General features: G+C 63.1%; 52 protein-coding genes and 1 tRNA gene (1 of these 53 only partly in view). 31 read left to right on the top strand and 22 right to left on the bottom strand.

Annotated features, from left to right (window positions below):
• Positions 1–407: 407 nt before the first annotated feature.
• A complete protein-coding gene (locus ETC27_RS13130) occupies positions 408–623 on the top strand; it encodes a hypothetical protein (protein ID WP_136255468.1) in 216 nt (71 codons plus the stop codon).
• A gap of 109 nt (positions 624–732) precedes the next feature.
• Here the strand turns inward: ETC27_RS13130 and ETC27_RS13135 are convergent, their stop codons facing one another.
• A complete protein-coding gene (locus ETC27_RS13135; protein ID WP_136255469.1) occupies positions 733–1557 on the bottom strand; it encodes a Tim44 domain-containing protein in 825 nt (274 codons plus the stop codon).
• Between the two features lie 99 nt (positions 1558–1656).
• Between ETC27_RS13135 and ETC27_RS13140 the strand changes: the two genes are divergently transcribed.
• The gene (locus ETC27_RS13140) at positions 1657–2229 is read left to right on the top strand and encodes an isochorismatase family protein (protein ID WP_136255470.1); all 573 of its coding nucleotides are present in this window, start codon (positions 1657–1659) and stop codon (positions 2227–2229) included.
• Between the two features lie 40 nt (positions 2230–2269).
• Here the strand turns inward: ETC27_RS13140 and yaaA are convergent, their stop codons facing one another.
• Both yaaA and ETC27_RS13150 read right to left on the bottom strand, forming a co-directional pair.
• Positions 2270–3049, bottom strand: a complete 780-nt coding sequence (gene yaaA, locus ETC27_RS13145) for a peroxide stress protein YaaA (RefSeq protein WP_136255471.1) — start codon at positions 3047–3049, stop codon at positions 2270–2272.
• A 226-nt stretch (positions 3050–3275) separates the two neighbouring features.
• Positions 3276–4307 (bottom strand): NADP(H)-dependent aldo-keto reductase, encoded by a 1032-nt coding sequence (locus tag ETC27_RS13150; protein ID WP_136255472.1) that lies wholly within the window; start codon positions 4305–4307, stop codon positions 3276–3278.
• Positions 4308–4532: 225 nt separating this feature from the next.
• On the opposite strand from ETC27_RS13150, the gene ETC27_RS13155 reads away from it, so the two are divergent.
• Together ETC27_RS13155 and ETC27_RS13160 are read left to right on the top strand one after the other, a co-directional pair.
• Positions 4533–5039 carry a tetratricopeptide repeat protein gene (locus tag ETC27_RS13155; RefSeq protein ID WP_136255473.1) on the top strand — a complete coding sequence of 169 codons (507 nt, stop codon included), beginning with the start codon at positions 4533–4535 and terminating at the stop codon, positions 5037–5039.
• Positions 5040–5131: 92 nt separating this feature from the next.
• Positions 5132–5641, top strand: coding sequence for a 3'-5' exonuclease family protein (locus ETC27_RS13160; protein WP_136255474.1), 510 nt, complete (start codon positions 5132–5134; stop codon positions 5639–5641).
• A gap of 154 nt (positions 5642–5795) precedes the next feature.
• On the opposite strand, the gene ETC27_RS13165 is transcribed toward ETC27_RS13160, so the two are convergent.
• The 6 genes from ETC27_RS13165 to ETC27_RS13190 all read right to left on the bottom strand — a co-directional run bounded on the left by ETC27_RS13165 (position 5796) and on the right by ETC27_RS13190 (position 8865).
• Positions 5796–6374 carry an LOG family protein gene (locus ETC27_RS13165; protein WP_136255475.1) on the bottom strand — a complete coding sequence of 193 codons (579 nt, stop codon included), beginning with the start codon at positions 6372–6374 and terminating at the stop codon, positions 5796–5798.
• Positions 6375–6523: 149 nt separating this feature from the next.
• The gene (locus ETC27_RS13170; protein ID WP_136255476.1) at positions 6524–7045 is read right to left on the bottom strand and encodes a DUF501 domain-containing protein; all 522 of its coding nucleotides are present in this window, start codon (positions 7043–7045) and stop codon (positions 6524–6526) included.
• On the bottom strand, positions 7017–7343 hold the full coding sequence (locus ETC27_RS13175; RefSeq protein WP_136255477.1) for a hypothetical protein: 327 nt from the start codon (positions 7341–7343) through the stop codon (positions 7017–7019). Before ETC27_RS13175 ends, ETC27_RS13170 begins: the two co-directional genes overlap by 29 nt.
• Before the next feature lie 120 nt (positions 7344–7463).
• Entirely contained in the window at positions 7464–7934 is a 471-nt protein-coding gene (ybaK, locus tag ETC27_RS13180) for a Cys-tRNA(Pro) deacylase (protein ID WP_136255478.1), read from the bottom strand.
• Complete coding sequence (locus tag ETC27_RS13185) at positions 7931–8341, bottom strand: acyl-CoA thioesterase (RefSeq protein WP_136255479.1); 411 nt, start codon at positions 8339–8341, stop codon at positions 7931–7933. The genes ybaK and ETC27_RS13185 overlap by 4 nt, the downstream gene beginning before the upstream one ends.
• Before the next feature lie 98 nt (positions 8342–8439).
• Complete coding sequence (locus ETC27_RS13190) at positions 8440–8865, bottom strand: hypothetical protein (protein WP_136255480.1); 426 nt, start codon at positions 8863–8865, stop codon at positions 8440–8442.
• A 43-nt stretch (positions 8866–8908) separates the two neighbouring features.
• Here ETC27_RS13190 and ETC27_RS13195 point away from each other — a divergent pair, with 43 nt between their 5' ends.
• Entirely contained in the window at positions 8909–10066 is a 1158-nt protein-coding gene (locus ETC27_RS13195; RefSeq protein WP_136255481.1) for a MalY/PatB family protein, read from the top strand.
• On the opposite strand, the gene ETC27_RS13200 is transcribed toward ETC27_RS13195, so the two are convergent.
• On the bottom strand, positions 10060–10986 hold the full coding sequence (locus ETC27_RS13200; protein ID WP_136255482.1) for a tetratricopeptide repeat protein: 927 nt from the start codon (positions 10984–10986) through the stop codon (positions 10060–10062). The genes ETC27_RS13195 and ETC27_RS13200 overlap by 7 nt on opposite strands.
• Before the next feature lie 145 nt (positions 10987–11131).
• Between ETC27_RS13200 and ETC27_RS13205 the strand changes: the two genes are divergently transcribed.
• The gene (locus ETC27_RS13205) at positions 11132–11890 is read left to right on the top strand and encodes a DUF3750 domain-containing protein (RefSeq protein ID WP_240724913.1); all 759 of its coding nucleotides are present in this window, start codon (positions 11132–11134) and stop codon (positions 11888–11890) included.
• Positions 11891–12384: 494 nt separating this feature from the next.
• Here the strand turns inward: ETC27_RS13205 and ETC27_RS13210 are convergent.
• A tRNA-Met gene (locus ETC27_RS13210) sits at positions 12385–12461 on the bottom strand.
• A 190-nt stretch (positions 12462–12651) separates the two neighbouring features.
• On the opposite strand from ETC27_RS13210, the gene phbB reads away from it, so the two are divergent.
• On the top strand, positions 12652–13398 hold the full coding sequence (gene phbB / locus ETC27_RS13215; protein ID WP_136255484.1) for an acetoacetyl-CoA reductase: 747 nt from the start codon (positions 12652–12654) through the stop codon (positions 13396–13398).
• 183 nt (positions 13399–13581) lie between these two features.
• On the opposite strand, the gene ETC27_RS13220 is transcribed toward phbB, so the two are convergent.
• A complete protein-coding gene (locus ETC27_RS13220; protein WP_136255485.1) occupies positions 13582–16362 on the bottom strand; it encodes a DUF349 domain-containing protein in 2781 nt (926 codons plus the stop codon).
• A 278-nt stretch (positions 16363–16640) separates the two neighbouring features.
• Here ETC27_RS13220 and minC point away from each other — a divergent pair, with 278 nt between their 5' ends.
• The 4 genes from minC (at position 16641) to sbcB (ending at position 20087) form a co-directional block, all read left to right on the top strand.
• Complete coding sequence (gene minC / locus ETC27_RS13225) at positions 16641–17381, top strand: septum site-determining protein MinC (RefSeq protein WP_136255486.1); 741 nt, start codon at positions 16641–16643, stop codon at positions 17379–17381.
• Between the two features lie 46 nt (positions 17382–17427).
• Positions 17428–18246, top strand: a complete 819-nt coding sequence (minD, locus tag ETC27_RS13230; protein ID WP_136255487.1) for a septum site-determining protein MinD — start codon at positions 17428–17430, stop codon at positions 18244–18246.
• Positions 18243–18494 carry a cell division topological specificity factor MinE gene (gene minE / locus ETC27_RS13235; RefSeq protein ID WP_136255488.1) on the top strand — a complete coding sequence of 84 codons (252 nt, stop codon included), beginning with the start codon at positions 18243–18245 and terminating at the stop codon, positions 18492–18494. The genes minD and minE overlap by 4 nt, the downstream gene beginning before the upstream one ends.
• Before the next feature lie 99 nt (positions 18495–18593).
• Positions 18594–20087: an exodeoxyribonuclease I gene (sbcB, locus tag ETC27_RS13240; RefSeq protein ID WP_136255489.1), complete on the top strand. Its 1494-nt coding sequence runs from the start codon at positions 18594–18596 to the stop codon at positions 20085–20087.
• A 112-nt stretch (positions 20088–20199) separates the two neighbouring features.
• Here sbcB and ETC27_RS13245 read toward each other — a convergent pair whose 3' ends face one another.
• Together ETC27_RS13245 and ETC27_RS13250 are read right to left on the bottom strand one after the other, a co-directional pair.
• Positions 20200–23100: an insulinase family protein gene (locus ETC27_RS13245; RefSeq protein WP_136255490.1), complete on the bottom strand. Its 2901-nt coding sequence runs from the start codon at positions 23098–23100 to the stop codon at positions 20200–20202.
• Positions 23100–23786 carry an SOS response-associated peptidase gene (locus ETC27_RS13250; RefSeq protein WP_136255491.1) on the bottom strand — a complete coding sequence of 229 codons (687 nt, stop codon included), beginning with the start codon at positions 23784–23786 and terminating at the stop codon, positions 23100–23102. Before ETC27_RS13250 ends, ETC27_RS13245 begins: the two co-directional genes overlap by 1 nt.
• Before the next feature lie 213 nt (positions 23787–23999).
• Here ETC27_RS13250 and ETC27_RS13255 point away from each other — a divergent pair, with 213 nt between their 5' ends.
• Both ETC27_RS13255 and ETC27_RS13260 read left to right on the top strand, forming a co-directional pair.
• Complete coding sequence (locus ETC27_RS13255) at positions 24000–24614, top strand: TetR/AcrR family transcriptional regulator (RefSeq protein WP_136255492.1); 615 nt, start codon at positions 24000–24002, stop codon at positions 24612–24614.
• Complete coding sequence (locus tag ETC27_RS13260) at positions 24611–26575, top strand: MFS transporter (RefSeq protein ID WP_240724914.1); 1965 nt, start codon at positions 24611–24613, stop codon at positions 26573–26575. The genes ETC27_RS13255 and ETC27_RS13260 overlap by 4 nt, the downstream gene beginning before the upstream one ends.
• 215 nt (positions 26576–26790) lie before the next feature.
• Here ETC27_RS13260 and ETC27_RS13265 read toward each other — a convergent pair whose 3' ends face one another.
• Together ETC27_RS13265 and ETC27_RS13270 are read right to left on the bottom strand one after the other, a co-directional pair.
• Complete coding sequence (locus ETC27_RS13265; RefSeq protein WP_136255493.1) at positions 26791–28074, bottom strand: HlyC/CorC family transporter; 1284 nt, start codon at positions 28072–28074, stop codon at positions 26791–26793.
• Positions 28075–28165: 91 nt separating this feature from the next.
• Positions 28166–28960, bottom strand: coding sequence for a cytochrome C assembly family protein (locus tag ETC27_RS13270; protein ID WP_136255611.1), 795 nt, complete (start codon positions 28958–28960; stop codon positions 28166–28168).
• 221 nt (positions 28961–29181) lie between these two features.
• On the opposite strand from ETC27_RS13270, the gene ffh reads away from it, so the two are divergent.
• From ffh to ETC27_RS13325, 11 genes are all read left to right on the top strand, one after another.
• On the top strand, positions 29182–30609 hold the full coding sequence (ffh, locus tag ETC27_RS13275; RefSeq protein WP_136255494.1) for a signal recognition particle protein: 1428 nt from the start codon (positions 29182–29184) through the stop codon (positions 30607–30609).
• A 133-nt stretch (positions 30610–30742) separates the two neighbouring features.
• A complete protein-coding gene (rpsP, locus tag ETC27_RS13280) occupies positions 30743–30991 on the top strand; it encodes a 30S ribosomal protein S16 (RefSeq protein ID WP_136255495.1) in 249 nt (82 codons plus the stop codon).
• A gap of 46 nt (positions 30992–31037) precedes the next feature.
• Entirely contained in the window at positions 31038–31574 is a 537-nt protein-coding gene (rimM, locus tag ETC27_RS13285) for a ribosome maturation factor RimM (protein ID WP_136255496.1), read from the top strand.
• Positions 31575–31632: 58 nt separating this feature from the next.
• Positions 31633–32409 (top strand): tRNA (guanosine(37)-N1)-methyltransferase TrmD, encoded by a 777-nt coding sequence (gene trmD, locus ETC27_RS13290; RefSeq protein ID WP_136255497.1) that lies wholly within the window; start codon positions 31633–31635, stop codon positions 32407–32409.
• A gap of 134 nt (positions 32410–32543) precedes the next feature.
• Positions 32544–32900: a 50S ribosomal protein L19 gene (gene rplS / locus ETC27_RS13295; protein WP_136255498.1), complete on the top strand. Its 357-nt coding sequence runs from the start codon at positions 32544–32546 to the stop codon at positions 32898–32900.
• Between the two features lie 89 nt (positions 32901–32989).
• Positions 32990–33886, top strand: coding sequence for a site-specific tyrosine recombinase XerD (xerD, locus tag ETC27_RS13300; protein ID WP_136255499.1), 897 nt, complete (start codon positions 32990–32992; stop codon positions 33884–33886).
• Positions 33887–33888: 2 nt separating this feature from the next.
• Positions 33889–34620, top strand: a complete 732-nt coding sequence (locus tag ETC27_RS13305; protein WP_136255500.1) for a DsbC family protein — start codon at positions 33889–33891, stop codon at positions 34618–34620.
• A 104-nt stretch (positions 34621–34724) separates the two neighbouring features.
• Positions 34725–36041, top strand: coding sequence for a homoserine dehydrogenase (locus tag ETC27_RS13310; RefSeq protein WP_136255501.1), 1317 nt, complete (start codon positions 34725–34727; stop codon positions 36039–36041).
• 117 nt (positions 36042–36158) lie between these two features.
• Positions 36159–37547 carry a threonine synthase gene (thrC, locus tag ETC27_RS13315; protein ID WP_136255502.1) on the top strand — a complete coding sequence of 463 codons (1389 nt, stop codon included), beginning with the start codon at positions 36159–36161 and terminating at the stop codon, positions 37545–37547.
• A gap of 99 nt (positions 37548–37646) precedes the next feature.
• The gene (gene recJ / locus ETC27_RS13320; protein ID WP_136255503.1) at positions 37647–39458 is read left to right on the top strand and encodes a single-stranded-DNA-specific exonuclease RecJ; all 1812 of its coding nucleotides are present in this window, start codon (positions 37647–37649) and stop codon (positions 39456–39458) included.
• A gap of 237 nt (positions 39459–39695) precedes the next feature.
• Complete coding sequence (locus tag ETC27_RS13325; RefSeq protein ID WP_240724920.1) at positions 39696–40256, top strand: YitT family protein; 561 nt, start codon at positions 39696–39698, stop codon at positions 40254–40256.
• Between the two features lie 60 nt (positions 40257–40316).
• On the opposite strand, the gene ETC27_RS13330 is transcribed toward ETC27_RS13325, so the two are convergent.
• Positions 40317–42953 carry a heavy metal translocating P-type ATPase gene (locus tag ETC27_RS13330; RefSeq protein WP_240724915.1) on the bottom strand — a complete coding sequence of 879 codons (2637 nt, stop codon included), beginning with the start codon at positions 42951–42953 and terminating at the stop codon, positions 40317–40319.
• Positions 42950–43399: a MerR family transcriptional regulator gene (locus tag ETC27_RS13335; protein WP_136255504.1), complete on the bottom strand. Its 450-nt coding sequence runs from the start codon at positions 43397–43399 to the stop codon at positions 42950–42952. The genes ETC27_RS13330 and ETC27_RS13335 overlap by 4 nt, the downstream gene beginning before the upstream one ends.
• Before the next feature lie 284 nt (positions 43400–43683).
• Here ETC27_RS13335 and ETC27_RS13340 point away from each other — a divergent pair, with 284 nt between their 5' ends.
• Positions 43684–45027 (top strand): OmpP1/FadL family transporter, encoded by a 1344-nt coding sequence (locus ETC27_RS13340; protein ID WP_136255505.1) that lies wholly within the window; start codon positions 43684–43686, stop codon positions 45025–45027.
• Between the two features lie 74 nt (positions 45028–45101).
• On the opposite strand, the gene ETC27_RS13345 is transcribed toward ETC27_RS13340, so the two are convergent.
• The 4 genes from ETC27_RS13345 to ETC27_RS13360 all read right to left on the bottom strand — a co-directional run bounded on the left by ETC27_RS13345 (position 45102) and on the right by ETC27_RS13360 (position 50194).
• Complete coding sequence (locus ETC27_RS13345) at positions 45102–46715, bottom strand: ABC transporter ATP-binding protein (protein ID WP_136255506.1); 1614 nt, start codon at positions 46713–46715, stop codon at positions 45102–45104.
• Positions 46716–46751: 36 nt separating this feature from the next.
• Entirely contained in the window at positions 46752–47636 is an 885-nt protein-coding gene (locus tag ETC27_RS13350) for an ABC transporter permease (RefSeq protein WP_136255507.1), read from the bottom strand.
• Positions 47626–48552: an oligopeptide ABC transporter permease OppB gene (gene oppB, locus ETC27_RS13355; protein WP_136255508.1), complete on the bottom strand. Its 927-nt coding sequence runs from the start codon at positions 48550–48552 to the stop codon at positions 47626–47628. The genes ETC27_RS13350 and oppB overlap by 11 nt, the downstream gene beginning before the upstream one ends.
• Positions 48553–48616: 64 nt before the next feature.
• Positions 48617–50194: a peptide ABC transporter substrate-binding protein gene (locus ETC27_RS13360; RefSeq protein ID WP_136255509.1), complete on the bottom strand. Its 1578-nt coding sequence runs from the start codon at positions 50192–50194 to the stop codon at positions 48617–48619.
• A 248-nt stretch (positions 50195–50442) separates the two neighbouring features.
• Between ETC27_RS13360 and prfB the strand changes: the two genes are divergently transcribed.
• From prfB to ETC27_RS13390, 6 genes are all read left to right on the top strand, one after another.
• Positions 50443–51541 (top strand): peptide chain release factor 2 gene (gene prfB / locus ETC27_RS13365; RefSeq protein WP_136255510.1). Its coding sequence is split into 2 segments (ribosomal slippage): positions 50443–50517 and positions 50519–51541, totalling 1098 coding nucleotides; the frame shifts between segments, so codons are not numbered across the junction.
• A gap of 67 nt (positions 51542–51608) precedes the next feature.
• Positions 51609–53117: a lysine--tRNA ligase gene (gene lysS / locus ETC27_RS13370; RefSeq protein WP_136255511.1), complete on the top strand. Its 1509-nt coding sequence runs from the start codon at positions 51609–51611 to the stop codon at positions 53115–53117.
• 261 nt (positions 53118–53378) lie between these two features.
• Positions 53379–53765, top strand: coding sequence for a hypothetical protein (locus tag ETC27_RS13375; protein WP_136255512.1), 387 nt, complete (start codon positions 53379–53381; stop codon positions 53763–53765).
• A gap of 224 nt (positions 53766–53989) precedes the next feature.
• Positions 53990–55375 carry an MFS transporter gene (locus tag ETC27_RS13380; RefSeq protein WP_136255513.1) on the top strand — a complete coding sequence of 462 codons (1386 nt, stop codon included), beginning with the start codon at positions 53990–53992 and terminating at the stop codon, positions 55373–55375.
• A 66-nt stretch (positions 55376–55441) separates the two neighbouring features.
• Complete coding sequence (locus ETC27_RS13385) at positions 55442–55753, top strand: BolA family protein (RefSeq protein ID WP_136255514.1); 312 nt, start codon at positions 55442–55444, stop codon at positions 55751–55753.
• Positions 55750–56208 carry the 5' portion of a hypothetical protein gene (locus ETC27_RS13390; RefSeq protein ID WP_136255515.1) on the top strand. It continues 606 nt past the right edge of the window, so the window shows 459 of its 1065 coding nt (coding positions 1–459); the start codon lies at positions 55750–55752; its stop codon lies off the right edge, out of view. Before ETC27_RS13385 ends, ETC27_RS13390 begins: the two co-directional genes overlap by 4 nt.

Genomic DNA, 56208 nt, shown 5'->3' on the forward strand with positions numbered 1-56208 from the left:
CGTCAGGCACTTACACTGAAAGAACCCCGGCCCTCACAGGCCGGGGTTTTTTTATGCCGGTACAAAATGATCGGCCACAGCCCCCCTCTAATGGCGCCTGCTACGACGGCCACCAGCGACTTTTCCTCTCCAGCACCAGCACCAGCAACGAAGCGAAAAGCGACGGCCCTCATCCCGGGGCTTCTCTGCCCCTTTCCTGCTCACCTCCGATCGCTGACGTAACCAGAGCTCTTATGCACTTATATGACGACTTATTACACGTAGCCTTACAAGTGGGCCATATGCGCCTGCTCGGCGCAAAAGCTTGGACTGAAGGCGCTATGGGTAGAGTTGCAGCGCCAAGACAGCTATGGTGGATGGACTGACACTCGTCAGGCATGACATCAATGATTTAGGAGGACAGCATCATGAACGTGAAGCTTACGGAAAAGCTGAAGGGCAAGTTTGGCATCATGCTGCTGGTAGCCATGATGGCCGTTGCCATCACTGGTTGTGAGGAAGAAGGGCCGGCGGAACAAGCTGGTGAGAAGGTCGATAACGCCATGGAGGACACGGGCGAAGCGATCGAGGATGCCGGTGAGAACGTCGAAGAAGCGGCCGATGAGGCGCAGTCTGAGTACTGAGTTAATTGAGCTGATGCCGAGTGTCGGATCGAGCATCGACCGAGCGAAGCATTAACCAAAAAAGGCCGGGCAATCGCCCGGCCTTTTTATGTGGATGATAACGGGGACGTCAGGTACCGGGGTTTTGCTCGATGCCTTGCAGGTACCACGGCGCGTCGTCGCGCATCTCGCGGATCAGGTGCCACGTCTCGTTGAATTCGTTGCGCTCGCCGTTCTCATCCATGATGCCATGGAAGATGACCGTGGCCTCGGCCTGGTGGCCTATCTCACGGACATCACCAAGCTCTGCAAACAGCCTGACGATCTCGGTACGGTTATTGGCCGGCTGATTGGCGCGCTCTTCACGTAGCGTGTTGTAAAACTCAGGCGTGACGAATTCTTGGATGCCAGCGAAGTCGTTGTTGTCCCAGGCTCGCTGCAGGGTCATGAAATGCTCTTTGGCTCCTCCCAGGAAGCGCTCCTTGTCGAACCAGCTCGGTGTGCTGCCTGCTTCTCCAAGGCCTCCGCCGAGGGGCCCCGGTGCGGTGAAGGGCTGAGAGGCAGTTTGTTCGCGGCGAGCCATCGTATCGGCGCCAGCGGTGGCCGGCTGGCGACGCTTGGCAAAGAGGCGAAACAGTAAGAAGGCCGCTCCAGCCACCAGCAGGAGGTCCATCAGGCGTAGCTCATCGAAGGCGCCGCCGAAGAACAGCGAGGCCAAAAGGCCACCGGCGAGCATGCCGGCGAAGGGGCCGGCGAACCGTGACAGGCCCCGTGAGGGCTGACGCGCGCCGGTGCCTGCAGAGGCACTTCGATTGGGAGTGGCAGCAGTCGAATCTGCTGAGCGGGAGTAGGACCCGAAACTCTTGCCGCCGCCCAGCCGCTTGGCCTCGGCATGATCGACGGCCAGGCCCAGGCTCATGAAGGTAGCCAGTATGAGTACGAAGATATTGCGCATGGGGAGAGAAGACTCCTAAGGGATGATTCGATTCCCTGACAGAATACCCGCTTCGGCGCCTATGCTGAATCGATAACGTCACAGGTAAGGAATACCGAGATGCGACTCGACCGCGCGACCAGCCTATTGTTGATCGTGGACCTACAGACCGGCCTGTTACCCGTGATTGACGGAGGCGAGCAGGCCGTCGAGGAGGCGGCCTGGCTCGCGGGGCTGTCAGGACTTCTGGAAGTCCCGGTGTGGATGACCGAGCAATACCCGACAGGGCTTGGAGAGACCGACGCCCGGCTACTTGCGGCGGTGCCGGAAGCGGTGCGCTGGGAGAAGGTGCACTTCGGGGCTGACCGGGAGCCGGCCTTCGCCGAGGCGCTTGCTGAGCTTGGTCGAAGGCAGGTGGTGATCTGTGGCAGCGAGGCGCACATCTGCGTGCTGCAGACGGCGTTGGGTCTACTGGCGTCGGGCTACGACGTGTATTGGCTCGCGGAAGCCTGTGCCAGCCGACGCCCGGAAGAAGCGCGGCTGGCAAGAGAGCGAGTCATGGCCGCCGGCGGGGTCGTGATCAGCGCTGACATGGCCGCTTATGAATGGCTTGAGCGTTGCGATGACGAGCGCTTCAAGGTGGCTCACCGTAACTTCCTCAAACCCCGCGCGGCGCGCGCCCTGCGCTTCTAAAGCGACACAGGCCCGCGGCCCAGATAAAGAGCTATGAGCCTCAGGACGCGCCTTCTTCGCGGGTGAACACCAGCGTATTGCCCTCAGACATGGCCGCATTGTAGCGATAGCCCGCCACGTCGAAGTTCTTGAGGCCTTCGGGGTCGTCAAGACGCTCGCGGATCATCCAGGCGCTCATCAGGCCACGGGCCTTCTTGGCATAGAAGCTGATGATCTTGTATTGACCGTTCTTCTCGTCCTTGAACACCGGGGTGATGACCCGCGACGACAGCTTCTTGGTATCGATGGCCTTGAAGTATTCGTTGGAGGCCAGGTTGACCAGCACGGGGCTGCCGCTTGCCTTGATGGCGCGATCCAGGTCCTGCGTCAGGGTGTCTCGCCAATAGGCATAAAGGTCCTTGCCCGCGGGATTGGCAAGCTTGGTGCCCATCTCCAGACGATAGGGCAGGATCAGGTCGAGCGGGCGCAGCATGCCATAGAGGCCGGACAGAATGCGCAGGTGATCTTGGGCGAAGGCGTTGTCGTCTTCGCTGAAGCTGGCGGCATCGAGCCCCACATAGACATCGCCCTGGAAGGCCTGCGCCGCTTGCTTGGCGTTTTCCGGCGTGAAAGGCGCCTCCCACTCGGTGAAGCGGGCGGCGTTAAGGCCGGCCAGTTTGTCACTGATGCCCATCAGCTCGCTGAGCTGCTGCGGCGAGTAATCTCGTAGCACGCCGACCAGTTCGCGGCTTTGCTCGAGATAGTCGGGCTGGCTATAGGTATCGGTGCTCGGCGGGGTCTCGAAATCCAGTGTCTTGGCGGGGGAAATCACGCTCAGCATGGGGCACTCCTGTGAACAGTCGGCATGGGCAGCGGGGCCCGTCGTTGACTTGGCAGTATACCAAGCTGACCCGGGGCGCGGAGATGGTCGCTGCACTATGGCAGCGATAGTCATGAGAGGGAGCAGAACGGGACACCGTGGTGCACCGATGGCCTCACACTAGGGGCAGTCCCCGGCATTGTCGCCGGGGAATAGAGGTGCGCTGATCACTCAAGCGTTCAGAGGCTCAGGGGCTGGGATTGGGCAACCGGGCGTGCACGGCCTCGATGGCCTCCAGTACCTCGTCACTGAGCTTGAGCGACTCGCTCGCCAGGTTGCTCTCGAGTTGCTCCATGGTGGTGGCACCGATGATATTGCTGGTCAGGAAGGGCCGTGAGTTCACGTAGGCCAGCGCCATCTGGGCCGGGTCGAGGCCGTGTTCGCGAGCGATCGCCACATAGGCGCGGGTCGCCTCTTCGGCGAGCGGCGAGGTGTAGCGCTTGAAGCGCTCGAAGAGCGTCAGGCGGCTCTTGGGCGGCTTGGCGCCATCCAAATACTTGCCGGAGAGCACCCCGAAGGCCAGCGGTGAATAGGCCAGCAGGCCGGCCCGTTCACGATGGCTGATCTCGGCAAGGCCGACTTCATAGCTGCGGTTGAGCAGGCTGTAGGGGTTCTGCACGCTGGCGACCCTTGGCAGGCCGAGTCGGTCGGACAGCGAAAGGGCATGCATCACGCCCCAGGGCGTCTCGTTTGAAAGGCCGACGGCACGCACTTTGCCGGCATCGACCAGCTCCTTGAGTGCCGAGAGGCTCTCCTCCAGGGAGGTGGCGTCCTCATCTTCCTTGGCCGCATAGCCGAGCTTGCCAAAGAAGTTGGCGTTCCGCTCGGGCCAGTGCAGCTGATAAAGGTCCACATAATCGGTGTTCAGCCGCGAGAGGCTTGCATCGATCGCCTGATGGATATGCTCGCGGGTCAGCCGCGGGCCGCCGCGAATATGGTCAAGGCCGGGGCCAGTCACTTTGGTGGCCAGTACCACGTCATCGCGGACACCACGCGCCTTTAGCCAGCTGCCCACATAAGCTTCCGTCAGGCCCTGAGTCTCGGCCTTGGGCGGCACCGGGTACATCTCGGCGGTATCGATGAAGTTGATGCCGAAGGACGTGGCGCGATCGAGCTGCTCGTGCGCTTCGGCTTCGCTGTTCTGCTCGCCGAAGGTCATGGTGCCAAGGCAAAGCCGGCTGACATCGATGCCGGTATCGCCAAGCGGTCGCGTTTGCATGTCTCGCTCCAATCAGAGAAAAGTCGGATGAATCAGCATGGTAGCGGTGGCCTTTGTCGGCGGCAAATACGGGGGTTGAGTCCCCTGCATGGGGGGCGTATGCTTGCCCCCCCGTTGCCCGGGTACTGCCCGATGGCCAATAGTTTATAGTACGGTGACACGATGACGGTTGTCGGTATCCGGCGAGCGCATTTCCTTGTTACACAGGACGCTAGGTTGTTTGCCATGCATCAGGCATCTTCTTTGGTTACCCGCCTCGAATATCGACTGGCGGAACAGCTCTTCCATAATCGTTGGTTGCCGCGCTCGCCGCGTACCCAGCGATTGACGATGCACCTCTATCAGCGCTGCGCAGAAGCGGGACACACTACCGCGCTGTCGGTCTATGGACATATGCTGTTTCACCGAGCGATCAGACCGCAGGACAAGGCCAAAGGGGCCCGTTACGTGATGGAAGCCGCGCGTCAGGGGGACGTTCGCGCCCAGTATCAAGCCGGCTACATCTTCGAATACGGCTGTGCCCAGTATCCGCGGCGTGATGACAAGGCTGTCACCTGGTACGCCCGCGCTGGCGAAGCCGGTCATCCCCTTGCGGCCGAGCGTCTGGCCGATGCTTATCGCAGCGGCATGCTGGGCCTCGCCGTGGATCCGTTGCGTGCCGCCCATTGGCAAGCTCTGGCGGATGAATCCATCGCCGAGGAAGCCGCGCCCGCGGCGACTGTCTGCCACTGAGTCGACCCTTGCGCCCTGAACCGATAGGCTAGGGCCAGTGGCGGCTTCGATGAGCCGCCGTCTTTGTCAGATCCAAAAAGGATGTTCATGCCGTGACGCTGCCTACCCTGTTGGATATCGAAGCGTCCGGGTTTGGGCGCGGCAGCTATCCGATCGAGATCGGACTGGCACGGCCCGATGGCTCATCCTGCGCCTTCCTGATCCAGCCTCTGGAAGAATGGGTGCATTGGGATCCCAAGGCTGAACTCCTGCATGGCATTTCCCGTGCGCGCCTTCAGCGCGAAGGACACCCGGTCATTGAAGTGGCACGCTGGCTCAACGATGAACTGGCTGAGCTCGGCATTGCCTATAGCGATAGCTGGGGCTACGACAACACCTGGTTGTCACTGCTTTTCCACCATGCCGGCATGCTGCCGCGCTTTCGGCTCGAAGCCCTGCGCCGATTGCTCGATGAGCGCCAGCTGGAACTGTGGAGCACGGCAAAGGAAGCCCTGATCAGCGAGTGGGGTATCCAGCGTCATCGCGCGGGCGAAGATGCACGCCTCTTGCAGCTGACCTACGAACACACCTTGGCGCTGTCTCGTGCCGAGAGCGGCCACTAGCCTTTCTTACCGTCCCCATACTGTCTTGCCGCCCACATCCTGTCTTGTCGATGCCCTGATGGTTTGGCCCAGCTTGTCTTTCCCGGTTGCGAACGACCGGCACTCGCTTTTCCCTATAACATCTGCCGTGCACTGGGCTGTCGTAGGCTACTGTTCAGACGTTTCCGCCGACTGATTGTGGCGTCTTGTCGTCCAACTGGCGTTCCAACTGATCCAGCAACGCCGGTGGGGTCGGGGCCGTGCTCAGGGCATCGCGAGTATGCGCATCGAGGAACCCCTGACTGACCAGGCTGTCGAGAAAGGTCAGCAAGGAAGCAAAGAAACCACGGGTATCAAGTAGTGCAATCGGCTTGTCATGCAGGCCCAGGTATTGCCACGTCCAGGACTCGAACAGCTCCTCGAGGGTGCCGATGCCGCCGGGCAGGGCGACGAAGGCATCGGCTCTTTCCGCCATCGCGGCCTTGCGCTCATGCATGTCGCCGACGCGGATCAGCTGCGTCAGGCCTTGGTGAGCCTGCTCGCGATCCACCAGGTGGTGCGGCATCACGCCGATCACCTCGCCACCGGCCTCGAGCACGGCGTCGGCAAGCGCTCCCATCAGCCCTACACGTGCCCCGCCGTAGACCAGGCGATGGCCGCGCCTCCCAAGCTCGCGGCCCAATGCCGTGGTGGCCTCGCGAAAGCAGGAATCGCTCCCTTCTCGGGAGCCCAGGTAAACACAGATGTTCGGCATGCGATGCTCCTTGATGAGGCGATCATCCTAGCGCGTCCCCTAGAGGCCGCGCAGCCTCGGTGTGTGGATTGATTCAGCATGATGCAGAAGGGGCGCCCGATAGGCGCCCCTTCCACTGTCAGTGAGTCGTTTACGGCCGCATGTCTGGCTCAGGGCAGACAGTCGATCACGCCGTACTCGGCGTCCAGCCATTGGCCGATGACGTTGTTACCGCAAAGATGGTGAGCATACTGGGTGTGCAGGCAGCGCACCTGATCCCAGTTGCTGATGCCGCCGATACCGCGCTCTTTGAGCACCTTGGCATAGCCCAGACGCTCGACCTCGGCACGCTGGGCTTCGTCCATGAAGCGCCAGCGGCGGTCCACGTAGTCCTGATGGCTGTGGTGATAGGCGGCCATGAGCTCGGGTTCCTGCTGAAGGCGAGCCTCGAGCTCCTTGATCACACCGGAAGCCTCGAGACGTGAGAGCTCCACCTTGAGACGCTCGCTGCTGAGCCAGTAAAGCGTCGGGAAAGGTTTGCCCTCGACGATGGGCGCCATGCGCAGCACCAGGGGGGTGTCTTCTCCGTCGGTGGCGGCTATCGCCATGGTGCCGCGCGGCGCGCGACCGAGCTGTTCGGTGATGATGGCCAATTGGCGTTCATCAGGGGTCTGATCGGTTTGGATCACCATCTTGGGGGTCTCGCAGAAATTTGTTCGAGCGGCCCACGGCACGAAAGAAGGCGGTATTGAGCTGCACCGGCGTCGGCACATAATGCCAGTGGCGTTCGCAGTAGTCGTTGGCCCGCGCCAGGAGTGCGTCGTAGAGCCGATTGAACGGCGCATCATAATCGTAAGGGTCATGCCCGAACAAGCGGATATGGGGGTAGTCGGCAAAGCGCTCGACGAAGTAATGCTCGAGATCGGCCTCTACGGCGCGATGGCGGTCCACGTCGTCCGGGTCGAGCCAGAGCGTGTAGCGAATGGCCATGAGGTCTCCTGATCAGGCAATGGGTGCTGGTGAGACCGCGCACATCGCTATTCGGCTCACAGCCCTGGGCAAGACTGGGTTAGGTGCCCTCAGGATAGCGCAGGACGCGGCGGAGTCGGCTCACCTGCGTGAAAGCCCCACGAGTCGAGCGCCGGTCAGCGCGACCAAGTCCTCTGGGGCGAGGCTGATCTCGAGGCCGCGACGGCCACCGCTGACATGCAGTGTCGCAAGCGCACTGGCGCTCTCGTCGATAAAGGTCGGTAGGCGCTTTTTTTGGCCGAGCGGGCTGATACCGCCGACTACATAGCCGGTGGTGCGTTCGGCCAGTGCCGGTTCGGCAAGCGTCGCCTTGCGCGCGCCGGCAGCCCGGGCCAGTGCCTTGAGGTCGAGGCGCGCGCTCACCGGCACCATCGCCACCACCAAGCGGCCGTCGTCGAGACGGGCCAGGAGCGTCTTGAAGACCGTCTCCGCTGGCAAGGCGAGAGCCTTGGCGGCTTCTTCGCCGAAGGCTTCGGCCCGTGGGTCATGGGCGTACTCGATGAGGTGGAAGTCGGTTCCTGCTGCTTCCAGGGCGCGCACCGCAGGCGTCATGCCTGAGCCTCCTTGGGTGTATACAGATGCGCTTCTAGGGCTGTACGCAGCTCACCTTCGAGAGGCTGGGCGCGTTTCTTGTCGTGATCATAGTGCACCATCACGGTATTGCCGCGGGCACAAAGCTCGCCGTGTTGGCGAGCTTCCTGCGTCACCGTGAAGGAGCTATTGCCGATCCGAGTCAGGTAAGTGCAGATCTCTACACTTGTGCCGTAATGCAGCTCGGCCATGAACTCCACATCAAAGCGGGCCAGAATCAATCGCCATTTACGCGGGTCAAGGTCCGGTGTGAAGAACCGGAACAGCTCGGTGCGTCCCTGCTCGAACCAGGCAGGCAAGCGGGTATTGTTGATGTGACCAAGGGCATCGGTGTCGTGAAAGGCGGGCTCAAGGGTGGTGACAAACATCAAAGGCTCCAGGGGCAGCAGGCAAGGATTGGGGGCAGTGTTGTCCCGCGGTGTAGACGGGACACTGTGCGGTTGATCACCGGTTCGCTCAACGCAGGCTAGATCAGCCGCTGGCTGGTCCGGTCTGCCCAGGCGTCGGGCAGTGCCTGGGCCAGCGCCTCGCGCAGGTGCTCGGGCAGTGCGGCCTGTGCGTCTTCAAAGCGCTCGAAGTCACGGTTGCGTAACCAGCAGTAGGCCCAGGCACAGGCTTCTGTTTCATCTCGGGGTGCCGGTTTGGTTGGCATCTGCATGAGCAGAAAGCTCGCTGCGCGGGCGGCCCATAAGGGTGGCTGGACGTCACCGCTCCAGGCCTCGAGAGTGGCGCCACTCGGCGTGTCTTTCGGTTCACCGAGCTTGGCGACGCGGGCGGTGTCGGCGAGGATCATGGCCAGGCGCTCCGTGCTGGACTGACCGATCAGCAGCCAGTGTTCCACTAGGCGTGATGTGCCACGCATGGCCTTGGCATAGAAGAGGGTTTCGGGCATGTTCAATGAATTCCCAAGGATGATGAACGAGACAGGAGGCCGCATGCAGTTCGATTTTGCCACGCCGGTGGCCCGGCGACATCCCGACTGGCCGTCACAGAAGTGGCAGCGCTATGACGCAGACGTGGCGCCGCTGTGGGTCGCCGACATGGATTTTCGCTCGCCGCCGGCAGTGATCGATGCGCTCGAGGCGCGAGTGGCCCACGGCGTCTTCGGCTACGGCGTCGTGCCGGACAGTCTGCGCGAGGCGCTGTGCGACTGGAGTCGTGAGCATTACGCCTGGCCCATCAAGCCCGAGTGGCAGCACTGGTTGCCGGGTGTGGTACCTGCATTGCACCTGGCGAGCCTTGCCTTCACCGCACCGGGCGACGGTATTCTGACGGTGACGCCGATCTACCCGCCGTTTCTCAAGGTGGCCGAGCGCACCGGACGGGTAGCGCAGTTTGCCGCACTTGCCGAACCCGAGGCCTCAGGTGAGCCATGGCAGCTCGACCTGGCAGCATTGGAGGCCGCTATTACTCCCGAGACGCGCCTGCTCCTGTGGTGCCAGCCGCATAACCCTACTGGGCGGGTCTGGCGCCACACGGAGCTCGAGGGCCTCGCCGAGCTGGTCGAACGCCATGATCTGCTGGTGGTATCCGATGAGCTGCACTGCGATCTTTTGCTGGATGAAGGCGCCAGCCACCGGCCGTTGGCGGCAAGCTTTCCGATGTTGGCCAGCCGTATCATCACGCTATGGGCGCCTTCCAAGACCTTCAACCTGGCGGGGCTGACCGCGGCCTGTGCGGTAATCCCGGATGCCAATCTGCGCCGGCAGTTTATTGCTGCAGGGCGCGGGCTGCTGCCGGATGTCAACGTGATGGGCCTGGTCGCGGCCGAAGCCGCCTACCGTCACGGCGAACCCTGGCGCCAGGCACTGCTCGAGACATTGCGCGGGCATCGGATTCGCTTGGCCGAAGCCGTGGCCGGCTGGCCGGGAGTGGCGATGAGTGCACCACAATCCACCTATCTCGCCTGGCTCGACCTGCGTCATGCAGGACTTGGTGAATCACCCCAGCGGGTACTGCTGGATGAGGCGCGGGTGGCGCTGTCCGACGGTGCCGATTTTGGCTGGCCGGGCTTTGTGCGACTCAATTTCGGGACCACCCGCTCTCAACTGGCCGAGGCGCTGCAGCGTCTCGACCAGGTGCTGGCTCAGTAGAGTAGAGTGAATAGCTTGCGACGGTAGGTGACCGTTAGCGGGTGGTCGGCGCCGAGGGCGTCGAAGACCCGCAGCAAGGTGTGCTTGGCGGCATCGTCGCCGTAGGCGCGGTCGCGCTTCACCACCGTCAGCAGGCCCTCGAGCCCGGCTTCGTAGTCGCCATCAGCGACCCGGCGCAGGGAGCGCAGGAACTGTGCCTCGCTGTCATCGCGATCACCCAGTGCTGCGAGTGTCTCGGCGGCCGGGGCCTTTTGGGCAAACTCGAGCCGTGCCCGTACGCCGCGGGCACGAGGTGCGTCGCGGTGCTCAGGGGGCAGGTTGTCGAGGATTGTCCTGGCATCTTCGGGGTGGCCCTCGGCCAGCACGGCACTTGCCAGGTCGACCTGGTAGTCGTAATGGCCTGGATTGTCCTGCACCAGTTGTTGGTAGATCGATCGTGCGGTCGACGGGTCACCGGCTGCAAGCGCCGCTTGAGCCTGTTCCTCGGGTGAGGCTTCCGAGGCGGCCGTGGCCGTGATGTGCTTGCCGAGCCATTCGCGGATCTGGCTTTCCGGCAGTTCGCCCTGGAACTCATCGTAGAGCTGGCCCTGCATGATCAGCTTGACGTCGGGCACTGATTGGATGCCCAGCTGTGCGGCGATCTGTCGATGCTCGTTAACGTCGAGTTTGGCCAGCACGAAGGCACCGTTGTACTCACGTGCCAGCTTCTCGAGCACCGGCATCAGGTTCTGGCAGGCCTCGTTCCCGGGCACCCAGCAGTCAAGCACCACCGGCGTATTCACAGAGCCTTCCAGCACCACCTGCTGGAAGTTGCTCATGTCGAGGTCGACGATGTAGGCGGCGGAATCGGCATCGGCCGCGTTACCGGCGCCTGTGTCTGGGGTCAGTGGCTCGCCACTACGCGGGTCGACGATCGGCATGCGGGCTACCTTGTGTGTTGGGGAATTTACCCGTTAGATGCGGGTGGTGGTGGCTGGATTCAAGGTGTCCGCGGCTGAAGGCGTGCGGCATGGCACATTAGCGGGATAGCAGGTGAGCGTCTGGAGGGCGAGGATGGGCTCGATAATGAAAGGGTTGCTGGGCGCGTCGGCTGCGGTGGCTCTGCTGCTGGCTGGTCCGGTCTGGATGCTGGCCGGCGATGGAGTCGATCTCGATACCCATTGGTCGGATGCTGATCGACGGCCCACTGGCCTGGCACCGCCGCCCAGCGTAACGCCTGAAGCGGTTGTTCAGGTCTACGCGGCGAGGGCCTATGACTGGCGAGGCGCCTTTGCCGAACATACGTGGATCGCCACCAAGGCCGCCGGCGCCGAGCGTTATCGGCGTCATCAAGTGCTGAGCTGGCGTCGGCCCGCCGTGGTCAGTCAGTGGGGGCCGCCGGATCGCGCCTGGTACGGCAATCCTCCTCACCTGCTGGCCGACTATCGCGGCGCCGTCGCCGCAGAGCTGATTCCTCGTATTGAAGCCGCCGTTGCGCGCTACCCACACCCCGATCGCTATCGCGCCTGGCCGGGCCCCAATAGCAATACCTTTATCGCCTGGATCATTCGCCAAGTGCCCGGACTCGACGTGGCATTACCGGCCAATGCGCTAGGCAAGGATTATCTGCTCGAGGGGATGCTGGCCGATGCGCCCAGCGGTAGCGGCTATCAATTGGCGCTAGGGGGGCTGGTAGGGGTGCTGTTGGCTCGGGAGGAAGGACTGGAAATCAATGTTCTGGGACTCACGCTCGGTATTGATCTTTCTCCGCTCGCGCTCAAGCTTCCCGGTATCGGACGCCTGGGCCCCGCGGAGCCGGTACAAGGCAACCGCAACCCCGGCTAGGACCGCCGACGTTGAAGCCTGAGTGAACCGGTGACCGTTGGGTATCGTCCGGGGCCTGTCGTGGTAGCAGACACAAAAAAACCGACACTCGAGTGAGTATCGGCTTTCTCTGTATTGGGTAGCGGGGACCGCCGACGTTGAAACAAAGGCGAACCGATGACCGCTGGGTATCGTCCGGGGCCTGTCGTGGTAGCAGACACAAAAAAGCCGACACTCGAGTGAGTATCGGCTTTCTCTATATTGGGTAGCGGGGACCGCCGACGTTGAAGCCAGAGTGAACCGATGGCCGCTGGGTATCGTCTGGGGTCTGTTGGGGTACTAGACACAAAAAAGCCGACACTCGAGTGAGTATCGGCTTTCTCTGTATTGGGTAGCGGGGACCGCCGACGTTGAAATCAGAGTGAACCGATGGCCGCTGGGTATCGACTGGGGTCTGTTGAGGTACTAGACACAAAAAAGCCGACACTCGAATGAGTATCGGCTTTCTCTATATTTGGTAGCGGGGACCGGATTTGAACCGATGACCTTCGGGTTATGAGCCCGACGAGCTACCAGACTGCTCCACCCCGCATCAACGTGAGACGTATAATACAGGTTATTTGCGCATGGTCAAGAGTTGAATCGAAGACAACAGAATGTGGGTCGTATGAATTGAAAGTGACATAAGGGATTGCGATGCTCGAGGGTATCGGCGCGGGAATGGTCCATACTGACCGGGGAACGTCGTAGCACCCACTGTCATTCATAGGGAGATATATTATATGGCTAATGAAGCACCCGTCGCATGGGTTACCGGGGGAACTGGCGGCATCGGTTCAGCGATCTGCCGCGCCCTGGCCAAGGAGGGCTATCAGGTCGTCGCCGGCTATCATAATCCGGAAAAGGCCAAGGACTGGCTTGCCTCTCAACAGGCTGAGGGCTTCGATAACATCGCGTTATCCGGCATCGACCTGACCGATTATGACGACTGCGTTGCGGGCGTGAAGGAAATCCGCAATCAGTTCGGTCCGATCAGTGTGCTGGTTAACTGTGCCGGTATCACCCGGGACGGCACCATGAAGAAGATGACGCCCGATCAATGGCATGAGGTCATCGATACCAACCTCAACAGTGTCTTCAACACCTGTCGTGGCGTCATCGAGGATATGCTCGAACAAGGCTATGGCCGCATCGTGAATATCTCCTCGATCAATGGGCGCAAGGGCCAGTTCGGCCAGGCTAACTACGCAGCTGCCAAGGCCGGCATGCATGGCCTGACCATGTCTCTGGCACAGGAAACGGCGACCAAGGGCATCACCGTCAATACGCTGTCACCGGGCTATATCGCCACCGACATGATCATGAAAATTCCGGAAAAAGTGCGCGAGACAATTCGTGAAGGCATTCCGGTCAAGCGTTACGGGACCCCGGAAGAAATCGCACGGGCAGTCGTCTTCCTGGCCGACAAGGAGTCCGGCTTCATTACCGGCGCCAACCTCGATATCAACGGTGGCCAGTTCATGGGCTGAGGCTCCTCCATGTTGGAAGGAAGGACGCAGGTTGTTAGTGAACGATTAAACGTGAGCTAAGATGCACGCCTAAAAAAGCCCCAAGGCTTAGCCTCGGGGCTTTTTGTTTGGCTTTTGCCATCAGGTGGCTCACTGGCGGCGTCACTGGGCCATGATGTTGTCGGCGTTGCTTTTCGGCCTCCGTCAGGGCGGTGGCAGAGGCAGCATTTTGTGCAGCAGCGCATCAAGCTCTGGTGCTTCACGTTCCCAGTGGTCCACCGGCATGGGGCCGGTGGCCAGCAACGACCATAAAACGCTGTGAAGCTCTTCGGCACGAGTCGGCTCATGACCCAGGCTTTCGTTGAGGCGCTCAACCTGAATGGCCAGGCGCAGCGGCTCGTCCTGATGGGCGAGGCTGCTGCCGGCCAATAGTGCCAGGTGAACCCGCAGGCGCGTCAGGGTGTCCCTGACCGTTTCAGGGGGAGGCGGATCACGACGAGCCGCATTGCGAGCCTGGTGGGCCTTGAGCATGTCGCCACTGAGCTCCTCCGTGGCAGGCACCTCCTCGGCGGGCAGGCCATCCAGCGCCCGGTGATCCGCATCGAGATGGGCGGTGAGTAACGCCTGCAAGGACTGCCAGGCAACCACCTCTTCGTTGACTGCCAGTCGGGCCAGCCGCTCGCGACGAGCGCGCACGATGCCGGTCCAGCGTTTGGTCATGCCTTCGGTGCGCCGTCCGGGGGGCAATGGCTTGAGCGCGTCGACTTCGGCGATGGCATCATCGAGGATCGGCTCTTCATCGCTTGAAGAGGGTTGCCAGGTATCGATGCGGTCGATGGCGGCCTGCATGGTCTCCAGACGTTTCTTTGCGCGGGCTGCTTGGTCATCGTACTCGGCCTCGCGACTGGCGAAGATCTCGTCGCAAAGGTTACGAAATTCTCGCCAAAGTGCCTGCTCTTCTCCTTTGGGTGCTCGTCCCAGCTCCCGCCAGCGACGCTGCAGGTGCTTGGCGTCTCGTGCACGCTGGGTGGCGGGTTGAGAGGAGTCGCTGAGTGTTCGGGCCTCGGCGATCAGTTCGCGCTTGGCATCGGCGATCTGTTGAGCACGGCGATCAATCAGCGCCTGGAGATCATGGCAGAGCTTGGCGAAGCGCCGGCCAATGGTTTGCGACTGTTGGCGAGGCACTGGGGCGCAGCGACGCCATTGCTCGCGGGCTTTGTCACGGATATCGCGCAAGGCATCCGGGTCGGCGTCGGGGTCGGGGCTCTCCAGCAGCGCCTCGAGCTGTTCACAGAGTGCTCGACGGGTCTCAAGGTTCTGGACGCGTTGAGCCTGCTGCTGTTGCCGCCACGGCGCCAGTCGCTCGTGGATCTGCTCGGAGGCTTGGCGAAAGCGCTGGGAAAGCTCGCGAGTGGCGGCGGCATCGCCCAGCGCCTTCCACTCTGAAAGCAATCGGCGGTGACGACGATCCATCACATCAGCGGACTGGGTGCCATCCTCGGCCAGCGTCTCGATGCTTTGACACAGCTGCTCACGTTTGGGGGCGGCGACGAAGCCACGCCAGTCACGCAGTTCGGCGAGCTGGGCGCCCAGGCGCTTGAGCTGGCCCTCAAATGCCTGACGCTCGTCTGCCGGACGCGTCTCGAGGTGTTGGCGTAGCTGCTGATGCAGGCGGCTGGCGGCCTTGAAGGCGCCGCGATTGAGCTGCTCCTCGAGCGTGGCGAGGTTGCGCTTGATTTCATCTCGATTGGTTGATGCCGCCGCCTCACGGGCTTGGCCGAGCTTGGCACGCGCGCGTTCGACGGCGGCGGCGGGTGGCAGCTCAGCCGGCCAGTCGATGGTCTCGAGCAGTGCGACCAGGCCGTCGTGATCATGATCGCTCAGTGCACGCTCAAGGGAGTCGGCATGCTGCTCGAGGCGCGCCCAGGCGGCGTCGAGGTGATGATAGTCGGCAAGGGCCCGGTCGTGGCGTTCGCGTAGCGAGTCTTGAGGCGGGTGGCGGTCGGAAAGTTCTTCCCAGCGTTGGTCGAGGAGATGTTTCTGGGCACGCAGGCTGGCCATGTCTTGCCCTGTAAGCCGGCCGTGTTGGCGGAGCCCTTCGAGGCTTTCCTCCAATGCTTCGATCAGGCCAAGGCGCATTTCGTCGTCGCTCTCGCGCTGCTGATGCGCACTTTCGGCGGCCTGCAGATGGGCCTCATGGTCGCTGATGACTTTGCGGCACGCCAGGATGGCATCCTGATAGCGACGTTCCTGCTCGGCGTTGGGCAGGTCCTTCAGCGATTCCCACTCACGCTTCAGGTGGCGATATCGACTCGCGTACTGCGGCTCCCAGGCGTGAGTGACATGCGCCTCCAGGGCACTGAGCACTCGCTCACGCTTCTCGTGGCTCGCGACAGCCTGAGCCGCATCGGCGCGCCGCCGGTTGAGGGCCTCCCGAGCCAGCCGATGGATCTGCTTGTCTCGCCGGGCGCGGCGGGACAGCTCGCGCAGCCCGTCTTCGCTCTTGATGCGTTCTGCTGCCGCACGGCGCACGGCGGCGATGCCATTCTCGCAGGCTTGAAGGATCAGCGTTTCTTCATCGACTATACGAGCAAGGGCCGTCAATCGCAGATGTTGGTTATCGCCTTGTAAGGCAATCTCATTCAACAGATGATGCGTATCGAGACGCTCGACCAACGCCAAGCGGCGATCAAGGCTCACTCCGGGGGCTCGGCCGACCAGCAAGTCGACCAGCCGCGTCGTCAACTCCGGGGAAGCGTCGTCATCCAACATGGCCAGCAGTGTCTCGGGATCGCCAAGTCTCGCCAATGCCGCCTCACGTACCTCGGCATCCGGGTCCTTGGCCAGCGTCTCAAGCTGGCGGTGATCGTCGGGACGCTCGGCATCAAGCCGCTCGACGGCATCACGACGTTTCAAGGCATCGGGGTGCTGCCAGCGAGGCGACAGCAGACGACGGATCCATGCTGTGGGTGTCTTTCCTGACATGATGATGTGGTGTTCCTGTATGGGCGGGGCCTGCACCGCACCATGGCGATGACTGTCCATCTAAGCATGTGACGAAGGGCCGGAAAAGTCCTGCCGCCATGGAGGATGGCGCTTCCCCGCTACGTGAAAGCGGTGCCGCCGGGGGCCAATTTGGTGATCGCAAGCAAAACCCGAACAAGACAATCACTGACAGCTTGGCCTCTTGGTCTTATGATCAGTTGCAGGGTTGCTATCCCTCGCTTAGCTTTAACCTTTATCACCCGCTGCGGAGTCCGGCAATGAGTCTCAAGATGGACAGGGCCAGCATGGCATTTACCTTCAAGGGTGGCATGTTGCCCATGACGGTCATGGAGTTGACCAGTGGCGATCCCGAGCGCATCCGGGACCAGCTGGCCGGCAAACTTAGCCAATCACCCGCCTTCTTCCAGCACACACCTGTCGTGCTGAGTGTGGAGAAGCTCGACGAGCCACATCTGTCGCTGGAGCGGATCTGTGCCGTTTGCCGCGCCAATAAGCTTTTGCCAGTAGCGGTACGCGGGGGGGCGGACCCGGTCAAGCAATCGGCCTGGGCGTTGGGGCTAGGTTGGTTCCCGCCACAGGAGCTGCGGACGCGATCGCTTGAGAGCGTCACGCCGCCGTCCGAGGAGCCGGTCGAACAGGACGATACCCCGGCGGCTGCCTTGGCCACGCCAACGGGGCGCATCTTTCGTGGTACCGTCCGTTCGGGCCAACAGGTCAGCGCCCAGGAAGGTGACCTGGTGGTGATAGGTGCGGTTAACGCCGGCGCTGAGGTACTGGCTGCTGGCAACATTCACGTTTATGGTGCCTTGCGAGGACGGGCCCTGGCCGGTATCCATGGCGATCATGAAGCCGCTATCTTTTGTCGTGAGCTGGACGCCGAACTGCTGTCGGTGGCCGGCAACTACAAGCGGTTGGAAGACATTGATCCGCGACTGCTGGGCAGTACCGTCCAGGTCAGCCTGAGCGAAGACCAGTTGGCGATCGCCGCGCTGACCTGAACGTCGGGCAGCGATCCGTTATCTCATTAGCAACAGGAAGCTTATCTTGGCCAAGATCATTGTAGTGACCTCCGGCAAGGGCGGGGTTGGCAAGACGACCAGTGCAGCGGCCATCGCCACTGGGCTGGCGCTGCGTGGCAACAAGACCGTAGTGATCGATTTCGACGTTGGCCTGCGCAACCTCGATTTGATCATGGGCTGCGAGCGCCGCGTGGTCTACGACCTGGTCAACGTCATCCAAGGGGATGCCGGGATCAATCAGGCGATGATCCGCGACAAGCGGGTCGAGAACCTGCACATCCTGCCGGCCTCACAGACCCGCGACAAGGACGCCTTGACCAGTGAAGGCGTCGAGAAGATTCTCGATGCCTTGGTCGAAGACTTCGACTACATCGTATGTGACTCACCTGCGGGCATCGAGCGTGGCGCCCAGTTGGCCATGTACTTCGCCGATGAGGCGGTAGTGGTGACCAACCCCGAGGTGTCCTCGGTGCGTGACTCAGACCGTATTCTCGGCCTGCTGTCATCGAAGACCCGTCGTGCTGAGCAGAATCGCGACCCGATCAAGGAACACCTGCTGATCACTCGCTACAATCCGTCCCGCGTTGATGGCGGCGATATGCTCAACCTCGATGATATCTGCGAGATTCTGGCCATTAACCTGATTGGCCTGATTCCCGAGTCGGAGGCAGTACTACGGGCGTCTAACCAGGGGATACCGGTCACCCACGACCAGAAAAGTGATGCCGGACAGGCCTACACCGACACCGTTTCGCGGTTGCTCGGTGAGACCGTGCCGCTGCGTTTCCATGAGTATCAAAAGAAAGGGCTGCTGAGCCGCGTGTTCGGGGGAGGTCGTCGGTGAAACTGCTGGATTTCTTAAAAGGCGAGCGCAAGAAAAGCGCCTCCGTCGCCAAGGAGCGTCTACAGATTATTGTCGCTCACCAGCGAGGGCAACGTGACCAGCCGGACTATATGCCGATGCTGGAGCGTGAACTGCTGGAGGTGATCCGCCGCTACGTGAAGGTTGACCAGGACGCCATCAACATCAGCCTTGATCGCGATGATGACTGCTCGGTACTCGAGCTCAATGTGACGCTGCCGCGCAGCTGAGGGTGTTTGAGAGTGTTATCTGAGCCGTCAGCGAGGCGGCTGAGTCAAGCGGGGGACTGTGCTAGGCTAGGCGTCATTTAGCCTGCCAGGAGAGCCTTCATGGCGCCGTCCCCCGCCGCACCACGGACCTTCCTGTGGCATGACTACGAAACCTTCGGGGCCGATCCTCGTCGCGATCGACCTTCGCAGTTTGCCGCGATCCGTACCGACGCCGACTTCAACGAGGTCGGCGCGCCTATCGATGTCTACTGCAAGCCCGCCGATGATTACCTGCCACATCCTCAGGCCTGCCTGATTACCGGCATCACGCCGCAGAAGGCGCAGCGCCGGGGCGTCCCCGAGGCCGAGTTCGCCGGTATCATCAACGACGCCATGAGTGAGCCCGGTACCTGTGCCCTGGGCTACAACAGCCTGCGCTTCGATGATGAGGTCAGTCGCCATCTCTTTTACCGCAACTTCCTCGATCCCTATGCGCGGGAATGGCAGAACGGCAACTCGCGCTGGGATTTGATCGATGTGGTGAGAGCCTTCCATGCCCTGCGTCCTGAAGGCATCGCGTGGCCCAAGCGCGAGGACGGGGCGCCGAGTTTCAAGCTCGAGCACCTGACCGCTGCCAATGGCATTGAGCATGCCGGCGCTCACGATGCCCTGGCCGATGTGCGCGCGACTATCGCCCTGGGGCGGCTCCTCAAGTCCTGCAATCCGGGGCTCTTTGACTACCTGCTGGCACTGCGCAGCAAGCGAGAGGTCGCCAAGCGTCTGGACATCGCCTCGCGCAAGCCGCTTCTGCACATCTCGCGCCGTTATCCGGCGAGTCGTGCCTGCAGTGCTCTGGTCATGCCCCTGGCCGAGCATCCCAGTAACCCCAACGGGGTAATCGTCTATGACCTGGCGGTGGACCCGACGCCGTTGTTCGAGTTGTCCGTCGAGGAGATCCGGGCCCGGGTGTTCGTCGGCGCCGATGATCTCGCCGAGGGCGAAGCCCGCATTCCCCTCAAGGTAATTCATCTCAACAAGAGCCCCGTGCTCATGCCGGTGAGTTACTTGAAGGACACGAGCGGTGAGCGCAAGGGAGAGTATGGCGACATCGTCGAGCGCCTGGGGCTTGATCTGCCAACCTGTCGCCAGCACTGGAAGCAGTTGTCAGCGTCTCCCGAGGCGGCGAGCCGCGCCGCTGGGGTGTTCGCCGAACCACACCCCGAGGGGCCGCAGGACCCGGACCTGATGCTTTATTCCGGTGGCTTCTTCTCGCCGGCCGATCGCCAGCAGATGCAGCGGGTGCGTGACTCGGACCCCTGGGACCTGGTGGGGGCCAGCTTTGCCTTTCAGGACCCGCGCCTCGAGGAAATGCTGTTCCGCTTTCGGGCACGCAATTATCCCGATACCTTGGAAGGCGATGAGCAGGTCCAGTGGGACGCCTATCGCTGGTCGCGCATGAACGATGCGAGCCTGGGGGGATTGACCCTGCAGGGCTTCGCCCGTGAGATCGAGCGCCTGAATCAGGTAAGCCTCGAGGACGGCGAGCGTCAGGTGTTGGAGGAGCTGGTGATGCACGTCGAGGCGATCATGCCGGCTCAGGCCTTCGGCGCCTGACCCCTGGCGCGTCAATGGCGCCTTCGACACGCTATCAATACGACGACGCCCGAACCTTTTACAAGGTTCGGGCGTCGTCGTGTCGGGGCATGATGTTATTTGGGAGGTGTGATCAGTTCGCCTCGGGCAGCGGCTTAAGCTCAGCGGTCAGCGCCAGTACATCGCTTGGGCTGTCATCAGGATCGAAGGTGATGTCGGCGGCTGGTGCTTCGCGAAGCTCAGCCCAGGCGTCGCGCAGTGCCGACGGGGTGATGGCCGATACCCGCTCGGCCAGGCGCTGGCGATGATCAAAGCCGGTATCGTCACGCGCCAGGGCTTGCCACTGCCGGTTGGCGAGCTGGCCAAGCGAGGTGTCACGCTCCAGCAGGCGGTCGTGCACGGCTTGGCGGTAGGGCGCCAGGCTGGCGTCGTCGAGCTCGGCGAGGGTCTGGTCGAACTCGTCGAGGAAGTCGGTGATGCGCTGGGCGATCACCTCGCTGTCGGTGTCCGGTGATTGCACCAGCAGGCTGAGGCCCGGCGCGTCGAGCAGCGGCATGTAGCTGGCGTTGACGATATAGCCAAGCTGCTGTTCGGTGCGCAGCCGGGTATAGAAGGGGGTGGCGATCATCTGGCCGAGGACGGCCAGGCGCGCCTGCTCATCCAGCGTGCGAGCCTTTCCTTGCAGGTAGCGCAGCACCAGCGAGTCCTGGCGAGTACTGTGGGGGTGCAGGTCGGGCAAGGTGCTCGAGATATCCAGCGGCTCGAGGTCGGGCACTGCCTGGGCATTCAGGTTTGGCGCCAGGGTGGTGATGACCGATTCGCCGGTGGTGCGGGCCAACGATTTGGATAGATCGCCGACCGCCATGGCCTCGAGATGCAGCCCACCAAGGTAACTATCCCGGTAATCACGCAGATCCTCGGCGTTCAGGTCGCCAATGGCGTCGAGCATGGCAGCCGCCGGCCATTGAGGGCGTAATAGCGCCTCGCCCAGCGTGCGATTGGCTTGCTGGTATAGCGCGGATTCGGGAGCGTTACGCCATTCGCGCTCAAGCTGGTGGCGGACCCGTTCGACGCTGTCGGCGGTGATATCGCCTTCGGTAAGTTGCTTAAGCACTCGCTGAATCAACCGAGGTTGGCGGTCGCGCCAGCCAGAGAAGGCAAGCGTGATGCCGCGAGCGTGGGCATAGGCATTGAACTGGTGGCCGGCAAGCCGTGCCGGGTAGAGGGTCTCGTTGAGGCTATCGTTGAGCCAGCCGGCGAGCAGCCGTGTCAGGGCTGCATCGCGGGCATTGGCGGCCGCTGCCGGGTGTTGCAGGCTGAAGCGCCACTCTACCTTGGGCGTGTCGAAGTCGACATTGGCCTGATGCCAGAGCTCGGCGCCCTGAGCCTTCAGCAAGCGTTCGGGGGATGAGTTCTGAACATCGCCAAGGCTCAAGTCTTTGGCAATATAGGGATTGGGGGCGGGCAGTGCCAGACCGCCGAGGGGCGAGGCATTCGCCCAATCCGCTGTCGTGTCGGTGTGATAGGCCGCATCGAACCAGGGTGAGGTGTTGCTGCCTTCGACCTCGGGGGCGCGGTAAACCCTCAACAGGTTGTCGGGCGTCAGCGCTGCCAGATACGCCTCGATGTGGGCCTTGTTAAAGCCATCCATGCGGTAGGGGGCGTACTGGGCGTCACGGCTCGGATAATGCGCCAGGTTCATGGCCAGGCGCATGGCGTCATGCTGAGGCGAACCGTGCTGCTGGAAGCGGAACTCCTGCTCGGCGAGACGGGCCTGCTCCTGGTAGCGCCACGGCTCGAGTCCTTGCGCGCGTATCTTGTCGATGGCCTCGAACAGGCTGGCTTGAATCTTGGGTATCTGCTGCGCGCCTTCAGGCGTCAGGCTGATGCCGACGGTAAAGAGGGCGTGGTTTCCATCGCCACGGCTAACGCCTGCCGACAGGCCATCGGCGAGGCCGGCCTTGCGCAGTTGCTCGAGCAGGCTGCCCTTGCCTTCATGCCCTAAGAGATTGGCGATGAAAGAAGCCGGTTTCGTGGCATAGAAGGACTTGGGGTCGGGCACCGGGAACATAAAACGCAGCTTTCGCTCATCGCGCAGCGAGGCGATCTCGAGTGACAGCGGCAGGCTGTCGGGGCGCACCAGCGGGGCATCGACCTCAGGACGGCTCAGGCCACGGTTATCTATCGCCGCGAAGCGCTCGCGGACCATGGCCTCTAGCTCATCCAGCGGCTGGGGAGCGACCAGGGCCAGGTGCATGACACTGGCACCATAGTGTGCATTGAAGAAATCGATGACTCGCTGGCGCAGTGGGGGCTCGGCGTCATCGGGCAAGGTCAGGGTGGCACGACTGCCCACCGAAAAACCGGTGGTCGGGTTGTCGGGGTTGAGCACCTGGTCGAGTGCATCATTCTCTCGGCGTCCATCATCGCGCAGTCGTGCCTGATACTCAGAATGGACGACATTGCGCTCGCTCTCCAGTTTGTCGGCGTTGAAGCGTGGCGCGATGAAGAACTGGCTGAAGCGGTCCAGGGCGCCGGGCAGGGCACCGGGTTCGATATCGAAGAAGTAGTTGGTGTCCTGGCTTGCCGTGAAGGCGTTGTGCTTGCCGCCGTGCTGATTGATGTAGGTCTGGTAGGCGTCGGGGGCCGGGTAGGCATCAGTGCCCAGGAACAGCATGTGCTCAAGGAAGTGGGCGAGGCCTGAAAGGTCGTCGGGGTCGCTTGCGCTGCCCACGTCGATGTTCATCGACGCGGCGGCCTTGTCGGCCTCGCTATCGCTGACCAGCAACACGGTCAGGCCGTTCTCGAGGCTCAGCAGGCGGTAGTCGCGGTTATCGTTGGGGCTGGTGCGCAGCGCGGTTGTCTCGGTCTTGGATGTTGCCTCTTGTGAAGCCTGCGGCGTCGCATCAGGCGTGGTCGCGGCACTGGCAAGCGTCGGCGCGAGGAGTGGCAATAGCAAAACGCTGCCAACGGTCAGGCGCGCCAGACAGTTGAGATAGCGGCCTTTGGGGCCAAAGCGGGGCGTGAGGGTCATCATGACTCCTGTTCGGGCTGGCTGCGCAGCATGGGGCCGGTGGGATGCCCACAGGCCCATTCCTGATTCAGCGGGTTATTCACTCGTCTTGATACCGGAAAAGCGCCTAACAGTTCCCTTGAGGCCGGCTTGAGCATGGCGCGTGCCTTGTCGAGCGAGGTGGTCGGGTCGAGCCAGGCCGCTGCCTGATCGGCATCAATGACCGCGGGCAGCCGGTCGGTGAGAGGTGTCAGTAGCGATGGTGCTGCCACGGTGATCAGCGCCATGGAATCGTGAAAGGCGCTCAGGGTGGTGTGGTAACGCGCCCATAGGCCGGCGAGCAGCAGAGGGCCGCGATCGGCACGGGTCACCAGGTAGGGTTGCTTACCGCGGGGCATGGCGCGCCACACGTAGATGCCGCTGACCGGGATCAGGCATCGGCGGGCGGCGAAGGCCTCGGCAAACATCTTGCGCTCATCGAGACTTTCCGCCCGAGCGCAGTGAGGGGCGTGGTCGAGCACCTTGAGCCAGGGTGGCGTCAGCCCCCAGAAGGCGCGGCGCAGGTGCGCTCTACCGGCGTCGAGCCGGATCATCGACAGGCCTTGGCGCGGTGCCAGGTTGGCACCGGTCAGCAACGGCTCGTTGATCACGAGCTCAGGCAGCAGGCGGGGCAGGTCAATCGGCGCGATGTGCAAGCGACCGGCCATGGGCTCTCCAGTAGGTTTTCTTGGCGCGTATTGGGCACTCAAGCGCGGTGGCTCAGGGTAACCAAGAGCGTTGGCGCTGCAAAGCGCCGCCGGGCGAGCCGTTGACGACGTTGTGATTGTATGAGGGGGCGGTATGCTGATATAAAACGCTGTTCGAGACATAAGATAATGTCACTTCCGCCCCTAGCCGTATAGCGTACCTGCGAGGATGCAATGGCACGTCCCAGACAGCACGCGCCCGAGGCGTTGCATGCTCAGGTCATGGCAGCTTGTGATGCCTGGCTAAAGGAGCACCCCGTCCATACGCTATCGCTACGCGCGCTGGCTAGAGAGGTCGGCTGTGCCCCCAGCACCCTGCTGAAACTCTACGGCAGCTTCAATAACCTGCTGCAGCACGTCAACATCGAGACGCTGGCCCATCTTCGCGGTGCCATCGAGGGACTCGAGAGCGGTGGCCCCGAGACGCGCCTGACAGGCCTGGCCAAGGCCTACTGGTATTTCGCCAAGGCCGCTCCCTTTCGCTGGCAGTTGCTGTTTGACTACCCGCTGGCGCAGGAAGGTGAACTCGACCAGCGCCAGAACGACATGATCGAGGCACTGTTCGTGCGGGTCGAGGCGACCCTCAAGGAATTCCAGCCAGCGATTGATGACCTGGAAGCCCGCCGCCTGGCGCGCACCTTGTGGGGCAGCGTACATGGCCTGGTTCAGCTTGGCCTCAACGAGCGATTGGGCTATTGGCAGGGGCAGCAGCTGGAAGTCGAGGAATTGCTCGACCAGCTGCTATCGACGCTGCTGAACGGACTACGGCACCAGCCGGACAAGATGTGAGCCGGGGTTTGCTGACCCAGCGTCGCTTCGCGCCATTCTTCTGGGTGCAGGCGCTGGGGGCGTTCAACGACAATCTCTTTCGTAACACTCTGCTGTTGATGCTGACCTTCTTCGCCGTGCCGCGCCACGGCTGGGATATGGGGTTGGCCATCAATCTCGCCGCGGGGTTATTCATCCTGCCGTTTCTGCTGTTCTCCGCCTGGGGTGGCGAACTGGCCGACCACGTCGATAAACGGCGCCTGGTTCGCGTGCTGAAACTCGCCGAATGCATGCTGATGGCATTGGCGGCCCTGGCTGTCTGGTACCAGAGCGTGATCGCGCTGTTCGTGTTGCTGGTGCTGATGGGCACGCAATCGGCGCTTTTTGGTGCGGTCAAGTTCGCCATCCTGCCTCAGCATCTGCCCTCCTATGAATTGGGGCGCGGCAATGCCTGGATCCATGTGGGCACCTTCGCCGCCATCCTTGCGGGCGCCTTGCTCGCCGGTGTTCTCGCGGCATTGCCGGCGCCATGGTCGCGTCCGGCCATCATGGCCACCCTGGCCGGCGTCGCCCTGATGGGGTGGGGGGCGAGTCTGGCGCTGCCCCTGCCTGCCCATGCAGATCAAGCAGATGAGGGGCATGCGCCACCATCCTCTTCCGCTGCCACGCACCGCCGTCTTCGCTTTCGTCCCCTGGCGAGTCTGGTCGACGTGCTGCGTGGTGGCGTGCATTCGCCGGTGTTGTGGTCGGCTATTCTCGCGATCAGCGTGTTCTGGTTCCTGGGCGCGAGCTTCCTGACCCAGCTTCCCGCCTGGGCGCGCGTCGTGGCGGGTGGCGATGAGGCGATGATGAGCATGCTGATGGTGGCCTTCGCCTGCGGCTTCGGTGCTGGGGCCCTTTTGTGCGCGCGGCTCTCTGGCGGGCGTCTTGAACTGGGGCTGGTGCCGCTGGGAGCGCTCATTATTGGGGTGGCCAGCCTGCTGTTGGCCGGCGTGGAGAGCGCGGCCGAGATGGGGCGCTCGCTTGGCGTGTTGCTTGAGCAGCCCGAGGTCTGGCGCATGCTGGCGGGCTTGGCGCTGGTCGGCGTCGGCGGCGGCATCTATATCGTGCCACTCTATACTCTCCTGCAGCTCGGCAGTCACGAGGCTCGACTCGGGCGGATCATCGCCGCCAATAACATCTGCAATGCGCTGCTGATGGTGGTAGCCGCGGGCTATGGCGGATTGATGCTGTCGGGGCTGGGGCTTGATCTGCAGAGCTTCGTGGCAAGTCTTGGGGGCATCGCCCTGGCGGTGGGGGTGGCGATGATCGTGCGTAGCCCGCGGCCGGTGCTGCGCTTGCTGGTGTTTGTGCTGGTCGCGCTGATCTACCGGCTGCGTCTTCGTGGCCGCCATCATGTCCCGGCGCGGGGCCCCGCACTGGTGGTCTGCAATCATGTCAGTTTCATGGATGCTCTGGTCATCGGTGGCGCCTGCCCGCGGCCACTGCGTTTCCTGATGGACAGGCCTATCTATGAGTCGCCGTGGCTGAACTGGCTGTTTCGGCTGGTGGGCGCCATTCCGGTGGATTCAGAGCGCAGTGACCCGGGAGGCCTGCGGCGGACCCTGGATCAGGTCAGTCAGGCGCTGCGCCATGGCGAGGTAGTGATGGTGTTTCCCGAAGGACGGCTGACGCGGGACGGTGAGGTTCAGGCCTTCCGACGTGGCCTCGATCTGATTCTCGCCCGCAATCCGGTGCCAGTGGTGCCGGTGGGGATGGCTGGGCTCTGGGGATCCTGGACCTCCAACCGTCACGGCCCGGCGCTGACTCGGCTGCCGAGACGCTTTCAGGCAAAGGTGGCGCTGGTGTTCGGTGAGCCGGTGCCTGCCGAAAAGGCCAGTCGCGCGGGGCTGGCGGCACAGGTGAAGGCGCTGAAGCGAGAGGCCGACGCCGTGATCGCGGCGGGCAAGCGGGATATCTCACGCGACACCCCCGCCGAGTGATGCCTTGCGCCATGGGGGCTTTCGTTGCCCTTTGCATGACAGCTTGCCCTTGGAGTGACACAAGCCAAAGAGCCGCGCTGTCTGCCAGCGCGGCTCTTTCTTAGGTGGCGTTTGAGAGGCCTCAGCGGTGCCCGTGATTAGCGGCATCTGGTCTGAATATCAGGGTTGAAGGCTGAATGCCGACCTTCAGTCAACTATCCACGAGGTCGCTGGCGTCATTCCTGTCGTGCAGCACGGCGAACATGCTGCCAGCAGCGCGCCGAGGTGATTACCTTGTCTTTTACTTCGACGATTTCCAAACGCACATTGCCGACCTGCAGGCAGGTGGGTCCTTCGGGGAAAGCCTCAAGGTGCTCGAGGATCAGGCCGTTGAGGGTCTTGGGTCCATCGGTCGGGAGCTGCCAGCCCAGCGACTTGTTGAGCTCGCGGATATTGGCGGTCCCCTCGATCACGTAGCTACCATCATCTTGCAGGTGCATCTCCTGATGCATGCCCGCCATGTCGGTGGTGAACTCGCCGACAATCTCCTCGAGGATATCTTCCAGCGTGACCAGTCCTTCCACATCGCCGTACTCGTCGACCACGATGCCGGTGCGCCGTTTCTGTTGCTGGAAGTTGAGTAGCTGCGTATGCAGCGGCGTCGACTCGGGGATGAAGTAGGGCTCCCGAGCCTCCTGCACGATCGCGGCTTTGGTGACCTCGTCCTTGGACAGGAAGCGTGCCGCGTTGCGCAGGTGCAACATGCCGATAATGTTGTTGATGTCGCCTTTGAAGACCGGCACTCGTGTGTGCTGGCTGGTGCGGATCTGCGCGAGGATGTTGTCCAGGTCGTCTTCGAGATCGATGCCCACTACCTCGTGACGCGGGACCATGATGTCGTTAACGGTGACGTTTTCAAGGTCGAGGATCGACAACAGCATCGACTGGTGACGACGCGGAATCATAGTGCCGGCTTCATGCACCACGGTACGCAGCTCGTCCCGCGTCAGGTGGTCACCGTTACCGGTCAGGTTCTTGACGCCAATCATCTTCAGCAGACCGTTGGAGACCGCATTCACCAGCCAGACCAGCGGATAGAGCACCTTGAGCAGCGGCTCCAGCGCCACGGATGCCGGGTAGGCGATACGCTCGGGCTTGATCGCTGCATAGGTCTTGGGACCGACCTCGGCGAATATCAGGATCACGATGGTCAGGATCAGCGGGGCGATGGCCGGGCCAGTGACCTCGCCGAAAAAGTGGATGGCCAGCACCGTGGCCAGAGCCGCCGCCAGGTTGTTGACCAGATTATTGCCGATCAGGATCACGCCGATCAGCCGGTCTGGCCTGGCCAGCAGGCGTAGCACGCGCTGGGCGGGACGGTCGCCACTGTTGGCCTGATGGCTCACGCGGTAGCGGTTGATGGACATCATGCCCGTCTCGGAGCTCGAGAAGAACGCCGACAGACAGACGAGTAGGAACAGTAGGCCGAACAGCAGTCCCAGCGGGAAATCGTCACTCAAGATGAGAAGGTCCTCGATGACAGGTCAGGCTTGTTTGTAGGGGTTCCCCCGGGGGCTGTCAAGGAACGGCTGGCGCCCGCGGGAGTCGGTTTCAGGAGAAGATGACCTCGACGGCAAACTTGGTGCCGAAGTAGGCCAGTAGCAGCAATACACCGCCGCCCAGCGTCCAGCGTACTGCCTTGAGCCCTCGCCAGCCTAGCCAGTGATGGCCGATCAAGAGGGCGGCAAAGATGACCCAGGCAGCCAATGACAGCACCGTCTTGTGCATCAGGTGCTGGGCAAAGAGGTTGTCGAGGAACAGGAAGCCGCTGGCGATGGCCAGGGTCAGCAGGATCATACCGGCCCAGATCAGCTCGAAAAGCACCCGTTCCATCGTGGTCAGGGGTGGCAGTGTCTGGACGATGCCACGAATGTGGTGATGGCGCAGGGCCTGATTCTGCCAGGCCAGCAATATGGCCTGTACAGCCGCAATCGCCAACAGCGCGAAGGCCAGCGCCGAGCTGATGGCATGCACGGCGATGCCGGGCGTCAGGTGGCCCTGATGTTCGCCGCCGGGCCAGGCCACGGCGGTCACCAGGGTCACCGCCGCGACCGGGAAAACGCCTACCGCGATATTGAGCACCGGCTTGGCCAGGCTGCCCAGTATCAAGAGCCCGGTCACCAAAGCGCTGACCATCACAAGACTCGGTGACAGGCCAAGCCACAGGCCGCCGGTCTCATGAATGACCCCGGCGATCACTAGCCCGTGGAAGGCCAGCGCAAGGGTGCCGAGGCCGCGCACCATCTGCGGGCGCTGGGGAACGCGACGCAAAAGGGTGAGTGCCTGCCATGAGGCAGCGCCCAGATAGAAGGCTATGGCCAGAAGGGCAAAGGGAAGCGCCTGCATCGGTTGCTGTCCATCGCCGTCGACGGCGGCGTCTCGCGAGTGAAAAAATCCATGAGCGATCACTATACCGAATCCCCTCGGTCGCGCCCAGCCGGGCGCTCGCAAGCGGCTGGGCGCGATGGCGCGACATGCGGCCCAATCAAGGGGTTGGTGCATGGAGACTGGCGCCGGGAAGGCGTATAATCTTTGCCCAAAGCCAGGCATCCCTGCCGGAGGGCCCCATGTTCGACAGTTTGACAGAGCGTCTATCGAAGACGCTGAAGTCCATCAGCGGTCAGGCCAGACTGACCGAAGACAATATCAAGGACACGCTGCGCGAGGTGCGCCGTGCGCTACTGGAGGCCGATGTGGCCCTGCCGGTGGTCAAGGCGTTCATCGATCGGGTGCGCGAGCGTGCCGTTGGCCAGGAGGTGTCGAAGAGCCTCTCGCCGGGTCAGCAGTTCGTCAAGATCGTCCAGCAGGAGCTCGAGGCGATCATGGGCGAAGGGGCCGAAGGGCTTTCGCTCAAGGGCACGCCCTCGGTGATCCTGATGGCCGGCCTGCAGGGGGCGGGCAAGACCACCTCGGTGGCCAAGCTCGCCCGCTACCTGCGTGAGCGCGAGAAGAAGAAGGTGCTGGTGGTCTCCGCTGACGTCTATCGTCCGGCGGCCATCGACCAGCTCGAGACGCTGGCCGGTGAGGTCGAGGTCGACTTCTTCCCCTCGGACTCCTCTCAGAAGCCGGTGGCCATTGCCGAAGCGGCCCTCAAGCACGCCAAGATCCAGTTCCATGATGTGGTGATCGTCGATACCGCCGGTCGCCTGCATGTCGATGCCGACATGATGGACGAGATTCAGTCCCTGCACCGTGTCTGCGCGCCGCAGGAGACACTGTTCGTCGTCGATGCGATGACCGGTCAGGACGCCGCGAATACCGCCAAGGCCTTCCATGAAGCCTTGCCGCTGACCGGCGTGATCCTGACCAAGGCCGATGGTGATGCCCGGGGTGGTGCCGCGCTGTCGGTACGCCACATCACTGGCAAACCGATCAAGTTCATGGGCATGGGCGAGAAGGTCGATGCCCTCGAGCCTTTCCACCCGGATCGGGTCGCTTCTCGAATCCTCGGCATGGGCGATGTGCTGTCGCTGATCGAGGAAGCCGAGCGCACCGTCGACAAGGGCAAGGCCGATAAGCTCGCCAAGAAGGTCAAGAAGGGCGATGGCTTCGATCTCGAGGATTTCCGTGACCAGCTCCAGCAGCTCAAGAAGATGGGCGGCATGGGCGGTCTGATGGGCAAGCTGCCGGGCATGGGGCAGATGGCCGAGATGGCTCAGGGGCCCGGGCCCGAGAAGGAATTTGGCAAGCTCGAGTCGCTGATTAACTCGATGACGCTCAAGGAACGCCGTCGTCCGGAGATCATCAATGGTTCACGCAAGCGCCGTATCGCGGCCGGTGCTGGCCTCCAGATCCCCGACCTCAATCGTCTTCTCAAGCAGCACAAGCAGATGCAGAAGATGATGAAGAAGGCCGGCAAGAAGGGCGGCATGGAAAAGATGATGCGCGGCATGTCCGGCATGATGGGTGGCGGTGGTCCCGGTGGTCCCGGTGGCCCGGGCGGTCCCGGAGGCATGGGCGGCATGGGTGGGCCTGGCGGTCTACCGCGGCGGTAATGGCTGCCGGGTACACAAAAGGTTCCCAAGCGGGCTCGATTTCCGTAGAATGTCGCGTCTTCGTGGCAGGACCGCGCGACAGCGTGCGGCCGAAGACCAATTTTAGCAACTCAACCGAAGGACAGATAACGCAATGGTTACCATTCGTCTGGCACGTGGTGGCGCCAAGAAGCGTCCCTTCTACCACCTGACCGTAAGCGATTCTCGCAAGTCTCGTGATGGCCGCTTCATCGAGCGCGTCGGCTTCTTCAACCCGGTCGCCCGCGGCCAGGAAGAGCGCCTGCGTATCGATCTGGACCGCATCGCTAAGTGGCAAGAGCATGGTGCTCAGGTCTCAGAGCGCGTCGCCGAGCTGATCAAGGAAGCCCGCAAGCAGGCCTGAGTCTGAATTGCGGTCAACTAGATACGGCATCTAGGTGGTAATAGTCATGGCCCAGAGCGCAACTAAAGGCACCGGCAGCGACCAGCATGTGGTGCTGGGAAAGCTGACCAGTCCCTACGGTGTGAAGGGCTGGCTGAAGGTGTATTCGTACACTAGCCCGATGGACGGCATCCTCGACTATCCCGAGTGGCAGTTGCGACTCGACGGCAAGCTCGTCGACCGCAAACTGGTTCAGGGACGTCAACAAGGCAAGGGCCTGGTGGCCCAGCTGGGTGGGGTGGCGTCGCGCGAGCAGGCAGAGCAACTGGCCGGCGCAGAGATCCTGTTGCCCAAACAGTCGCTGCCGCCGCTTAACGCGGGCGAGTATTACTGGCACCAACTGGAGGGTCTCCAGGTCACCACGGACGACGGCGACAGCCTGGGTCATGTGGCTTACCTGTTCGAGACCGGCGCCAATGACGTGATGGTCGTCAAAGACGCCGACGGCAAGGAGCGGCTGTTGCCCTTTTTGCCCGACGAGGTGGTGCTCGAGGTGGACCTTACCGCCGGCGGTATGAAGGTGGACTGGGATCCCGAATTTTAAGACGTCCTGGTGACGCCCTCCCCGGTTATATTGGGGAGCTAGGCCTGGAAGAAACGCTGTGTGGATTGGGGTCGTATCGCTGTTCCCTGAGATGTTTGATGCCATCACCCAATATGGGGTGACGGGTCGAGCGGTCAGGCAGGGGCTACTGGAACTCGAGTTCTGGAACCCCCGTGATTATGCAACCGACAACCATCGCACGGTGGATGATCGTCCCTATGGGGGCGGACCAGGCATGTTGATGAAGGTCGACACCCTGCGCCATGCCATCCATGACGCGCGGGCGACGGCCGAGAGCAGTGCAGGCCAGCCGGCTCGAGTGATCTACCTGTCGCCACAGGGGCGACCTCTTGATCAAGCGGGCGTGAAGGCGCTGGCCGAAAGCGGCCCCCTGGTGGTGGTAGCTGGACGCTACGAAGGCATCGACGAGCGCGTGGTGGAAGCCGATATCGATGAGGAAGTCTCGATCGGTGACTATGTGCTGAGTGGCGGCGAACTGCCCGCCATGGTGATGGTCGATGCGTTGGCCCGAATGGTGCCCGGTGTGCTGGGCCACCAGGCCTCGGCGGAGGAAGATTCCTTCAACGATGGCCTGCTGGATTGCCCGCACTATACCCGTCCCGACGAGGTCGATGGGCGGCGGGTGCCGGATGTGCTGCTGAGCGGCAACCACGCGGCGATTCGCCGTTGGCGGCTGAAGCAGTCATTGGGCCGCACCTGGCTCAGGCGCCCGGATCTGCTCAATGGCAGGACCTTGGCGGCTGAACAGCAGGCACTGCTCGATGAATTCATCGAGGAATACGCCAGCAAGGCGGAGGTGCAGGAGCCTTCCTGAACAAGGCTTAGGCATGAGCATCGTGCCCCTGCGTCATACACAGAGCGATTCCCGCGCCATCCCTCATGGATTCGCGCCGGGATCACCGCCGAAGGCGATAGCCGAAGGCGATACAAGTTATTGAGGAGCTAGCAATGAGCAGCAAGAATTCCGTGATCCAGGCGATCGAATCCGAGCAGATGGCCAAGGAAGTTCCGGCCTTTGCACCGGGCGACACTGTTGTCGTCCAGGTCAAGGTCAAGGAAGGTACCCGCGAGCGTCTGCAGGCCTTCGAAGGCGTTGTCATCGGCAAGCGTAACCGCGGCCTGAACTCCGCCTTCACCGTGCGTAAGGTGTCTCACGGTGTTGGCGTCGAGCGTACCTTCCAGACCTACAGCCCGCTGGTCGATTCCATCGCGGTCAAGCGTCGCGGTGATGTGCGCCAGGCCAAGCTGTACTATCTCCGCGAGCTCAGCGGCAAGTCCGCACGCATCAAGGAAAAGCTCTCCTAAGTCAGGAGATGCTTTATGGCGAAACCCCGTCACCGCTTGCGCGGGGCGGGGTTTCGTTGTGTCTGGGGCGGAAGTCATGAGGGTGCTTGATGAGCGATCAGACCCATACCCTGCTTGAGCGCTTCCTGGATGCGCTGTGGCTTGAGCAGGGAGCAAGCGATAATACCCTGGCCGCCTACCGTCATGACCTGACCTCCTGGACGGCGCGACTGACAGAACATGATGACTCCCTGCTCTGTCCCGCCCCCGAGGTATTGCCTGACTGGCTTGATACGCGCCGCGCCGCCGGCTATCAGCTGCGTTCCAATGCACGGCTGCTGTCGAGTCTGCGGCGCTTCTATCGCTGGGCGCTTATCGAGGGCCTGATCGACACCGACCCGCTTACCGAGGTGCGCCTGCCGCCGGTGCGACCGAGTCTGCCACGAACGCTCGACGAGGAAGAGGTCGAGCGACTGCTCGAGGCACCGGATACCGATACCGCCCTTGGGCTTCGCGACCGCGCCATGCTCGAAGTGCTCTATGCCAGTGGCCTGCGGGTATCGGAACTGGTGGGGCTGACCACCGATGCGATCAACCTGCGTCAGGGAGTGGTGCGAGTGCGTGGCAAGGGCGACAAGGAGCGGCTGGTGCCGCTGGGTGAAGAAGCCATCGCCTGGCTTCAGCGTTACTTACGCGCCGGGCGAAGCGTGCTGATGCGCGATATCACGCGCCCCCCCTTGTTCCCTGGGCGCAGCGATGGCTTCATGACCCGCCAGACCTTCTGGCATCGCGTGCGCGCGCATGCGCGCACCGCGTGCATCAGCAAGCCACTGTCACCGCATACCTTGCGGCATGCTTTCGCCACGCATTTATTGAATCATGGGGCCAATTTGCGTGTCGTACAGCTGTTGTTGGGTCACAGCGACCTGTCGACGACCCAAATCTATACCCATGTGGCCCAGGCTCGCCTGGAAACGCTGCATGCTGACCATCATCCTCGAGGTTGACCATGAATCGACTGCTGCTTACCGCCACCGGCCTCTTGGCTGGCCTGCTTTCCGTCCAGGCCATGGCGGCGCCGCCGAAGGCGCTGACCGATGAGCTTACCGTCAACGGTGAGGCCATGCCTGTCGAGCAGGTGCGAGACACCCCCGTCGAGGGCCTTTGGGAAGTGCATCTGGCCAATGGTGAAATTTTTTACAGTGATGCCGCCGGTGAGCACTTCATCGTTGGTGATATCTACAAGAATAACGCGGATGGCCTAGTGAATCTCAGCGAGCAATCTCGCAACGCCCAGCGCGCCGCGCGTATTGCCTCCGTGCCAGAGAGTGAGCAGGTGATCTTTCGCGGAGACGAGCCGCCAAAGGCGACGATCCATATCTTTACCGATACGACCTGCCCCTATTGCCAGCGTTTGCATGAAGAAGTGCCGGCGCTCAATGACATGGGCATCGCCGTGAATTACCTGGCCTTTCCGCGAGCCGGCGCGGGTTCCGAAGGGGCCCGGCTGCTTAGCCAGGTGTGGTGTGCCGCCAATCCGGCCGAAGCCATGACCGCCAGCAAACGCGGCGAGTCGTTGGATGTCGCTCCAGACTGCGACAATCCGGTCGAGTCACAGTATCATCTGGGCATGGAGCTTGGCGTTCAGGGCACACCGGCTATTGTGTTGCCTGACGGGCGCCTGGTGCCGGGCTACGTGCCGGCCGAGCGGCTGGCGGAAATGCTGGGCGTGAATGGATAAAAGCCGATCGACTGGGTGTGCTGGCGGCGATTCGTCTTGCCGTCCTTGCACCACGGTCGTCGACAAGACGAACAATCGAACACCTGTGTAAAGGGAGCAAAACGTTGAAATCGGTCAGAGTGGGAATCTGTGGACTGGGTACTGTGGGTGGCGGTACCTTCAATGTGCTGATGCGCAACGCCGATGATATCGCGCGTCGGGCCGGGCGTCCGATCGTCATTGAGCAGGTGGCGATGCGTCGCGAGAATCCCCACTGCGATACCACCGGCGTCAAGACCACCGGCGATGTGTTCGACGTGGCCCGTAATCCCGATATCGATGTGCTGGTCGAGCTGATCGGCGGCTACGAAGTGGCCCGCGAACTGGTACTGACCGCCATCGAAAACGGCAAGCACGTGGTTACGGCCAACAAGGCGCTGATCGCGGTTCACGGCAACGAGATTTTCCAGGCTGCCCACGAGAAGGGGGTCATCGTGGCCTTCGAGGCGGCGGTCGCCGGCGGTATCCCGGTGATCAAGTCACTGCGCGAGGGCTTGGGCGCCAATCGCATCGAGTGGCTGGCCGGCATCATCAATGGCACCGGCAACTATATCCTCACCCATATGCGTGACGAAGGCCGCGCCTTCGAAGACGTGCTGGCCGAGGCCCAGGCGCTGGGGTATGCCGAAGCCGACCCGACCTTCGATGTCGAAGGCATCGATGCCGCGCACAAGCTGACCATTCTGGCGTCCATCGCCTACGGCGTGCCGCTGCAGTTCGACAAGGCCTACACCGAAGGCATCTCGCGGATCACCTTCGACGACGTCGAGCAGGCCGACAACCTCGGCTACGTCATCAAACACCTGGGCATCTCCAAGCGCACCGAGGCCGGCTTCGAACTGCGCGTTCATCCGGCGCTGGTCCCCAAGGAATGCCTGATGGCCAACGTCAACGGCGTCAAGAATGCCATCGAGGTCATGGGCGACGCCGTGGGGCCGACACTTTATTACGGTGCGGGTGCCGGTGCTGAGCCGACCGCCTCGGCAGTGGTCGCCGACCTGCTGGATGTTGCCCGTGATATCAGCACCGAGCATACCTACCGGGTGCCCTATCTCGCCTTCAGTGGCATCGGCGATGGCGATAACGATCTGCCGATCCTGCCCATGGAAGAGATCACCACCGCCTATTACCTGCGTCTGTTGGCGGTTGACCGCCCCGGCGTGCTGGCGCGCGTGGCGACGATCCTCTCCGAGCAGGGCATCTCCATCGAGGCGATCATGCAGAAGGAAGCCATCGAAGGCGAGCTGGTGCCGATCATCCTGCTGACACATCGCACCCGCGAGAAGCATATGAACGAGGTCATTCGTCAGCTCGAATCGCTGGCCGATATCGCCGGCTCCGTAACTCGTATCCGCGTCGAGACCCTCGACGAGGACGCCTAGACAAAGCCTAACAACGACAATCGGCAGGCCTGCCCGTCACCACGAGCGGCGGGCCGATCGTGCGCTGGACAACGTGTCTCGCCCAGTGAGGGCGGGACGCGAACACAGGATCGAACGATGCGTTATATCAGTACCCGCGGGCAGGCGCCCGCACTGTCCTTCGAGGAGGTCGTGCTGACCGGTATGGCCAGCGACGGCGGCCTCTACGTGCCTGAAACCGTCCCTCAGCTGTCAAAGGAAGAACTGGCCGACATGGCCGGCTGCTCCTATGCCGAGATCGCCTTTCGGGTGATGAAGCCGTTCGTCAACGGCGAGATCGATGATGATACCTTCCGTGGCCTGGTCAAGGACGCCTACGCGACCTTCAGCCACGATGCCGTGGTGCCGCTGAATCAGCTCGACGCCAACCACTTCCTGCTCGAGCTGTTCCATGGCCCGACGCTTGCCTTCAAGGACGTGGCGCTTCAGCTGCTGGGCCGGCTGCTCGACCACTTCCTGGACAAGCGCGGCGAGCGCGCGGTGATCATGGGGGCGACCTCAGGCGACACCGGCTCGGCGGCTATCGAGGGCTGCCGCCACTGCGACAACCTGGATATCTTCATTCTCCACCCGCACAACCGGGTCTCGGAGGTGCAGCGTCGCCAGATGACCACGGTGCTGGCCGATAACGTCTTCAACGTTGCCATCGAAGGCAATTTCGACGACGCCCAGGCGATGGTCAAGTCAAGCTTCGCCAATCAGGACTTCCTGAATGGCACCCGGCTGGTGGCGGTCAATTCGATCAACTGGGCGCGGATCATGGCCCAGATCGTCTACTACGTGGCTTCTGCCGTGGCGGTTGGTGCGCCGCACCGTGAGGTCAGCTTCAGCGTTCCGTCGGCGAACTTCGGCAATGTCTTCGCCGGCTACATGGCTTACAAGATGGGGCTGCCGGTCAAGCAGTTCATCATCGCCACCAACGCCAACGACATTCTGCACCGGACGCTCGCCGCCAACGACTTCTCCAAGCAGGAGCTCGCTGCGACCTTGGCGCCGTCGATGGATATCGTGGTCTCGTCGAACTTCGAACGGCTGCTCTTCGATGCCTATGACCGCGACGGCCATGCCGTGGCGGCCCTGCTCGAGCGCTTTCAGGATGAGCCCACGGCGCTTGCCGAGGCGCCGCTTGCCAAGTTGCGCGAGAAGTTTGCAAGCCACAGCGTCGACGATGCCACCATCCTCGAGGTGATCCGCGAGGCGCATCATCGCACCCATGAGGTGCTCGATCCGCACACCGCGACCGGTTACCGGGCCGCCGAGCGTGCGCGTGCCGATGCGGCAACGCCGATGATTACGCTCGCCACCGCCCACCCGGCGAAGTTCGCCGAAGCAGTGGTCAAGGCCGGTTTCCCGGGGGTACCGTTGCCGCCGCACATGGATGACCTGCTCGAGCGCGAGGAGCGCTACACGGTGCTGCCCGCCGAGCTCGACGCGGTACAGCGCTTCGTTGCCGAGCAGCGCCGCTGAGCCGTCACCCCTCGAGGCTTTACTTCTCGAGTCGTCATGACGCCCGGTCCGCCGGGCGTTTTTTGTCATTCGCTTCCCGTATCCCCTTGAGGAGCCGCTGTGGAATCCGCCTCGCTTTCGACACCGCCTGTCACCTCGCTCAAGCCGCGCCTCGCCCCGCGCCCGCGTGACGAGGCGCTCTATGCCCGCGCCCAGCGCGAGGGGCTTAGCGAGCTGCAGGCACGGGTGCTGGCCGGGCGGCTTGCCGGCTATCAAGGCGAGATTGCGCCGCTGGTGTCGCCAAGCCTTCGCCACCTCGCACACCCGGAACGGCTGAAGGATGCCCGCCGCGCCGCCGAGCGCATCGCCCAGGCGGTGGTCGAGGGGGAGCATATCGGCATCCTCACCGACTACGACGTCGACGGCATTACCTCGCACGTGGTGATAAGGCGCACCCTCAACGAGCTGTTCGGGGTGCCGGAATCGCGTCTGCACAGCCTGATCGGCCACCGCATCAATGACGGGTATGGCATCAGCCTGCCGCTGGTCGAACGCACCCTTCAGCTGTCGCCGGGCCCCAGGCTTGTGATCACCGCCGACTGTGGCAGTAGCGATGAGCCGCGCATCGCAAGGCTCAAGGAGGCAGGGCTCGACGTCGTGGTCACCGACCACCACGCCTTGCCGCAGGAGGGGCCGCCGGCCTCGGCCTATGCCACCGTCAACCCGACGCGGGACGACTGCGATTATCCGGACCCGACCATCGCCGGTTGCATGGTCGCCTGGCTGACCATGTCACTGGCTCGCCAGGTGCTGATCGACTGGGGCGTCCTGTCGTCTTCGACGCCCAAGCTCTCGCCCTGGCTCTCCTATGTGGCGCTGGGCACTGTCGCCGACTGTGTGTCGCTGGGTGGGAGTGCGGCCAACCGCGCCGTCGTCAATCACGGCCTGACCCTGATCAACCGCATGGAAGCCGCTTGCTGGCGGACCATGGCCACGCGCCTTGGCCCGGACAGCGTGCCCTTCGACGCCGAGACCCTGGCTTTTCAGATGGGGCCGCGCATCAACGCCCGCTCGCGCCTCGATGATCCCTATGCGGCGCTGCACTTCATGCTGGCCGCCGACGATGGCACAGCGGCGCGCCATCTCGAGGTGCTGGATCAGGATAACCAGTCGCGCAAGGCCATCGAAGCCGAGATGGCCGAGGAGGCCAAGGTCCTGGCCGCCGACCAGCTCGCCGACGACGTGCCGGCATTGGTGATCTTTCTGGAGACCGGGCATGCCGGCGTGCAGGGCATCGTCGCCTCACGCCTGGTCCAGGCCTTCGGCCGCCCGGCACTGGTGCTGACCCCGGCGGCGACGGCCGGCATGCTGACCGGCTCCGGGCGCTCCATCGAAGGCCTTCATCTGCGTGATGCCCTGCAGCGGGCCCATGACCTGGCGCCGGAGGCGTTGCCACGCTTCGGTGGCCATCGCGGGGCGGCTGGTATTGGCCTGCCCCGTGAACGGCTCGATGAGTTCCGCCGGGCGATCTGGCAGGCGGCGGGCGAGCAGCTCGGCGGACGTGAGCTTTACCCCTGTGTCTTAACCGATGGGACGCTGACGCCGGAGCAACTGTCGCTTGCCACCCTCGATGAGTTGGCGCGGCTGGCACCCTTCGGCCGCGAGTTCGAGGCGCCGTTATTTGAAGGCGACTTTCTGGTCGAGGCACTGCGTCCGGTGGGCGCCGATGGCAGCCATTTGATGCTGGAACTCGGCCATGGCCATAGCACGGTGCGCGCGATCTGGTTTCGCGCCCTGACGCCTGGCGAGGTGCCGGCCTTCGGGCTTGGCGACCGGCTGCGCTGTGCTTTCAAGCTCAATCGCAACCGCTGGAAGGGGCGCGAGTCCCTGCAGCTGATGATCGAGCACGCCGAGTCGCTGAGCCCGGCCTGAGCTGGCCCCTGTTCCCTTTGGATGACTTGGCCGAGGAGGCCGCCGATGAGCGATATGCGTAGGGAATCCCAGCGCCTTGAGGATGACGAGGCCATCCCGGTCTCGCCGCAAGAGAATGACGAGCAGGCGAGCCCTGGTGAGAGTGAGGGCGCTGAGAGTGCGCGCCCCGAGCTTGAAGACGTCGAGCCCGAAGACCTGCCTCAGGACCCTCACCGGCCCCACGAAGACGTGCTGGCGATGCTGCTCGGCACCCTGCTGGTCGCGCTGGGGGTGACCTTCTATTCCCAGGCGATGCTGCTCGCCGGCAGCACCGCCGGCCTGGCCCTGCTCGCCCAGTACGTCACCGGGGTCGGTTTCGGTGGCATGTTCTTTCTCATCAACTTGCCCTTCTACTACCTGGCGATCAAGCGCATGGGCTGGTCCTTCACCCTGCGCACCTTCGCCGCCACGGCGCTGCTGTCGCTCTTCGCCACCCTGACGCCTGGCTGGGTTGATATCGCGTCGCTAAATCCCGTCTATGCGGCGGTGATCGGCGGCAGTCTGCTGGGTATCGGCCTGCTGGTGCTGATTCGTCATCGTACCAGCCTTGGCGGCATCAACATTCTCGCGCTGTATCTGCAGGAGCGTTATGGCTGGCGGGCCGGCTACGTGCAGCTCGGTGTCGATATGCTGATCCTGGGTCTGTCTTTCCTGGTGCTCGACCCTGACAGTATCGCGCTATCGGTGCTGGGAGCGGTGACCATGAACCTGATCATCGCCCTCAATCACAAACCCGGCCGCTATATCGGTGTCAGCTGATCCAGAACCACCAGGCGATGGCGCCGATCAGTGCGATACCGCCGAGGTTGATCAGTAGCGTCATGAATGAGCCTCCTGCTTATCGCTGCCGACGGACGCGTCTGCGGACTGCGATGAGGTCCCGGACAAGGGCCGGAAGCGGCGCAGCCGATTGGCGTTGGTGACCACCGTGACCGATGACAGCGACATGGCCGCCGCGGCGATCATCGGCGACAGCAGCCAACCGGTGGCGGGGTAGAGGACGCCCGCCGCGATGGGGATGCAGAGGGTGTTATAGCCAAAGGCGCCCCACAGGTTCTGCTTGATGTTGGCAAGGGTCGCGCGACTGATCTCGATGGCATCGGCTACGCCGTTAAGCGAGCTTCTCATCAAGGTAATACCGGCGCTCTCGATGGCCACGTCGGTGCCCTGACCGATCGCGAAACCGACGTTGGCTTGAGCCAGTGCTGGGGCGTCGTTGATGCCATCGCCGACCATCCCCACGACTTCGCCATTGGCCTGAAGACGTTCGATCTCGGCATGTTTGTCCTCGGGCAGCAGTCCGGCGCGCACCTCGTCGATGCCCACTTCCTGGCCGATGGCAGCGGCGGTATGGGCGTTATCGCCGGTCAGCATCACCACCTTGAGTCCATCTTTCTGCAGGCGTAGAACAGCCGCGCGGCTGTCCTTACGTAGGGGATCACTGATGCCGAAGACGGCCGCGAGTCGGCCATCGACGGCCAGCTGCACCACGGTGCGTGCCTTACCTTCGAGCTGCTCGACGATGGCCTCGCCCGGGGCCAGGTCCACACCCTGGTCCTTGAGCAGTCTGGCGTTGCCGAGCAGCAGCGACTGCCCTTGTTCGGTGGTCGCCTTGACGCCGCCACCGGTCACGCTGGTGAAGTCTGTGACGGTGGCTGGCGTCGCTCTCTCCTGCTCGGCATGCGCCAGCAGGGCCGTTGCCAGCGGGTGTTCCGAGCCCTGCTCGAGCCCTGCAATAAAGCCAAGTGTCTGCGTTGCATCGGCCTGCTCATCGAGGAATTGTGTTTCGGTGACACGCGGCTTGCCCTCGGTGAGAGTGCCGGTCTTGTCCACCACCAGCGTGGTCAGGCTGCTTGCCATCTGCAGAGCCTCACCGTTTCGTATCAGCACGCCGTGCTCGGCGGCCTTGCCGACCCCGATCATGGTCGAGAGCGGCGTGGCTAGCCCCAGGGCGCAGGGGCAGGCAATGATCAGTACCGCTGTGGCGGTGATCAGCATGTGCAGCACCCGGGGCTCGGGGCCGACGTTGAACCAGACCAGCGCCGTGGCGACTGCGACGATCATCACCGTGGGCACGAAGACGCCAGCGACCCGGTCGGCCAGGGCGCCGATCGGCGGGCGTGAACCTTGGGCGCGGGCGACCTGGTCGGTGATGCGGCCAAGCCGGGTGTCGGCACCGACCCGGGTGGCGCGATAGATCAGGCTGCCGCGACCGTTGACGGTACCGGCGCTGACCTCATCGCCCGTGCCTTTGGCGACCGCCTGCGGCTCGCCAGTGAGCATCGACTCATCGACATGGCTCTCGCCTTCCTCGACCTCTCCATCTACCGGCAGGCGCTCGCCGGGGCGTACGCGGATGCGATCACCCGTGCGTACGGCATCGATCTCGACATCCTGCTCCTTGCCGTCGCGGATCACCCGCGCGGTGCTTGATTGCAGCTCGAGCAGGCGGCCAAGGGCCTCGCTGGTGCGGCCTCGGGCCTTGAGTTCCAGGGCGTTGCCGGCAAGGATCAGCCCGATGATCATGGTTGATGCCTCGAAGTACAGGCTATGGGCCGCCTCGGGTAGCCAGGGCGCGAAGATCACCACGGCCATGGAATACAACCAGGCGGTGCCGGTACCCATGGCCACCAGGGTGTCCATGTTGGCTTCATGATGGCGCAGCGCCTTGGCGGCGTTGACAAAGAAATGTCTGCCCGGACCCGCCAGCACCCCCAGTGTCAGCAGGCCGATCACACCCCAGACGCCCCGTTCTGCTCCCGTAGGGTCGGGGTGATGGAAGAACATGGCGATCATCAGTGGCACGGCCAGCGCCAGCGCCATCAGGCTGCCGCGCCGGCGCTGGCGGTAGGCCTTGCGATCGTTTTCGGCGCGCCGTGCCTCGGCCTGTCGCAGATCCTCGATGGGCGAGGCGCCATAGCCTGCACGTTCGACGGCCTCAATGAGCGTCTGAGTGCTGGCGCTACCGCGTACCTGAGCCGTTTGACTGGCGAAATTGACCTCGGCCTCAGTGACGCCTGAGGTGCGCTCCAGGGCCTGCTGAATGCTCTTCACGCAGCTTGCACAGGTCATGCCGGAGAGCGATAGACGCACGCTCTTCGCCCGGTCGTGTGCGGGCTGTTCATTCGGCGCGGTGGCTTGCGGCTCTGGGGCCAATGCCTGTTCGGAGCCTGGCGCCGGGGCGTCCGCTGCGCTGTCGGCCGTCGTAGTGCCGGAACTGGCTACCTCGTCGGCCGGATAGCCGGCGTCCTTGAGCAGGGCATCGACTCGCTCGCCATCAAGGCGGGTGGTGACGTCGAGGCGCTTCTCGCCTGGCTCGCCGGTTACGTCAGCGTCCGGGTCTTCGGCCTGGATGGCCTTGCGCATGCGCGATACGCACCCCTGACAGCTCATGCCGGGGATATGGCGTTCAAGCGTTGGCAATGGCCGCTTTGGCTCATCATTAGGTGGTTTCATGCCTCCTCCTTGGCGGTGTTGGAGGCCGCCTTGTCGGTCGATGGGGCGGGCAGGCTCTCGATCAGCCTGCACAGGCTGTGACCATCGGGGGTGCCGTCAGGCATGTCGGCCCAGGCGTCCAGCGCCTGCTCCATGCGTGTCGCTAGCGCCTCTAGTTCCTGAATGCGCTCACGGATTTGTGGCAGGCGGCTCGCCAGCAGGTCGCGTACCAGCGGGCAGGGCGAATCGCCGTGGTCGGCATGGTCAAGAATCTCGTGAATCTCCTTGATGCTGAACCCCAGGGTGCGCGCACGCTGGATGAAGGCCAGTCGCTCGAGATCCTGGCTATCGAAGCGGTGATAGCCGTTATGGGGATCCTTGGCGGGGGCCAGCAACCCCTCGCGGGTGTAGTGGCGCACCGTCTCGGACGTTACTCCGGCGGCTTTGGCCAAATCGCTGACTTTCATGGCTGTCTCCTGACGCTCGCGGCCTTCGGTGCTTCAAGTGTAAAACCTTTGGGTTACACAAAGGTCAAGCGCAGGCTAATGCCGTCGCCAGCGTCGGCGGATGGGGTGTGTAAGTCTATGAAAGTTCGAAGAGAATGGGAATCTGATGCTAAAGTATGAGCAAATTTGGGATTAAAACGATCGTTTGTTCTTGATCCGGGCGACATTTTCCGCCAAAAGTAAGGTATCCGCTCGCCTGGTGCGGGTGAGGAACGCCAGCCCTTCCTGAAACAGGACACCAAACGATGCATTACAAGACCAACAAGCTCGCCATCGCCGTTGCCCTTGCCTCTGCCGGTCTGATGGCCAGCCAGGCTTTCGCCGCCGGCTTCCAGGTGCGCGAACAAAGCGCCAAGACCCTGGCCAACGCTCTTTCGAACGCCGCCGCCGGCGCGGAAGATGTAAGCTTTATGGCCTATAACCCGGCCGCTATCGGCAATATCGACGGTAACCAGTTCTCCGTCGGGGCCGCCTATATCGATGCCGACTTCGAGCTGCAAGATGCCGAGGCGAGCCCCGCCAGTGCGCCATCGTTGAGTTATGACAACGGCGGCTCCCGTCAGGGCGGCGAGAGCGCCGTGGTGCCGAGCTTCGCCGTCAAGACACAGGCCAGCGAGCGTATCGACCTGGGCCTGGCGATCTTCTCGCCCTATGGGCTCGCGACCAAGTACGACGAGGACTGGATCGGGCGCTATCACGCCATCGAGACCGAGCTCACCACCATCGATATTCAGCCCACCGTCAACTTCCGCGTCACCGACCGCTGGTCGGTGGCGGCGGGCCTGATCGCCGAACACGGCGACGCGACCATCTCCAATGCGATCGATCTGGGTGGGCTCGGTGCCCAGGCATCGCTGTTGCCTGCCACTGCCGCAGGGCAGTTCGACGGCAAGGCCAAGGTCACCGGGGATGACTGGGGGTATGGCTATACGCTGGGTACCCTCTTCCAGGTCACCGACAAGACGCGCCTGGGCCTTAGCTACCGTTCCGAGATCGACCTGGTCCTGGATGGTGAAGTGGAGTACAGCAGCGATAATTCCACCGGCCAGACAGTGCTTGCCAATTCTGGGCTAGAGGACGGCGGTGGCACGGCCGATATCTCGACGCCGGCCAATGCCAATATCGGTGTCTTCCACCAGCTGACCCCCAGGCTTGCCCTGATGGCCAATGCCAGCTGGACTGATTGGAGTTCCTTTGAGGAACTGAAGGTGGAGTTCGATAGTGGCGGCGACAGCACCACTACCGAGAATTGGAACGATTCCTGGGCCTACTCGGTGGGCGCCAACTACGCACTGACCGACAAGTGGCTGCTGCGCACCGGCCTTGGCTACGACGAGACGCCGGTGCCGAGTGCCGAATTCCGCACGCCGCGGGTGCCGGATGCCGATCGTACCTGGGCAACGCTGGGCGCGACCTATCAGGCGACCGAGAACCTCGGCGTGACCGCCGGTTACATGCGTGTCTTCGGTGATGGCGGCAAGATCGATCAGGATGGCGCCAAGGAAGAGAACGCCCGGAAAGGCAACCTGTCCGGCGAGTACGACGTCTCGGCGAATGTCTTCGCTTTGTCGATGGACTACCGCTTCTGATCACGGCCCGTAAGGCCTGATCCTCACTCCAACGACCCCGGCTCATGGCCGGGGTCGTTGCGTTTGGATGAGGCTCAGGCGGCCTGATGGTCGAGGAAGGCGGCGCGCATCAGCTCCTGGGTGTAGGTGTGACGAGGCTGGCTGAATAGCGCCTCGGTATCGCCCTGTTCGACTACCTCGCCGTCCTTCATCACCAGCACGCTATCGGCCAGCGCTCGCACCACCGCCAGGTCGTGGCTGATGAACAGGTAGGTAAGGTCGTGCTTGTGTTGCAGGTCGCGCAGCAGCTCGATCACCGTGGCCTGCACCGAGCGATCCAGCGCCGAGGTAGGCTCGTCCAGTAGCAGGAGCTCGGGCTTGAGCACCAGGGCGCGGGCGATGGCGATACGCTGGCGCTGGCCCCCGGAAAATTCGTGGGGGTAGCGGTGACGCATGGCCGGATCCAGGGCGACATCGGCTAGCGCCTCCTGGACCCTGGCATCGCGCTCGCGGCGACCCAGCAAGGGAGCGTGGACACGTAGGCCTTCACCGATGATCTCGCCCACCGTCATGCGCGGCGACAGCGAGCCGAAGGGGTCCTGGAAGACGACCTGCATCCTTGAGCGCAGCGGCCGCATGGCGGCGGTGTCCAGGCCGTCGAGGGCCGTGTCGTCGAAGCGGATGTCACCTCGACTCTCGAGCAGGCGCAGCAGGGCGCGCCCTAGCGTCGACTTGCCGGAGCCCGACTCGCCGACGATGCCCAGGGTCTGGCCGCGCTTCACGGAAAGATCAATGCCGCGCACCGCCTCGAAGTAATCGGCGGGCCGAAACAGGCGCTTCTTCATCGGGAAGCGCACGCGCAGATCGTGTGCCTCCAGCAGCAGCGGCGTCTGGTCGGGCACCGGTGCCTTACGGCCTCGGGGCTCGGCGTCGATCAGCATGCGGGTGTAGGCGTGCTGCGGGTCGGCAAAGAGCTCGGCGGTAGGGCCGCTTTCGACCCGCTCGCCCTGTTGCATCACGCAGACCCGGTCGGCGAAGTGGCGCACGATGCCGAGATCATGGGTGATGAACAGAATGGCCATGCCGTAGCGCTGCTGCAGATCCTTCAGCAGAGAGAGGATCTGGGCCTGGACGGTAACGTCCAGCGCCGTGGTGGGCTCGTCGGCAATCAGAAGCTTTGGTTCGCAGGCCAGCGCCATGGCGATCATCACCCGCTGGCGCTGGCCACCGGAGAGCTCATGGGGATAGCTGCCCAGGCGCCGTTCGGGGTCGGGGATGCCGACCTGCTCCAACAGGCTGCAGGCGCGCTCTCGTGCCGCGGAACCGCGCAGGGCGGTGTGCTTGGTTAGCACCTCGACGATCTGTCGGCCTATCCGGTGCAACGGGTTCAGCGAGGTCATGGGCTCCTGAAAGATCATCGATATCTCGTTGCCGCGAATCTGGCGCATGCGCTTGGCGCCGACCAGCAGCAGATCCTCTGGCTGCTGTCCGCCGTGCCAGCGAATGGCGCCGTCGGGCCTGGCAAGCTCTGGCAGCAGGCGCATGGCGGCGGTGGAGGACACCGACTTGCCGGAGCCGGATTCGCCGACCAGGGCCAGGGTCTCGCCCGCATGGACCGTGAAGCTCAAGTCCTTGACGGCGGTAACGGTGCCGCCGGGCAGGTCGAAGTCGACCCGCAGGCGATCGATCTCGAGCAGTGGCTGTGACATGAAGCCTCCTTGGCGGTCGCGTTCAGCGGATCGGGGTTAGCGGGTCTTGGGATCGAGGGCGTCGCGCAGGCCATCGCCCAGGAAGTTGAGGCACAAAAGGGTCACCGCCAGGAAGGCGGAGGGCACCAGCAGCATCCAGGGGGCGGTCTCCATCATGTCCTTGCCCTCGCTGATCAGTACACCCCAGCTGGTCAGCGGTTCCTGCACGCCGAGCCCGAGGAAGGACAGGAAGCTCTCGAGCAGGATCACCTTGGGCACGGTCAGGGTGACGTAGACGATCACCGGGCCGATGGCATTGGGAATCAGGTGGCGGGTGACGATCTTGTGGCTGCGCACGCCCAGTGCCTGGGCAGCCTCGACGAACTCGCGGCGCTTCAGGGCCAGCACCTGGCCGCGCACGATGCGCGACATGTCGAGCCACTCGACCGCGCCGATGGCGGCATAGATCAGCAGGATGTTGCGACCGAATACCACCATCAACAGGATCACCAGGAACATGAAGGGCAGCGAGTACATGATGTCGACGAAACGCATCATCAGGTTGTCGGTGCGTCCGCCGATGAAGCCGGCCACGGCGCCATAGAGCACGCCGATCACTAGTGAGACGAAGGTGGCCACCAGGGCCACGGACAGCGACACACGGCCGCCGTGGAAGACACGGGTCAGCAGGTCGCGGCCGTTGGCATCAGTGCCGGCGTAGTGGCCGTTCTCGGGGCTCGGTGGGGTCAGAAAGGCATTCCAGTCCACTTCGTCCAGTGCCCAGGGCGTCAGCCAGGGGCCGGCGACGCAGGCAAGGGTGATCAGGGCCAGCAGTACCAGACTGGTGGTGGCGGCCTTGTTCTGCTTGAGCCGGCGCCAGGCCTCGCGAGCCAGGCTGTCGCCGGCACTATCGGGGGTCGAAACAGCGGTATCAGTCATCATAGCGAATCTGGGGATCCAGGGCCGAATAGAGCAGGTCGACGAGAAGATTGAGCAGCACGATCAGGGCGCCGTAGAAGACTACCGTGCCCATCACCAGGGTGTAGTCACGGTTGAGCGCGGCCTGCACGAAGTAGCGGCCGATGCCGGGAATGCCGAATATCTGCTCGATCACCACGGAGCCGGTGATGATGCCGGCGATGGCCGGCCCCAGATAGGAGACCACCGGCAGCATCGCCGGGCGCATGGCATGGCGCCATATCACCTCGGTTTCGGCGAGGCCCTTGGCGCGGGCGGTGCGAATGAAGTGGCTACCGAGTACTTCGATCATGCTGGCGCGCATCATGCGTGCGATGTAGGCGATCTGCTGGATCGATAGCGCCACCACCGGCAGTACCAGGTTGGGCCATGCCCCTTCGTTCCAGCCGCCTACCGGCAGCCAGCCGAGGAAAACGCCGAACACCAGTGCCAGCAGCGGGGCGATCACGAAGTTGGGAATCGCCACCCCGGCCAGCGCCGTGCCCATCACCAGGTAGTCGATGGTGGAGTTGCGCCTGAGGGCGGCGATCACTCCCAGGGGCAAACCGATCAGCAACGCCAGGCCGACGGCCCAGATGCCGAGTTCAAGGCTGACGGGAAAGCCCTGTGCCACCAGTTCGGTGACGCTGAAATCCTTGTACTTGAAGGAGGGCCCTAGATCGCCCTGCAGCAGGTTGCCCATGTAGTTCAGGTACTGCTTCCAGACGGGCTCATCCAGGTGATAGTTGGCCATCAGGTTGGCCTCGATCTCCGGCGGCAGCTGGCGCTCGCCGTCGAAGGGGCCGCCCGGCGCCAGGTGCATCAGGAAGAAGGACAGCGTGATGACGATCAATAGCGTCGGAATCGCCTGCAGCAGGCGCTTCAGGGTATAGCGGAGCATGACGGGGCCTCGCGCCCCGAGCCGCGAGGGCCCGGGGACAGTCGCAACGATGAAGAAGAGCGGATCAGTCCTCGAAGCTTATCCAGCGCGAACGGTGGATATCCTCGATGTTGGTTTCCCAGCCGTTCAGCTCGGGGCTGACCAGGTTGCGTGAGACGTAGTAGTAGAGGGGCAGGGTGGCATTGTCCTCGAGGGCCAGCTCCTCCGCCTTGGCCATCAGGTCGGTGCGGGCATCCATGTCCTGCGTCCTGGCCGCTTCGTTCATCAGGGCGTCGAAGTCAGCGTTTTCGTAGGCGCCGTAGTTGTTCGCGACGTCGCTCTCCAAGAGACTCAGGAAGTTCTGGGCATCGTTGTAGTCGCCGATCCAGCCGGCGCGCGCCACGTCGAAGTCACCCTGACGAATGTCGGCATAGTGCACCGCGACTTCCGCGTTATAGAGCTCCACCTCGACGCCCAGCGGTTTCCACATCGCGGCCAGGGCGATGGCAACCTTGCGATGATCCTCGCTGGTGTTGTAGCGCAGGCGCAGGGCGAGCGGATTGTCGGGGCCGTAGCCGGCCTCCTGCATCAGCTCGCGGGCCCGGGTCAGGCGCTCCTGCTGAGAAAGGTCGGCGAAGTCGAGTTCGGGGCCGTCGTAATGGTTGACGTTCGGCGGCACGAAACTATAGGCAGGCTCTTCGCCGGTGCCCAGAATCTTGTTGGTGATCACCTCGCGGCGCACCGCCAGGCTCAGCGCCTTACGTACCCGAGGATCGGACGTGGCGTGGCCATCACGGGTATTGAGCGCGTAGTAGTAGATGCCGAGATAGGGCGCCACCTGGACGGCCTTGGGCAGGTTCTCCTTGAGCCAGTCGAACTGCTGGGTGGGGAACTCCCGGGCGATGTCGATCTCGCCGGCGCGGAAACGGTTCAGCGCGGTGTTGCGTTCCTCGATGGGGAAGTACACCACCTCGTCCAGCGCCACCTCGTCGGCGTCGTGGAAGTAGGCGTTGCGGCTGACTTCGATGCGCGTCTGCGACTGCCAGTCGTCCAGGGCGAAGGCCCCGTTGGAAACCATGTGGTCGGGCTTTGACCAGTCGTCACCGTATTTTTCCACCACGTGCTTGGGCAGCGGATAGGCGGTGTAGTGGGCCAACTGATCGAGGAAGTAGGGTGTGGAGCGCTCAAGGGTGATCTCGAGGGTCTTGGCGTCAAGGGCCTCGATGCCCAGGGTGCTGGGGTCAGCGTCTCCGCCGTAGACGGCCTCGGCGTTTTTCACGGGATAGAGCAGGTAGGCGTAGCTGGCGGCGGTGGCCGGGTCGAGAATGCGGCGAAAGGCGAAGACGAAGTCTTCGGCGGTCACCGGGGTGCCGTCGGACCACCTGGCATCCTCGCGCAACTCGAAGGTGTAAGTCTTGCCGTCTTCGGTGACATCCCAGGATGTCGCGACGCCGGGAATGCGTTCGCCGTCTGCGGCCTCGGTGACCAGACCCTCGAAAAGATCGCCGACCACATCGTTTTCCCAGGTACCACTGATCTTGTGAGGGTCCAGTGAGGCGGGCTCGCCCATGATGGCGAGGCGCAGGGTGTCGGCCTGGAGGGGCGAGGCGGCCAGGCCCGTGGCAAGCAGCAGGGTGCTGATGGTGATCCGTGGCTTGTGCATGAGTCACTCCTTGACTTGTTGTTGTGTAGAGAGGCCAGCCGGCCCTTGTTTCCACCATGTCCAACCCCACGGCGATGGTCTATTCGAAATTGCGCATAACCGCATCGACGAATTCGATACCCGCGCCGTGACGCGTCCGAGCGGGATGGCCGGGTGCCGCGGGGTTCGCTACAATGGGGCGCTTTTTCACCCGAGACGTTTTGGCGTCTCGGGATCTTTACTTGCTAGAGAACTCAGGCAGCGAATTCATGCTAGAGACCAACCCGATTCATACCCAGCTCAAGGACCTGTCCGAACGGACAGACGTCCTGAGGGGGTATCTTTGACTATGCCGAGAAGAAAGACCGGCTAGAGGAAGTGACCCGCGAGCTCGAGGATCCCAGCGTCTGGAGCGATCCGGACTATGCCCAGAAGCTCGGCAAGGAGCGGGCGTCGCTGGAAGCCGTGGTCGAGACGATCGAGGCCCTCGAGCAGGGCCTGGCCGATAACGGTGATCTGTTGGAACTCGCCGAGATGGAAGAGGACCAGGACACCGTCGATGAGGTCAGTCGTGAGCTCGAGGGACTCCAGGCGAGTCTCGCCAAGCTCGAGTTCCGGCGCATGTTTTCCGGTGATCTTGACGAGAATAATGCCTATCTCGATATCCAGGCCGGCTCCGGTGGCACCGAGGCCCAGGACTGGGGCAATATCCTGCTGCGCATGTATCTGCGCTGGGTCGAGCATCACGGCTTCAAGGCCGATATCATCGAAGTCTCGGCGGGAGACGTGGCGGGCATCAAGTCGGCGACCATTCACGTTCAGGGTGACCATGCCTTCGGCTGGTTGCGCACCGAGACCGGCGTGCATCGCCTGGTGCGCAAGAGCCCCTTCGATTCCGGCGGCCGCCGTCATACGTCCTTCGCCTCGGTGTTCGTGTCCCCCGAGATCGATGACAGCTTCGAGGTCGACATCAACCCTTCGGACCTGCGCACCGATACCTATCGCTCCAGCGGCGCCGGCGGCCAGCACGTCAACACCACCGATTCGGCGGTGCGTATCACCCACGAGCCGACCGGTATCGTGGTGGCCTGCCAGAACCAGCGCAGTCAGCATGCCAACCGTGACCAGGCCATGAAGATGCTCAAGGCCCGGATCTACGAACGGGAGATGCAGGAGCGCAACGCGGCCAAGCAGCAGGCCGAGGAAGCCAAGGCCGACATCGGCTGGGGCAGTCAGATCCGTTCCTACGTCCTCGATGACCAGCGGATCAAGGACCTGCGCACCGGCGTACAGTCCAGTAACTGCGAGAAGGTCCTCGACGGGGACCTGGATCAGTTCATCGAAGCCAGTCTCAAGCAAGGGCTGTGAGCGACACGGGCAGCGCCATGCTGCCCGTTTCACACACCCGTCGCCCCATCACATTTCAGGTAGCGTAATGGCCCATCAAGATCCCACTTCGCCCGATGAAAATCATCTGATCGCCGAGCGCCGTACCAAGCTGGCCGAGCGTCGCGAGCTTGCCGAGCGCACTGGCTCAAGCGCCTTCCCCAACGACTTTCGCCGCGACAGTCTGGCCACCGAGCTCGACGCCGAGCTTGGCGACAAGGACAAGGCAGAACTCGAATCGCTTGACCGCCAGGCGGCTGTGGCCGGGCGCATCATGCGCAAGCGCGGCCCCTTTATCGTCATCCAGGATTCGTCTGCCCAGATTCAGCTCTACGTCGATAAGAAAGGGCTGCCTGCGGAGATGCTCGACGACATCAAGGGCTGGGACATCGGCGATATCGTCGCCGGTCGCGGCCCGGTGCATAAGTCCGGCAAGGGCGATCTGTACGTCAAGATGGACGAGGCCCAACTGCTGACCAAGAGCCTGCGGCCGCTGCCTGACAAGTTCCACGGCCTCACCGATCAGGAAGCTCGCTACCGTCAGCGTTATGTCGATCTGATCATGAATCAGGACTCGCGGCGTACCTTCGAGGTGCGGGCCGGCGTGATCTCCTCCATCCGGCGTTTCTTCGAGACGCGCGGCTTCATGGAAGTCGAGACGCCGATGCTGCAGGCGATCCCCGGTGGCGCCACCGCGCGACCCTTCAAGACCCACCACAATGCGCTGGACATCGACATGTTCTTGCGTATCGCCCCTGAGCTGTACCTCAAGCGACTGGTGGTCGGTGGCTTCGAGCGGGTCTTCGAGATCAACCGCAACTTCCGTAACGAGGGGCTGTCCACCCGGCACAATCCCGAGTTCACTATGCTCGAGTTCTACTGGGCCTACGCGGATTATCTCGACCTGCTCGACCTGACCGAAGAGATGATTCGCAACGCCGCTAACGAAGTGCTCGGTACCACCACGCTCGAGTACCAGGGCACCACCTTCGAGCTGGACAAGCCCTTCAAGCGCCTGACCATGCGCCAGGCGATTCTCGAGCACGGCGAGGGCATCCAGGATGCCGAACTTGATAGCCTCGAGGCCGCCCGGGCGCTTTCCAAGCGGCTTGGCATCGAGGTCAAGGATGGCTGGGGACTCGGCAAGCTGCACACCGAAATCTTCGAGGAAGTCGCCGAGGAAAAACTCGAGCAGCCGACCTTCATCACCGCCTACCCGGCCGAGGTCAGCCCGCTGGCGCGTCGCAATGACGAAGATCCCTTCGTCACCGACCGCTTCGAGTTCTTCATCGGCGGTCGCGAGATCGCCAACGGCTTCTCGGAGCTCAATGACGCCGAGGATCAGGCCGAACGCTTCAAGGCCCAGGTGGCCGAGAAGGAAGCTGGTGACCTCGAGGCCATGTACTACGACGCCGACTATGTGCGTGCGCTCGAGTACGGCCTGCCGCCGACCGCCGGCGAAGGCATCGGCATCGATCGCCTGGTGATGCTGTTTACCGACAGCGCCTCGATTCGTGACGTACTGCTGTTCCCGGCGATGCGCCCCGAGGTGGAATGATCGACCGGGGAGGAGCCGCCCGGGGATAGCACCATCGCGAACACGCGGTGAACCCTTCCATGGGCGCTCCTTTTTTCATCCCTGAAAAAAGAGGTTCGCTCCGGTGCCGTCCCGGTCGCCGGGAGACATCGGGAGAGGTGGTCGCCCGGCCTCGGTGGCTCGGATTCGCCGAGCGCGCCGGGAAGTGTTGGTAACGCGCGGTCACAGCACCCATAATGGGCAGCGTTTCGCCGTCGTGGCAGGCAAGTCTAGGAGAGTCCAATGAAACTGCTCAACCGCTCCGCTCTGAGCGTCAAGCCGACCCAGCTGTTCGTGGACTGGATCAACTCGCTGGAACCCACGGTGGGCGACGATGACCTGACCCTTGAGGACGTCGATCGCGAGAATACCGTCTACCTGATTCCCGAGATGGACTCACCGGAGGCCCTCGAGGGCTTCGTGCGTGAACGCTATCTGGAGATCCTTGAGTCCGAGCTACAGGCCTGGGAAGAGGATCGACGCCAGTGGCCCGAGTCCCTCGACTGGGCGCTGTTCCAACGCTTCGTGCGCGTCGAGCACAGCTACCTGGCGGTCGACCTGGATGACGAGGCACCGCTGGAAGTCGCCGAGATCGACGACGAACTGCTGCTTGAGCACGAGCAGGACTAGATTCCCAGTCTAGCGGCAGCAATTGCGAGCAGGATGGATGAGCAGGGTTTGCTAGCACAGTTTTTAGCACGGTCTTTAGCACAGCCCCGACAGCGCTAGCCAGCATCTAAGGCGCGCCCAGGGGCTCGTCCTTCGTCTCGAAGAAGACCGGCTGCGGCCGGTTTTTTCGTTCTGGCCCCGTGTAGCGGTGCGCCACCCCACCTCGTTGGCATGGCAGATGGTCCATGAATCGATTGTTCGAGACCCGGCCCGGGGATGAAGGTTTACCCGGCCCGCAACGCCGCCTGGCGATGCTGGTTGTGGTATTGGGCACCCTGATGGCGGTGTTCGACGGTGGCATCGTCAATATCGCGCTGCCGACACTGGCGCGTGAGCTCGACATTAGCGAATCCCGCGCGGTGTGGATCACCAATATCTACCAGTTGGTGAGTGCGTCGACGTTGCTGGCGTTTGCCGCACTGAGCCGGCTGATCGGTCGCCACCGTCTCTATATCGGCGGGCTAAGTGTGTTCACGCTAGCGTCACTGGCCTGTGCGCTGTCGAACAGTTTTGAATGGCTGCTGGCCTCGCGGATGGTGCAGGGACTCGGCGCGGCGGCGATGCTGAGTATCGGCCCGTCGATGTATCGGGTGATCTTTCCGTCGCGCCTGCTGGGGTCGGCCATCGGCCTGGGCGCGCTGGTGGTGGCATTCGGCATAGCCTTTGGGCCGTCGTTGGGGGGCGGCATCCTCTACTTGGCGAGCTGGCCCTGGCTCTTTGCCATCAATGTGCCGATCGGTATCACGGCGCTGGCGTTGGCGCTGCACGCACTCCCCCGCGAGGCACGCGAAGCGGGACGCTTCGACTGGCCCGGTGCGCTCTTGTCCATGGCCATGGTCAGCGGTTTTGTGTTCGCTCTTGACCGGGCCGGCCACGGCAATGCCAGTACCGCCATGCTCTTGCCGCTTGTGGTCAGCGTGGGCTGCCTGGTGTTGTTCGTGTGGAGGCAGCGCCGGGCGGTCAGCCCGCTGGTGCCGCTGGTGATCTTTCGCGAGCCACGCTTCAGCGTGGCGGCGATAATCTCGATGTTGGCGTTCATCGCTCAGGGGGCCGCATTCGTCGGTTTGCCCTTTCTGTTTCAGAGTGGAATGGGCCTGAGCCCCATCGCCGCGGCGCTTTTGTTTACGCCCTGGCCACTGGCGTTGATGTTGACCGGCCCGTTCGCCGGGCGCCTGGCGGATCGCTTCAACCCGACGCTGATTTCATCGCTGGGGCTTTCGATCTTTCTGCTGGGCATGCTGTCGCTGGCGATGCTTGGCGAAGCGGCGAACGCCACGGACATCGTCTGGCGCGTGGCCCTGTGCGGGATCGGTTACGGCATCTTCCAGGCGCCCAACAACCGCGAAATGATTGGCAGTGTGGCGCTCGAGTACAGCGCCAATGCCTCCGGCGTGCTGGCGTCGGTGCGCACCTTCGGCCAGGCGCTGGGTACTGCGATGGTGGGGATGATGCTGGCGCTATCGGCCGGTTCGCTGTCTCTGGCGCTGTGGGTATGCTGCGCCTGCGTCGTGGTGGCGCTGATGCTCAGCCTGTGGCGCATGCCGTTGGCGAGATATGGCCGCGCGGCCTGAGCGAGCCTTATCCAGCGCGCGACGAAGACGTTACAATGCAAGGCTTGCGACCCGGGAGGAAACACCATGAGCGTTCAGGCGCGCATCGAAGACAAGCTGGAAACTCTTGAGCCGTCCTACGTAACGGTCGAGAACGAGAGTCATATGCACAATGTGCCTGCCAATTCCGAGACCCACTTCAAGGTCACGCTGGTGTCTGAGCACTTTGCCGGCCTGATGCCGGTCAAGCGCCACCAGAAGATCTATGCGCTGCTGGCCGACGAGCTGGCAGGTCCGGTGCATGCCTTGGCGCTGCACCCCTATACGCCCGATGAGTGGCAGGTGCGTGGAGAGGCACGCCCCGACTCGCCTAACTGCCGGGGTGGCGGACGCTCGTGAACGAACCGCAGCGCCTGCAGTATCTTGAGGCGATGGGCTTGACCACCTGGGTCGGGCGCTATCGCCTGCCCAATGCCGCGGCTACCGAGGTCTGTACCTGGGAAGAGCCGGCGGTGCCTGCGGCCAAGGCGCCGGCCGCGCGATTACAGGCCCTGATGGATGACGTGGCTGAATCCCGCCCCTCGCCCTCGACCGGCGTAAACGGGCGACAGGACAAACGGCCTGCCGATTCAGGGGCTTCTCAAGACACCGCCGATAGAGCGCCAGGTAGCCAGGCAGACAAGCCTTCTGGCAAGGGCGTTGGCCGGGTGCGGGCGCTGCTGAGGGGAGAGGATCCAGAGGCGCAAGCTTCCGCTGCTGCCTCATCGTCCGCGCAAGAGCGGTCGCCTCGCGAGGCTCAGGGTCAGAACGGTAAGCCCCAAGAAGGTCCGTCTCACGAACCTGCGTCTCAGGAT

Source organism: Onishia niordana (genome assembly GCF_004798965.1).
GTDB lineage: Bacteria > Pseudomonadota > Gammaproteobacteria > Pseudomonadales > Halomonadaceae > Onishia > Onishia niordana.

Bases quoted from the DNA above. Each gene is read 5' to 3' on its own strand.
- ETC27_RS13175 (WP_136255477.1), bottom strand. From the start codon at position 7,343: ATGGCCATTCGCTACACGCTCTGGCTCGACCCGGACGACGTGGACCGC.
- ETC27_RS13165 (WP_136255475.1), bottom strand. From the start codon at position 6,374: ATGCCGAACATCTGTGTTTACCTGGGCTCCCGAGAAGGGAGCGATTCC.
- ETC27_RS13345 (WP_136255506.1), bottom strand. From the start codon at position 46,715: ATGTCACAGCCACTGCTCGAGATCGATCGCCTGCGGGTCGACTTCGAC.
- lysS (WP_136255511.1), top strand. From the start codon at position 51,609: ATGGCCCATCAAGATCCCACTTCGCCCGATGAAAATCATCTGATCGCC.
- ETC27_RS13135 (WP_136255469.1), bottom strand. From the start codon at position 1,557: ATGCGCAATATCTTCGTACTCATACTGGCTACCTTCATGAGCCTGGGC.
- minC (WP_136255486.1), top strand. From the start codon at position 16,641: ATGAGTCTCAAGATGGACAGGGCCAGCATGGCATTTACCTTCAAGGGT.
- ETC27_RS13350 (WP_136255507.1), bottom strand. From the start codon at position 47,636: ATGATGACTGATACCGCTGTTTCGACCCCCGATAGTGCCGGCGACAGC.
- ETC27_RS13335 (WP_136255504.1), bottom strand. From the start codon at position 43,399: ATGAAAGTCAGCGATTTGGCCAAAGCCGCCGGAGTAACGTCCGAGACG.
- ETC27_RS13150 (WP_136255472.1), bottom strand. From the start codon at position 4,307: ATGCAAACGCGACCGCTTGGCGATACCGGCATCGATGTCAGCCGGCTT.
- ETC27_RS13130 (WP_136255468.1), top strand. From the start codon at position 408: ATGAACGTGAAGCTTACGGAAAAGCTGAAGGGCAAGTTTGGCATCATG.
- ETC27_RS13140 (WP_136255470.1), top strand. From the start codon at position 1,657: ATGCGACTCGACCGCGCGACCAGCCTATTGTTGATCGTGGACCTACAG.
- xerD (WP_136255499.1), top strand. From the start codon at position 32,990: ATGAGCGATCAGACCCATACCCTGCTTGAGCGCTTCCTGGATGCGCTG.
- ETC27_RS13270 (WP_136255611.1), bottom strand. From the start codon at position 28,960: ATGCAGGCGCTTCCCTTTGCCCTTCTGGCCATAGCCTTCTATCTGGGC.
- oppB (WP_136255508.1), bottom strand. From the start codon at position 48,552: ATGCTCCGCTATACCCTGAAGCGCCTGCTGCAGGCGATTCCGACGCTA.
- ETC27_RS13155 (WP_136255473.1), top strand. From the start codon at position 4,533: ATGCATCAGGCATCTTCTTTGGTTACCCGCCTCGAATATCGACTGGCG.
- ETC27_RS13360 (WP_136255509.1), bottom strand. From the start codon at position 50,194: ATGCACAAGCCACGGATCACCATCAGCACCCTGCTGCTTGCCACGGGC.
- ybaK (WP_136255478.1), bottom strand. From the start codon at position 7,934: ATGACGCCTGCGGTGCGCGCCCTGGAAGCAGCAGGAACCGACTTCCAC.
- rplS (WP_136255498.1), top strand. From the start codon at position 32,544: ATGAGCAGCAAGAATTCCGTGATCCAGGCGATCGAATCCGAGCAGATG.
- ETC27_RS13170 (WP_136255476.1), bottom strand. From the start codon at position 7,045: ATGGTGATCCAAACCGATCAGACCCCTGATGAACGCCAATTGGCCATC.
- ETC27_RS13205 (WP_240724913.1), top strand. From the start codon at position 11,132: ATGAAAGGGTTGCTGGGCGCGTCGGCTGCGGTGGCTCTGCTGCTGGCT.
- phbB (WP_136255484.1), top strand. From the start codon at position 12,652: ATGGCTAATGAAGCACCCGTCGCATGGGTTACCGGGGGAACTGGCGGC.
- ETC27_RS13340 (WP_136255505.1), top strand. From the start codon at position 43,684: ATGCATTACAAGACCAACAAGCTCGCCATCGCCGTTGCCCTTGCCTCT.
- ETC27_RS13245 (WP_136255490.1), bottom strand. From the start codon at position 23,100: ATGACCCTCACGCCCCGCTTTGGCCCCAAAGGCCGCTATCTCAACTGT.
- sbcB (WP_136255489.1), top strand. From the start codon at position 18,594: ATGGCGCCGTCCCCCGCCGCACCACGGACCTTCCTGTGGCATGACTAC.
- ETC27_RS13255 (WP_136255492.1), top strand. From the start codon at position 24,000: ATGGCACGTCCCAGACAGCACGCGCCCGAGGCGTTGCATGCTCAGGTC.
- ETC27_RS13185 (WP_136255479.1), bottom strand. From the start codon at position 8,341: ATGTTTGTCACCACCCTTGAGCCCGCCTTTCACGACACCGATGCCCTT.
- ETC27_RS13305 (WP_136255500.1), top strand. From the start codon at position 33,889: ATGAATCGACTGCTGCTTACCGCCACCGGCCTCTTGGCTGGCCTGCTT.
- ETC27_RS13375 (WP_136255512.1), top strand. From the start codon at position 53,379: ATGAAACTGCTCAACCGCTCCGCTCTGAGCGTCAAGCCGACCCAGCTG.
- ETC27_RS13325 (WP_240724920.1), top strand. From the start codon at position 39,696: ATGCTGCTCGGCACCCTGCTGGTCGCGCTGGGGGTGACCTTCTATTCC.
- ETC27_RS13190 (WP_136255480.1), bottom strand. From the start codon at position 8,865: ATGCCCGAAACCCTCTTCTATGCCAAGGCCATGCGTGGCACATCACGC.
- rpsP (WP_136255495.1), top strand. From the start codon at position 30,743: ATGGTTACCATTCGTCTGGCACGTGGTGGCGCCAAGAAGCGTCCCTTC.
- rimM (WP_136255496.1), top strand. From the start codon at position 31,038: ATGGCCCAGAGCGCAACTAAAGGCACCGGCAGCGACCAGCATGTGGTG.
- ETC27_RS13380 (WP_136255513.1), top strand. From the start codon at position 53,990: ATGAATCGATTGTTCGAGACCCGGCCCGGGGATGAAGGTTTACCCGGC.
- ETC27_RS13385 (WP_136255514.1), top strand. From the start codon at position 55,442: ATGAGCGTTCAGGCGCGCATCGAAGACAAGCTGGAAACTCTTGAGCCG.
- ETC27_RS13250 (WP_136255491.1), bottom strand. From the start codon at position 23,786: ATGGCCGGTCGCTTGCACATCGCGCCGATTGACCTGCCCCGCCTGCTG.
- ETC27_RS13200 (WP_136255482.1), bottom strand. From the start codon at position 10,986: ATGCCGATCGTCGACCCGCGTAGTGGCGAGCCACTGACCCCAGACACA.
- ffh (WP_136255494.1), top strand. From the start codon at position 29,182: ATGTTCGACAGTTTGACAGAGCGTCTATCGAAGACGCTGAAGTCCATC.
- ETC27_RS13195 (WP_136255481.1), top strand. From the start codon at position 8,909: ATGCAGTTCGATTTTGCCACGCCGGTGGCCCGGCGACATCCCGACTGG.
- ETC27_RS13330 (WP_240724915.1), bottom strand. From the start codon at position 42,953: ATGAAACCACCTAATGATGAGCCAAAGCGGCCATTGCCAACGCTTGAA.
- yaaA (WP_136255471.1), bottom strand. From the start codon at position 3,049: ATGCTGAGCGTGATTTCCCCCGCCAAGACACTGGATTTCGAGACCCCG.
- ETC27_RS13220 (WP_136255485.1), bottom strand. From the start codon at position 16,362: ATGTCAGGAAAGACACCCACAGCATGGATCCGTCGTCTGCTGTCGCCT.
- thrC (WP_136255502.1), top strand. From the start codon at position 36,159: ATGCGTTATATCAGTACCCGCGGGCAGGCGCCCGCACTGTCCTTCGAG.